Raw genomic sequence first — 56,909 nt, 5'->3', positions numbered from 1 at the left:
TTCGCCTGCGCCCTCCAGGTACACGCCCTTCTTGCTGCCGTCCGTGCCGTGCCCGAGCACGGTCGCGACCGGACCTCCGCCGCTCTCCGCAGCGAAGTGGATGCCGTACTGCGAACCGTAGACGAACGTGTTGAAAATGGTTTCCCTCGCGACATGTCCGATGCGGAACGCGTCCAGATGCTCCTTTTGATAGCTCCAGACTTTGTCGAAATCGGCGTCCGTGGACGGATGATTCGGGTAGTTGTTGCGACCGTAGTAATGCGGGTTGAACTGCACGTTGCGCATGATGCCGCCCTCGGCCCCGCCGCCGAGATAGATGCCTTCCATGAGCGGAGAACCCGCCACGTAATCGATATAATGGCCGCTCGTATCGTAAGTGCCGAAGTCGATGCCCTGATAGGCGTTGATCAAGGTCGTATCGATCGCGTAAACCCCGTGCCCTTCGCCGCGAATCGTCCAGGCGTACGGCTTGACGTTGTTCCAGTCCTGCTCGTCATAGTAGACGGACAATCCGCGCACGCCCGACGAAGCCGCCAGCGTGATCAGCGCGGTCGCGCCCTCCGGCGCGCCTTGTCCGTAGCGGGTGAACAGCACGGTCCCGCCGCCGATCGTATGATGCGGCACGTCCCAGGAGCCGCGCAGCTCGACGCCCCCTGGCACCGAGATCGGCGAATCGACGCGGTAAATGCCCGCAGGCAAGTATACGGTGCCGCCGCCTGCGTCGCCCGCCGCGTCGAGCGCCTGTTGGATCGCGGCCGATGCATCCACGACACCGCCCCGGTCTGCCAAATACGGCGCCACGGTGGCGTCGAACAGCTGCCGGTTGGCCGGTTTTGGTCTTTCCACGGCGTCCGTCGCGATCTCGTCCGGCAGCCGCTCCAGCGCATAATTGGCGTTCTGCGTGACGTTAACCTCTGCCGCCTGACTCTCGTCAGTCACCTGCAGACTGCCGTCCAGGCCCGAGTTCACCGCGTTCAGCGATTGTACGGCGCCAGTCAGCTTCACCTGGTTTGCCGCCTTGGCGAAGCTCGACTGGCCTAGGATCAGCGATCCGCCGCCCAGCTCGACCGCATAGCGGCCGGACGCTTCGTCCCAGCCTGCGAACGCCGCATTTTCGAACGACAGCACGCCGCTGCCCTCGCTGACGACCGCGTTGCCGCCGCTGCCGTCGACTTGCACGTCCTGAAACTGCGCGATCGAGTGGAAGCCCGCGGTCGCATAGATCGCGGCCGGAGACTCGCCGACGCCCGCCGCAAAGCTGCTGCGCGTCACAAGCAATCCGTAATCGTTGACGCCCTCGATCTTTAGTCCGATCCGGCTGTCGCTCACATGAACGTCGTACAGCTGCGCGTTCGCCGTCTCGGCGGAGCCGGTGCGCGTCGTCACCCGCATGCCGTTATCGAAGCCCGACAAGCGGATGTCCGACATGTATTCCCAGTCGGAACGGCCCATCACGATGCCTTCGGCATGCGTCGTCGTGTAGGCGCGCAGCTGCCCGGCGTCCGGCGCGCCCGCAAGCCCCGACGCCGCCCAGTAAGAAGGCGACAACCGAATACCCTCGAGCCTTCCGATATCGGTCGTAAAGTCGAGGAAGATACCGGTATGAAGCACGGTGCCATACAGATTTTTCACGTAGTGAAGCTCGTTCCACTCCGGTCCGATCTTGATGCCGCCGTAGCTGTTGACCAGCGTGATGTTCTCCATCGTCGCGCTGTCGCCCGGCAGCTGCTCGAACGTCCAAGGGTACGCCGCAGGATCCGAGAGCGACTGCTCGGGATACCACACCGACAGATTCGTGACGCCGCTCACCGGCTGCAGCTGGATGAAGCTCTCGCCGTCAGCCTGCCCCCGTCCGCCGTACGTCGCCAGAACGGTTCCCTTCACGAGGCCGCCCGCCTCGCCCGGACTCATCCAGTCGCCGCGCAGCGTTACCCCGGTCGGCACGTTCAGATGGCCATTCAGCCGGTAGGTGCCTGCCGGCGCGAACACGACGCCGCCTCCGTTGCCGCCGGCCGCATCGAGCGCCGCCTGAAACGCGGCGGTATCGTCGCTCGTACCGTCGGCCTGCGCGCCGAAGTCGAGCACGCTGAAGTCCGCGATCGCGACGTCATCCGTGGCGAACTGCGTATCGTACACCTTCGTCTGCGTCGCCGTCGACGTGCGCGCGACTTTTTTCACCGACACGCGCGCCACGGTAAGATCCGGATTGTTTTCCGGATTGCCGCCGCCGCTGATGCCGATGCGGAAGTCCGAGCCGTTCGTCCGGTTGGCGAACTTGGCGTCGATCAGCTTAAACGTCTTCGTTTTCCATTGCCCGCTGTTACCGTACGTGAATAGCGGCGAATCCTTGAACGCAGCCGAGAGCGCATCGTACTGAAGCACGAAGCTGCCGCTGCCCTGGTCCAAGTATTCCACGGTCACATAAACGTCCTTGTCCGCATTGTCATACAAATAGGCATCGTCTACGTTCATGTACAAGTAAAGCGTGCGGTCGCCCGGCGCGCCGCGATTCGTTTTCCAGTAGCCCTTGCCGTCCAGCGCGCCCTTCACGAGACCGGATTCGTTATCCCCGCCCCGGCCCGCGATGCCGCGCTCGACAGCCGTCTCTCCGAGGGCGATGCTCGCCTCGTCGGATGCGGTCGCCTTCAGCGTCTTGGTCACGACGACCCGCGCGAGCTTCAGCTCCGCATTGGTCTGCCAGCTCGCGCCGCCGCCTTCGATGCCGAGACGGAAGTCCGCGCCGCCCGTCCGGTTCGCGAAGTTGGCATCGTTCAGCTTGAACGTGTGCGACTTCCATGCACCCGTATCGCCGTAGCTAAGGAGCGGCGCATCCTTGAAGCCGTTGTCTTGGCCCTGCGCGTCATACTGCAGCACGAGCTTGCCGTTGCCCGCGTCGTAATAATCGACCGTCACCTCGACGTCGTACGCCGCCATGTTTACGGAATAGCCATCTTCAACGTTCATGTAAAAATACAGGATTCGTTTGCTCTCGTCGTCCGCGGACCGGTTGGTTTGCCAGTACGCGCGGCCGCCAGACTCGCCCGTGACGAGTCCTTCCGGCGCCCCGTCTCCGGGTCTGGCAGCTATTCCATGCTCCGCCGGCACGGTCCCAAGCTCAATGCTAACGCTTTCATTCCCAGCCAAAACCTCGGCCGCGCTCGCCCGAGCAGGCGACTGCCCCGGCCAGCTGCCGATCAGCAGCAGGACGGCTATCAAGCCAGATACCCATGTCCGCCATGCTTTTTTCGTATCCAATCGCATTATTTTACCCCTCCAATGCCTGTTTTGGACAAAAGAAAAGGAAGCCCCCTCGCGAATCATCGACAGCTATGATGAGTTCGAGGCGGGCTCCCGCCGTTCATATGCGTATTACTTCTTGGCTGCGAGGAAGGCGTCGACCTGTTTTTGCGTTTCCGCGATAATCTTGTCGAGGCCGTTTTTCTTTTGCTTTTCGATATAGTCGTCGACCGCTTTTTCCGGATCCTTCACCGTACCGAATTCGATCGGCTTGTTGAACTCCTCGATCGCCTGGTCGCGCTTGGCCAGCTCGTTCTTCATCGGCTCCTCGGACACGAACAGGCCGTCGAGCGGAGAGTTGACGTTGATCGGCTCGCTGGCGAACTCCGCCTCGTGCAGCCAGAAATCCTTCGGATAGGTCGACGTCGGACGCATGAACTGCGGCTTCCAGAACGCCCATTGGCCGCCCCACTCCATATAGTTGCTCGTCGTCGTGCTCATGCCGTCGGGATAGACGGCCGTATCGCCGTCGAGCTTGTACGTCTTGCCCTCGATGCCGTATTGCACCAGATCGTACAGCGTGCGGTCCGTCTCGATCATGTCGAGGAAGCGCAGCACGCGGTCCGGATGCTTAGAGTTGCGGTTGATCGCGGCGACGTTGGCGAGCGGCGTGCGGTTCACCTGTTTCTTGTCCGGATAGATGAGCGACGAATCCAGCTTAAACGACGGATCGGAGAAGCCAGGATCGGCGTTGACCCATTCGTGCGAGGTGAGCGTGAACACCGCTTTGCCGTTGCGCCATTCGGCCGCGCCGTCCGTCTTGTCGATCATCGCGTCGCGGTTGATCAGCTTCTCGTCGTACCATTGGCGCGCCTTGACCGCGGCTTCTTTGTAGAACGGCTGCTGCTCGATCGGCTGGATCTTCATCGCCGGATCGCTCAGATAGTAGCCTAGTCCATGTTGGTTCAGATCGATCCACTCTTCGCGGATCTTGATCAGCGTCAGCGGCCCCGTACGATTAAGCTTCATGTTCGGGTACGCTTTGCGCAGCTCGCGCAGCAGGTTTTCCGTATCCTCGAGCGTCTTGACCGAGTCCTTGGCGACGTTGATGCCCGCCTTCTCGGTCAGATCCGAGCGCCAGGTGACGAACTGCCGCTGGTTCATCTTCATCGTCCACGGCAGGCCGACGATATTGCCGTCGATCGTCGCCGCGGAGAGGGTGCCCTGCTCCTCGTATTTCTTGTACAGGTTCGGCGCATACTGCGGCAGCAGGTCGTTCAGCGCCATATAGGAGCCTTTGGCCGCCATCTGGTTGTAGGACAGCCAGTCGCCGTCGAAGTTCAGGTCCCAGTTGTCGCCGGAAGCCGCCATGACGAGCATCTTATCCTTGAAGTCGTTGAACGGGATGAAGTTGATGTCGAACTTGACGTTCAGGCCCTTGTCTTTGACATAGTCGCTGATCTTGGACCATACCTCGTCGGTAGCCGCCTTTTTGTCGCCTCCGAAGTAGAACTTGAGCGTGACCTCGTCCTCCGCCTTTGCCGTAGAGCTTGGACTCGCCGCTCCGCTGGCGCTTGAGCTCGAGCCTGCCGTCGCCGTACCCGACGGACTTGCCGTGCCGTTGTTGTTATTGCCTCCGCAGGCCGACAGCATCGCGCCGAGCAGCATGACGCCGGCGAGTACCGCGGTAGTCGATTTCCCCTTGCGCATGTGAACCTCTCCCCTTAATTGTGAGATATATACTATCACGGCGGAAGCCGGTATAGTCAACCTTTAACTGCGCCTACCATGAGGCCCTTCACGAAGTAGCGTTGGACGAACGGATACAGGAAGATAATCGGCCCGATCGTGATGACGGTGAGCGCCATCTTGATCGATTCGGACGGGATCGTCGCCGAGATCTGCTGCATGGCTGCGGCGTTGCTGGAACTCTTCAGGAACTCGACGTTGGAGACCAGCGTCCGCAGCAGCAGCTGGAGCGGCTGAAGCTCCTGCTTGTCGATGAACATCAGCCCGAGGAACCAGTCGTTCCAGTAGCCAAGGGCGACGAACAAGCCGACGGTGGCGAGCACCGGCACGGACAGCGGCGCGATGAGGCGGAAGAAAATCCGGTATTCGCTGGCGCCGTCCATTTTCGCCGATTCGTACAGGTCCTCCGGGATCGCCATCATGAAGTTGCGGACCAGGAACATATTGAAGGCGTTCGCGAGCGGCGGCAGAATCATCGCCCACAGCGTGTCCTTCAGATCAAGATACCGGACGCAAATGATGTACCAGGGCACGAGCCCCCCGCTGAACAGCATCGTGATGATGACGTAGATGGACAGTACGTTGCGGTATTTGAAAGATCGCCTCGCCATGACGTATCCGCCCATGCCGTTCACGATGATGGACAGCGCGGTACCGATAACCGTGACGAGAATGCTGATGATATAAGCGTCGACGATCCGGCTCGAGCCGAGCAGCAGGATCTTGTAGGAGCTCAGCGTGACATGGCGCGGAATGAGCGCGTAGCCGTAGTTGACGATGTCGTTCTCGGTGCTGAGCGAGCCGGAGACGACCATGATGAAGGGGAACAGGCACGCCAGGCTGAACAGCAGGACGATCGTGCCGATCGCCGCCTGACTGAGCGAAAATCTTCGGGTAAGCATCGGTATCAGCCTCCTTGCCTAAATTGCGGTAGTAGTTGCACGCGTAGCTGACGGTCGGACCGGGATCAGAAAATCGCCGAGTCTCTGTCGATCCTGCGGGCGGCGTAGTTGCTGGACAGCACGAGCACGAAAGCGACGACGGACTGGAGGAAGCCGGCCGCGGAGGCCATGCCGATATCGCCGGATTGGCGAAGACTGCGGTAGACGAGCGTGTCGATGACGTCGGTCGTCGGGAAGAGCAGCGTCGCGTCGCCGACCATGGCGTAGAACATCCCGAAGTCCGCGTTCATGATCCGTCCGATCGCGAGCAGCGTCAGGATGACGACGGTGGGTCTCAGCATCGGCAGGCTGATGTAACGGATCTGCTGCCATCGCGAGGCGCCGTCGATCGAAGCGGCTTCATAATACGAGTTATCGATGGAGGTGAGAGCGGCCAGGTAGATGATCGTGCCGTAGCCCGTCACTTTCCACCGGATCGCGATGGTCAGGATGAGCGGCCACAAGCCCGCTTCGCTGTAGAAGTCGACGGGCCCCGCGCCGATCCATTCGAGGAACCGGTTGACCGCGCCCGTCTCGTAGTTGAGCAGGTTGTACGTGAACACCCCGACGACGATCCAGGAGATAAAAAACGGGAGGAAGGTGAGCGATTGCGTGACGCGCTTGAAATATTTGTTCCGCAGCTCGTTCAGCATGAGCGCGAAGCCGACCTCGAAGACCAGTCCGACTGCGATAAAGAGCACGTTCAGCAAGATCGTGTTGCGGACCGCGCGGAAGGCGGCGTCGGAGGACAGCAGGTAGTCGAAGTTGTTGAACAGCGGGTGCATCCAGTCGCTCCCGAAGATGCCTTTCTGGAAGTCGAAGTCCTTGAACGGGATGATCAGGCCGGACAGCGGCAGGTAGCAAAACAAAAACAGCAGCGTCGCGACGGGCAGGAACATGACGAGGAGTTGATGGTTTTGCGCGAGGTCCCGGACCAGTCCGTTTCGGCGTTTCATGCGCGATGTTCCTTTCTGTTATCGTGATACCTTTATGATAAGGGGGGGCCGTTCGACGTTCCATGAGCGGATCTTATCCTTTGCGGTCCCTGCCTATCCTGTTCGGACGGGGGCGCCGCGGGTCAAAAAAAGAGCCGCCCTAGTCGGGCCGGCTCTTGTCTTCTTTGTCCAATATCGGGTGCCGAAGCGCGATCTTCGTGCCGAAATCCGGCCCTGTCTCGATGCGCAGGCGGTAGCCGTCGCCGAAGTATAGCTTCAGCCGATTGTTGACGTTGCGCAGGCCGACGCCCTTCGCGCTCTCCGAGCTGCGGCCGCCTGGCGGCTCCTCCATATCGAGCTTCGCGAGCGCTTCGGGCGGGATCCCGCCGCCGTTGTCGATAATATCGATCGCGATATCGCCGCCCTCCCGGCTGGCCGAGATCAGGATCTTCCCGCTCTCGAAGTCGTTGCGGATGCTGTGCTGGATCGCGTTCTCGACCAACGGCTGGAGCAGCAGCCGCAAGAACGGCAGCTCTTTCAACCCGTCGTCGACGCCGTACAGGATCCGGATCGGCCGTCCCATCCTCGCCTGCTCGATCTGGACGTAGGCTCGGACCTGCTCCAGCTCCCTGCTGAGCGTCGTGATCTCCTTGCCCTGGTTCAGACTGAGCCGCAGCAGGTTGCCGAGCGCGGCGACCATTTGCGCGACCTCGCCCGCGCCGTGCTTCTCGGCCTTCCAGCGGATCGACTCGAGCGTATTGTACAAAAAGTGCGGATTGATCTGATGGCTCAGCACCTGGAACTCCAGCTCTTTTTTGTCGCGCTCCGCGCGCGAGGCTTCGTTGATCAAGCCTTCGATCTTGCGGATGAGGCTGCCGAAGCCCCGGTACAGCCATCCGACCTCGTCCTGTCTTCGGGACGGCGGGATCTGCTGCTGGTAATCGCCCGACTCAAGCTTGCGCATATAACGGACCAGGCGCACGATAGGCTGGGTAAAGGAAGCTGTAATATACAGCACGACGCCGACGCAGCAAAGCAAATAGCCGATCAGAAAATAGACGGTCGCCCGATTGATCTCGTCGATCGTGCCGGTCAGATCCTTGAGCGGCGTCAGGCTGACGATCGCCCAGGGCTCGTTGTCCGTCCGGACGAAGCTCGCCAAATACTTGCTTCCCCCGACCTCGATCGTTTTCTCCCCTTCGCTGTCCTTGCGGAACTGCTCCACGAAGCCGGACGAGGGGAACGCCGTGCCGGTCCAGTCGTTTTCGAACGAATCGTACAGCACGACGCCGTCGTCGTCCCGCAGCAGCAGAAGCCGCTGCTCGATCATCTGCCCGCTGGGCGAGAAAAACCGCTTGAGCTGGTCCTCGGACACGTCCGTGGCGATAATGCCCCGCGGGGTCTGATCGTACAAGCCCGAGAAACGCTTGACGTAAGAAAGGAGCGGACGCTCCAGCCTGCCCTTCTCCGGCAGCCTCAGGTACCAGGAAGGACTGACTTGCGCCGCGGATTGACGGAACCATGCCTGCGCGCCGACGTTCGGTTCGCCGATCGTGCTGAGGTAATCGGCATAACGACCGGGATCGATGGGATACACGCTGACCCGGAAGGCGTCGACGGCCGAGGTGCGCTGGTACAGCCAAGTCAGCAAATCGACCGTAAACGATTCCTCGTTGGCCGCGCCCCCGCCGGCCGGCTCGAGCAAATCCTGCAGGCGCTTGTCGCCGATCAGGTCGTTGACCTGATCGTTCAGCGCGCTCAGGTAGTTTTGAAAGTTGGTGCGCACCTGCAGCAAGTAGTTGTTGGTCATCGACAGGTTCGCGTTCGAGATGCCTTCTATCGATTTGACGTGCGCGTAATAGGCGAACCATAAAAAAGGGACGACAATGATCATGAAGAAGATCAATATCATCCGGTTGCGGAGCGACGAGGCCAACCGCAGCGAGATCCCTTTATTCATCCGCGATGCCCTGCAGCCTTCGGTATTCCTTCGGCGTCAGCCCCGTCTGCCTTTTGAACACCTTGGTGAAATGGACGGGATCCTTGTATCCGACCTGCGCGGATATCTCGTAAATTTTGTATTGCACGTCCGAAAGCATCCGCTTCGCCTTCTCCATGCGAATGTCGGTCAGATGCTCGAGAAACGTTTTGTGCATTTCCTTTTTGAACAGCTTGCTCAGCCATACCGGCGTCACGTGCACCTCGGCCGCCACGCTCGGCAGCGTAAGGCTCTCCGCGTAGTGCGCGCGGATGAACTTGTCCGCCTCCTGGATGATCTGGCTCGGCGGCGCCGCATGGCTGCGGAAGTCGACGGCCATGGCGAGCAGGAATTGCTCGGACTGCTCCCGCAGCGACTCCAGCGTGTCGAACTTCTCGAGCCGCTCCCAGACGATCACCGGGTTGCGCTCCCAGGACCGGTCGCTCCAGCCGAGCGCGGCCGCCTTTTTGAACAGGCTCAGCAGCCATTCGAAAATCCGCTGCTGCGTATCGCGGATATGGCCCGCGCCCCAATGCTGCACCATCTCGACGAAGCGGTCCATCGCCGTCCGGATATCCTCGTCCGTGCCGTACCGGACCAAGTCGAGCACCTCGTCCGTCTGCGCGATCGAAGGCACGTCACGCTCCGCTTCGTTTTCCCAGCCGAGACTCGTCAGCATGCGGTTGCCGCCGTAGACGGCTTTTTGCATCAGAATGTCCTCCGCTTCCTGGTACAGCGCATGCAAACGCTTCGTATCGCCGCATCCCGAGCTGATCGCGACGCTCACGTTCACCTTCACGTATTGGTTCGCGCGCCGAATCAACAGCCCGGCCAGCTCCTTGCAAGCCTCGAGCCACCCGTTCTCGGGACATGACAGCACGATCGCCCACCGGTTCTTCCGGTCGGGTACGAGGACGGCGTGATGCGGCATGTCCTCCTCGAGCGTCTGCTTGGCGACGTTGCCGATGCCGAACAGGATCAGCTCCTTCTCCAGCGGCGAGCCCTCCCGCGTCCCGATCGACTTCAGGTCGTCCACTTCGACGAGCAGGAGCGCCAGATGGCCGGCCAGCAGCCAATCGAGCTCCAGCGTCCGCAGCCTGTGCAGGATCCGCGTCTCCCGGTACGGATCGTACGGCACCTCGATCAGCTCGCGCACGACCTCGTCCCGCATCTTGGGCAAGGCAGAGGTCAGATGGCTCTGCAGCCGGCTCTGGCGTTCGCGCTCGATGCGCTCCTTGCGCAGCTGTCCGATCGTCCGGGTGACGATCTCGCCCAATTCGTCGGCATTGATCGGCTTCAATATATAGTCCATCGCGCCCAGCTTCATGGCCGTCCGAACGATGTCGAAATCGTCGTATCCGCTGACGACGATCCCCTTCCACCCTTGGGGACGCTCGGCGGACAGGCGCTCGAGGAGTTCGAGTCCCGACATGCGGTTCATCCGGATATCCGTGACGACGAGGTCGGGCAACCGCGCCCTGGCGATCACCAGCGCCGTGTCGCCGTCGTCCGCGACCATCGTCTCCTCTACCCCGTAGTCGGCCCAGGGAATTTGCGTTCGTAGTCCTTCCCTAATCTCCAGTTCGTCGTCCACGATCAGCGCCAGCACGAGGGTCTCCCCTTTCCCATGAACCCGCTTTAGTAAAATGCGGACATTCGTCAGAAAAGCATACCCTCGAGGCTCGCAAATCGCAATGTGCATATCTTAGCTTTTTAGGGGGAATGCGATATTTATCCATGCGTGCTAGCGCGTCCGTCTGCGTCATAGGTTGTACGAGGTAGACAAGTACTTCGCGCTGGAGGCGAAAATGATGAATGTTTTGCTCAGTCATATGCTGCTGGGGCTGTCGCTTGCCGCGCCGATCGGACCGATCAACGCGGCACAAATGGAGCGGGGCATCCGCAGCGGTTTTTTTCACGCGTGGCTGCTGGGTCTTGGCGCATTATGCGCGGACGGCATCTTCATGCTGCTCGTTTACTTCGGCGTCATCCACTTTTTGGGGATTCCGTTCATGCAGACGTTTTTGTGGCTGTTCGGCTTTTTCGTGCTGACTTACATCGGCGTCGAGAGCATTCTGAACGCCAGACGGACGGCCGTTCGTCTGCATGCGCACAAAGAAGCCGCCGTCAAATCGCTCGCGGCCGGCTTCTTCATGTCTCTTTTTAATCCGCTCTCGATCTTGTTCTGGCTCGGCATCTACGGCTCGATGCTCGCCGATATGATCGCCAAGTACGAAGCCCGCGAGGTGCTGTTGTACAGCGCCGCCGTGCTGACGGGCATCATGCTATGGGACGTGTTTATGGCGCTGCTCTCGAGCTCCTTCCGCCGTCTGCTAACGCCCGGGCTCCTTGCCGCGATATCGGTCGCGTCGGGCCTGTCGCTGATCGGCTTCGGCGTATACTTCGGGCTCGAAGCGTATGACGCCCTGTTCGGATAGATTATTTTTGCCCTGAGCCTTCTGCCCGTTGTCCTGCTTGTTCCACTGCCGCTGCATGATCAGCGTGACGCCCCCGATGACGGCGACGAAGCCCAAGCTGATCCAAAAACCCGGGCGGCTCACGCGGTGAAACCAGGTGCCCGATACTGCAAGCGCGATCAATCCGATACCCGCATACTGCTTGACTTTGCCCCAAATGCCTGTCTTCAACAGCCTGCCCGACGTCACCAGGATGAATAGCCAGTTGTACAGCAGCATCAAGCCCGCTGCGGTCGTCACGTATTCGTAGACGCTCTTCGGCATGAGCAGAGCGAACACGACCGACGCCGTCATCCCGGCGGCCGTGAGGCCGATCGCCGGCAGGCGGCCCTTCCTCCCTTTCTCTTCCTTGGCTTCGAACGCAGGCGGCGCATCCCGGTCTTTGGCGAGTGTGACGACCATCGCCGTGACGGCGAACATCGAGGCGGTCATCGTCGAAAAGCCGGCTACGATGAGGATCGCATTGAACAGATGCGGGACGAACGGAAGCCGGTAATCGGCCAGCGCGATGACGAACGGGCTCTTATCGCCGGTGAACGACTTCCAAGGCTCGAGCACGAGCACGAACGCGAGCGACGCCACGTAAAGAAAGGCCAGGAGCAGCAGCATGACCGTGCCCGCTTTGGGCGCATCCTCGGGCTTTTTAAGCCGCACTGCCATCAGCCCCACCACTTCCAGCCCGCCGAAGCTGTAAAAGGCGAAAATGAGCGCGGACCAAACCCCCATCGCGCCGACGGGAAACCAAGCGGCGGGCATCGCGGGTCCGTGCTTGTCCGTCGTAATGACGCCGGACAGCACGAGAATCGCGATGACCAGGAACATGACGACCGCCGCGAGCTTCGTGACGGCGAACGCGTTTTCCATCCGCTCGAAGCCCTTCGTTCCCCAGAAGATAATGAGCAGCCCTAACGCGCCGAATCCCGCGGCGAAGCACCACATCGGCACTTGCGGAAACCAAAACTGCGAAAACAGCGACAGCGCCGTGAGCTGGCTGCCCATGATCAGCAGCTCCGACGACCAATAGATCCATCCGCTGCTGAAGCCCGCCCATCTCCCGAATGCCTTTTTCGCATACGATCGGAACGAGCCCTCGAGCGGCGCCTGCGCCGTCATGCGCGCCAGCTTGTCGAATACGAAATAAGCGCCGAGCGCGGCCAGCAGGTAATCCAGCAAAATCGCCGGACCGCCCACCTCGATCGCGATTCTGGACGCCAAAAAGAAGCCGGTGCCTACCGTGCAGGCCACGCCCAGCAAGCTGAGCTGCCACCACTTCAGCTTGTCTTTTTCTTGCGAAGCCCGATCGTTTTGCGGCATGTTCGCTTACGCTCCCGTTAAGTGGCCGTCTTTTCCAACCGGCTTACGGTGCCCGGGGGCGGATTGAATTATGAGCGGGTTATGTTTTGCATATGGACGAATGCCGCATAGCTGCTATAATTCAACGTATGAGACGAAGCACGTCCCTCTTCATTCCAAGCGAATGCAGAAGGGGCGTTTTCTATTTTAGGAGGGTTGACAAGCGATGTCTTTTGAACAAGCGCATGCCGAGTTTATTGAAGCTCATTTGGCCCGTCGTACCGGTGAACGCAGGGGCCGACTAGAACGCGGTCACCGGGAGGCGGAAAAGTTATTTTGTAAAAACGTATGGTGGCGGCTTCGCGGCAATTTCGAAGGGCTGCATCCCGAGTACGAGGTGATGGATTGGCGGGGCATATCCTATTTCTGCGACTTCGTCTGGATTTTTCTGACCTTCAAATTCGTTATCGAGATCAAAGGCTTCGGTTCGCATGTTCGTGACATGGACCGGCAAAAGTATTGCAATGAGTTGAATCGGGAAACGTTTCTCGGCGCAATGGGCTATCAGGTTGTCTCCTTCTCCTATGACGACGTGGTAGCCCGGCCGGATCTGTGCGTTACGCTGCTGCGTATGTTCATCAGCCGCTACCAAGCCGAGGCCGCTCCCGTCGGTCTCGACGGACTTGCGGAACGGGAAACGATCCGCCTTGCATGCAGTCTATCCAGGCCGCTTCGTCCAATCGACGTAGCCGAGCATTTGAAGGTCAACCATCGCATCGCCGTCCGGACGCTCCGTTCGCTGAGCGAAAAAGGACTGTTCGCGCCGTTGTCGGGCGCTCAAGGCAAACATATCGTGAGGTATGAAATGAATCCGGCTGCTGTGAGGCTGCTGTGAGAGATAGCTTCGATGGGGCGTAACTTAGTTCGTCAATTGCTGGATTGTGGGCGGGTTCGTGTGGACAACATGTTGACGCGGCAGTGTTGGTGCGGGTGGCGTGTTGGTGCGGGTGGCGTGTTGGTGCGGGCGGCGTGTTTGTGCGGGTGGCGTGTTTGTGCGGGCGGCGATTTGGTGCTAGTGCATGTTGGTGCGGCGAATCTTGGCGTATCAGCGAAAAGGCGCACTCAACTAAGAAGTGTTTGTTATGAGAAACCTGCGAATATGCAGGCTTTTCAGTGACAACTTCCTGTTTACCGCTAAATTCCCGCGTTTATGCATCTTTTCTAATTCGGTACGCTTCATCTGGGACTGACATGCCGAAAAGCCTGCATATCCGCAGGCATTCAATGCAGCGTCTCTAATAGGCATTTAAAGCCTGCAAATTAGCAGGTTTTTTATCAATGCGGTTGAGCAGGCTTTCAGATTTGGTTGATCTGGCTTTCAGATTTGGTTAAGCAGACTCCCATAAATCCCGTTTTATATCCGGTTTCATAAAACACCTACCACACTACCATACAAGTATGGTAGGATACTGATGAAAGCCCGGAAGGAGTCATGCTGCCATGTATACGAACGGACGCGCACAGGAGCCCTCGGCGCGGGAGACAGTCTACGCGAAGCTGAAGGAACAGATTCTGAATCTGGAGCTGGCCCCCGGCACCGCCCTGTCCGAGAAGGAATCCTCGCTCGTGCTGGGCGTCAGCCGGACGCCGGTTCGCGAGAGCTTCGTGCGTCTCGCCCAGGAGGGCCTCGTGCAGGTGCTGCCGCAGCGGGGGACGTTCGTCTCGCTCATCGATCCCGCGTTGGTCGAGGAAGCCCGGTTCATGCGCGAGCATCTCGAGCGGGCCGTCGTCAGGCTCGCCTGCGCGCATTTTCCCGACGCGCATCTGCACGCGCTGGAGGACAATCTCGCCCTGCAGCTGAAGAGCATCGAGCGCGAGGACGACCGCAGGCTGTTCGAGCTGGACGAAGCCTATCACCGGATTTTGTTCGACGGCTGCGGGAAGCTCAATACGTGGCGCGCCATCGGGCAGATGAACGTCCATTTGAACCGCAGCCGGATGCTGCGACTCGTGGCGGACCGCCATTGGCAGCATCTGTACGAGCAGCACGACACCATCTTTCGGGCCGTCAAGGCCGGCGATGCCGACCGGGCGGAACGCGTCATGCAGGAGCATCTGCTGCTCGGCGTTCGCGATCTGGCGCATCTGATGGACAAGTACCCGCATTATTTCATATCGGGAGGAGACGGCAAGCCATGAGAATGACGTTCCGCTGGTTCGGCACGGGCAACGACACGATCTCGCTTGAGCAGATTCGGCAGATCCCGGGCGTCGAGGGGATCGTATGGTCGCTGCACGACATGCCCGCAGGCGAAGAGTGGCCGATGGAGAAGATTCTGGCTTTACGGGACGAGGCGCACGCAGCCGGACTCAACATCGACGTGGTTGAAAGCGTGAACATCCACGAGGACATCAAGCTCGGACTTCCGAGCAGGGACGCCTACATCGAGAATTACAAGCGAACGCTGGAGAAGCTGGGCCAAGTCGGCGTCAAGGTCGTCTGCTACAACTTCATGCCCGTGTTCGACTGGCTGCGGACCGAGCTGCACAAGGAGATGGAGGACGGGTCCACCGCCCTGTTCTACGAAAAAAGCCGGATCGACAACATCGACCCGTTCGAGCTGGTCCGGCAGATCAACGAAAACTCGGAGCTCACGATGCCGGGCTGGGAGCCGGAGCGGCTCGCGCATTTGACCGCTTTGTTCGAGGCTTATAAAGGCGTTACCGAAGAGGATCTCTGGGAAAACGTGCGATACTTCCTGGACGAGGTCATCCCCGTCGCCGCCCGGTGCGGCATCAAGATGGCGATCCACCCGGACGATCCGCCGTGGCCGATCTTCGGTCTTCCCCGCATCATGACGAGCCAGGCCAACTTCCGCCGGTTCCTCGCGCTGCACGACAGTCCGTACAACGGCATCACGCTGTGCAGCGGCTCGCTCGGCGCCAATCCGGCCAACGATATCGTGTCCATGATCCACGAGTTCGCGGACCGCATCCCGTTCGCGCATATCCGGAACGTGCGCGTATACGAAAACGGCGACTTCATCGAGACCTCCCACCGGACGCAGGACGGTTCGGTCGACATCGCCGGCATCGTGAAGGCGTACCATGACGTCGGCTTCGCGGGCTATGCGCGTCCGGACCACGGCCGCCATCTGTGGGGCGAAGTATGCCGTCCGGGTTACGGGCTCTACGACCGCGCGCTCGGCATCATGTACCTGTGGGGACTGTGGGACGCGGCCGTTCGCGCGGCCGCGGACGCCAAGACCAAGGAGGCTGCCGTATGAGCGGGAATCTCCTTCCGATCCACGAATCGCTCGCGGGCAAGGTCGCCGTCATCACCGGCGGCTCCGGCGTCCTGTGCCGCGTGATGGCCAAGGAGCTCGGCCGCCAAGGCGCCAAGGTCGCCGTCCTTAACCGGACGGTGGAGAAGGGCGAACAAGTCGCCGGCGAGATTCGCGCGGCAGGCGGCACGGCGATCGCCGTCGCCTGCGACGCCACCGACGCGGACAGCGTCCGCGCGGCCGAGGCCGTCGTATCGCGAGAGCTGGGGCCCTGCGACATCCTGATTAACGGCGCGGGCGGCAATCATCCGAGCGCCAACACGACCAACGAGATTTTCCGCCCCGAAGATCTCGGGCAAGAAGGCGTAACCACCTTCTTCGACCTGAGCGCCGCCGGCTTCCGCGGCGTGCTCGACCTGAACTTCATGGGGACGCTCATCCCATCCCAGATATTCAGCCGTTCGATGGCCGAGCGGGGCAGCGGCGTCATCGTCAACGTCTCCTCGATGAGCGCCCCGTCGCCGATGACGAAGGTGCCCGCATATAGCGCGGCCAAAGCGGCCATCAACAACTGGACGCAGTGGCTCGCCGTGCATCTCGCCGAATCGGGCATCCGCGTAAACGCGCTGGCGCCGGGCTTTTTCCTGACCGAGCAGAACCGCGCCTTGCTCAAAAACGCGGACGGCTCGCTGACGGAGCGGTCCGGCAAGATCATCGCGCACACGCCGATGCGCAGGTTCGGCCAACCGGAGGATCTGCTCGGCACGCTGCTATGGCTCGTCGACGACGCGGCGTCGGGCTTCGTGACCGGCGCATTCATCCCGGTGGACGGCGGCTTCATGGCGTATTCGGGCGTGTGACGGGAGCTTGCGCCTCTTGCATGGAGGGCCGGCTCAGCGCAAGCGCTGTTTCCGGTTGGGACTTCCTTATCGAGCGTAATTGAGACAAGGTTGGGATTGTTCCTGGTCAGAACTTCTTTTTTCAGGAGACTGTCGCGAGAGTTTCATTTATATCCGATTGAGACTTCCTTGTTAAGTAGGGTCGAGGCGTGAATAGAATTGATTCTAGTCAGGACTACTTTTGCGTGGAAGGTTGGCTCGGCGCAAACGTTGTTTCCGATTGAGACTTCTCCCGGCTGCAAATAAGCCCAGCAGGATACGGATCGAAGCGGAGTGTCCGCTCCGACGCCGTATCCTGCTGGGCTTTTTGGATGGGTTACTTCATAGCAAGCAGCTCGCTAGCCGTGACGAACATATAACCTTCCTTTTTCAGCGTCTTCACGAGCACTCGCACTGCCTCCACGGTCTGGGACCGGTCGCCATAGCCGTCGTGGAAGAGTAGGAAGCTGCCCGGCTTCGCGACGGCGAGAGAGACTTCTAAAATATGATCGGCCCCGGGCATTTCCCAGTCCCGCGCAGCGCCGTTCACGCCGCCGATGACCGCGTAGCCGAGTTCGCGCGCGATGCGTTCGACCTTGGCGTCCGTCGCCAGATAGGGCGGGCGAAACGTCGCAGGCTGCACGCCCACCGTCTCGCGGATCAAGTCGCCGGTGCGGACAAGCTCCGCCCTGACGGCTCCCTCGTCCAACTCGGTCAGATTCGGATGCGTGTAGGAATGATTGCCGATCTCATGGCCTTCGGCCTGCACGAGTCGCGCCGTATCAGGATAACGCGCGATTTGGTCGCCGGTCATATAGAATGTCGCCCGGCCTCCTTCCTCGCGAAAAATGTCCAGCATCTGCGGAGTAAATTCGGGGTTCGGCCCGTCGTCGAAGGTGACGGCGATCGCCTTGGCGGCTGTGCCGTGAATCGAGATCATAATTGATGAATACTGGGATTGGGCTTCGGCTTGGCTCATACAGGCAACGTCTCCTTATGTACGAGAAGGATACCGGCGGCTTTCAAGGCTGCCGTTCGCTCCGAGTATATCGCTTAGGGCGCGATCTCGGCAACAATGCGCGGCATCGCCTTCATCCGCCGCGCCGCCGGCTTGCGACGGCGGCGCGGCGGCATGCCGTTTACTCATAGTGATGGCGCCGTAGAGCGAACCTGCCGACGACCGCGACGACCCCGTACAACGCCATGGAAAGCACCGCGAGCATCGCGATGGCGACCATGACCATGTCCATCTGGAACACTTGGCCTCCGTAGATGATCATGTAGCCGAGACCGGCTTTCGACGACAAAAACTCGCCCATGATGACGCCGACGAGCGTCAGACCCACGTTGACCTTCAGCGTCGCGATGAGATTCGGGACGCTTGCGGGCAGCAGCACCATCCGCAGCGTCTGCAACTTGGTCGCGCCGAACGACTCCATCAGCTTCAGCTTCGACTGGCCGATCTCCTTGAAGCCCGACTCGAGCATCATGATCGTGACGATGACCGAGATGGCGATCGCCATGCCGTACACCGAATAGCCGTCCCCGAGCCAAATATAGAAGATCGGCCCGAGCGCTACCTTGGGCAGCGCGTTCAGCACGACCATATACGGCTCGAGCACCTTCGACGCGTATGCGGACCACCAGAGAGCGACCGCGATCGCCGTGCCGAGCGCCATCGACAGCGCCAGGCCGATGACGGTCTCCGACGTCGTGACCCAGGCGTGATGCCACAGCCTGCCTTCGAGGGCCAGGCTTCTGAATGCCGTTACCAGCTGCGACGGACGGCTCGTCAGCATGGCGTCGACCCATTTGCGGTCCGCGGCCAGCTCCCAGACGCCGAGGAACGCCGCGAGCAGCGCGAATCTGGCGAGCCAGACGGCCAAGCGCAAGCGTCGCTGCGCGCGCAAGTACTTCCTGTACTGCGGGGAAGCGGGACCGGCGGAGGAGACGGTTTGACGGTCCTGCGCATCCGGCATTTCGTTATCCCCGTTCGACGACATGACCGTCCAGCTCCTTCCATATCGCGTTAAAATAAGAATGGTAACGGCTCGCTTCACGCTTTTTCCATGGAGACAGCCCTTCGCCCTCGTCGAAACGAATGTCGTGGACGCTGGCGATCGTGCCCGGCCGCTTCGACATGACCATCACGCGGTCGGCCATGCCGATCGCCTCGGAGATGTCGTGCGTCACGAGCACGGCCGTCTTGCCTTGATCCTTGATGATGTGAAAAACCTCGTCGGCCAACGTCAAACGCGTCTGGTAGTCGAGCGCGGAAAAGGGCTCGTCGAGCAGCAAAATGTCCGGCTCCGTCACAAGCGTGCGGATGAGCGCCACCCGCTGCCGCATGCCGCCCGACAGCTGGGCCGGGTTGTGCCCCGCGAACCCGCCGAGACCGTAGCGCTCGAGCAGCTCGAGCGCCTTGCGCTTCGCCTTCTTCATGTCCATGCGCCGGATCTCGGCGCCGACGAGCAGATTGCTAAGCAGGTCCCGCCATTCGAACAGGTGGTCGTGCTGAAGCATGTAGCCCACCTTGGGGGAGGCGCCGCGCACCTCCGCCCCGTCGATCAGCACCTTACCCTTCGTCGGCTTCTGCATGCCCGATACGAGGGAGAGCAAGGTGCTTTTTCCGCAGCCGCTCGGTCCGACGACGCTGATGAATTCCCCGCGTTCGATCGACGCGCGGATGTCGCTCAGCGCCTCGGTTTCCTGCTTCAGCGTAAAATAACTCAGCCCGACGCCCTGCAGCTCGATTTGCGCCATCGGTTCATCCCGCCTCTCCGATCCGCTGGACGAAGCGCATGTCGACGATCGCGTTAATATCGGCGATCTTATCCTCGGCCTTCAGCACGCCGTTGTCGATCAGCACGGTCTGCAGCTTGTCGAACGCTTCGGCGGTCAGCACCGGCGTAGCCGGCCACGTGTCTTGTTGCTGGTAGTGGCGAACCGATTCGACGATCCGTTCCTTCGGCGTCCCCTCGAAATACGGCGATAGCGCCGTCGCGATCTCGTCGTCGGACGCGCTCGCGAGCCAGGCGGTCGCCTTGGCGACGGCGTTCACGAAGCCTTGGACGATCTGCGGATGCTTATCGATATAGTCCGAGGTCGCGACGAACGACGTTTCCGGGAAGTCGCCGAACGTCTCGCCGAGCGAAGCGACGTAATAGGCCTTTCCTTCCGCGATGAGCGTGGAGGCGACCGGCTCGAACAGCTGGATATAATCGCCCTGCCCGCTCGCGAATGCGCCTGCCATCGCCGGCGCGGCGATGTTCGTGACGACGTTCGCCCCTTCTGCGCCCTGGGCTTTGAGCGTCGAAGCCATCACCATCTGGGGCGCGCTGCCGGGACGCCAGCCGATGATTTTCTTGCCTGTGAGCGCGTGCCAGTCGAAGGCGTCTGCCTTGTCGCGGGACAGCAGGAACGAGCCGTCCTTCATCGTCAACTGGTGAAAAATCTTAAGCTTCTTGTCGCCCTGCTGGTTGTAAATATAGATGGCTGTCTCCGGTCCGACGAGCGAGATGTCCGCCGTCCCCGCGATGAGCGCGGCCGCGCCCTTGTCGGAGCCCTGGGCCGTGTTCATGTCCAGCTTCAGGCCCTCTTTTTCGAAGTAGCCTTGGCTGATCGCGGCATAATACGGCGCATAGAAGATCGAGCGGATGACTTCGGAAAATTTGATCGTCACGATCTCCTTCGGCGCATCGGACGCGTTCGGGCTTGGATCGGCGGCGGACGGCGAGGGGGATGCGGACGATGCGGGCTCGGCGCTCGGGCTCGCGGGCTTTTCGTTCGCGCTGCCGCACGACGCCGCGAATGCCAGCAGCAGCGCGGCGAGCAGCAGCAGGACGGGTCTTTTCGGCTTGAACATGTTGATGGCCTCCCTTTGATTTTGGAACGAGACGGGAATAGCGCAATTTTGCGCTATTCCATGGGCAGCATGGCAGCGATGGAGCGAGCGTTGGTCGCTCGTGGGCGAAAATAGCGCAATTTTGCGCTATTCCATGGGCAGCATGGCAGCGATAGAGCGAGCGTTGGTCGCTCGTGGGCGAAAATAGCGCAATTTTGCGCTATTCCATGGGCAGCATGGCGGCGGAGCGAGCGTTGGTCATTCGCGGGCGAGAATAGCGCAATTTTGCGCTATTCGTGTGGTGGGCGAACAGCCTCCTCCTCAGGCGCTGCGAGCTTAGGTCAAGCTCCGTGCGCAGCATCGCATCGCCCGGATACGCGAAGGAAATGCATTATATGCTAGGCGGGCTTTTCCCGCGCCCCGTCCAAGCCCCCGGACCGGCCGATAGGCGATCGCATCGCGAATGGGACGCGAAAAGGCATAAAAAAACGCCGATCAAGCGCATATAGAGACCATCATTCGATGATCGCCATATGCCTTGATCGGCATTTGAGTCGCACTTTAGCGGGAACCGCCCTCCAAGCCCATTCGAATCGCTTCCTGTACGCCTTCCCAGTGCGCCTTCATCTGCTCGCGGGCGGCCGGACCGGACAGCTTCTCCTGATGGATGCTGATCGTGGCGCCTTGCTTGGCCGGGAGCACCCGGATCTGCAGCGTCGACGGCGCTTCCCAATCGCTTTTCATCCATTGCAGCCGCACGTGGGACAAGGGCTTGACGACCGTGAACCTTCCCGAGTCTCCATCCCGCGTCGCGAAGTTCTCCCCCTCGCGAACGACGATGTCTTCGGCTTCCCCGAGCCAGGCCCTCAGACCTTCAGTGCCGGTCAAAAAGCGCCAGGCTGCCTCCACCGTGACCGGTACCGTCCTGCGTACGCCGATCTGATAGCCGGCATCCTTCGTTTTGCCGACCGCGCTCCTCTCTTCGCGACCCGACGTTTTGTCCATTTCCCCGTCACTCCCCCACTCGGCATATTGAGGCGCCAACGCCCGATCGAACAAGTCCGCGCTTGATTCGATGACGTCCGCCATGGACGCTTCGGACAGCGGATCTCCTCCGTACAAGCGCGAAATGAACGCGCCGAAATGCATCCACATAAACGTCATCGCCTGCATTTGCGTATCCGTCTCGACAAGCTTGCCTTTCAACCGCATCTCGTTTAAATAGTCCGTCAGCAGCTCGAGCATCTTCTTCGGATGGCGCTGCGCCTTCTCCCGCACTCCGGCGAGTGCGTCGTCCTTCAGCACGATCAAGTACAGCTTGCGGTTGCGCGCCATGATCTCGTGATAGACGCGGCCGATCGACCTCAGGTCCTCGCCCAAGTCCCAGACGATTTTCTCCTCGAACGCGCTCGTCATCTCGACCGCATAATGGTACCGCTCCACCGCCTGCTCGAGCAGCGTCAGCTTCGTCCCGAAGCGCCGGAACAACGTCATCTCGGAGACGCCTGCCGCCGCCGCGATTTCTTTGGTCGATACGCCCTTGAAGCCTTTGTCGGCCATCAGGTCGATGGCCGCTTGCATGAGCTTTTCTCTGCTGTCGTTCTCGTCCTGCGCGATACGTTCGCCCCCCCTTCCATTGATAGTTAGTGGTCACTAACACTCTTCTCTTAAAGTACCGCTTTTTTACTTCATTTGCAACCCTACTTGATTAATGGCAAGTTAAAAAGCACGCTCCAGGGAACGTGCTTTTCGCGTCGAATTTATAGTAAAGGGATTATTCCGGCGCAAATCGGGTCGTCGTTTTGCCGGAGGCGTTTTTCACGCGGCGGGATCGAAAGGACGAGCCTAAGTATTCGAACGACACGTTCGGATAGCTGCCTTTGCGCGTTCCGTCCTTGCAGTACACGATTTTCGTTTTATCGGGATGAGCGGTCAGCCCGTGCGCCTTCAACCGTCCGCGGATTTGCTTTAACAGCGCCTTGGCTTCCGCTTCGCTTCTGCAATGGCAGACGATGTCGTCGGTGTATCGTTCGAAAGGCACATCGGGATGATTCTTTTGCATCCATGCATCGAAAATGCCGTGCAAATAAAAATTGCCGAGCAAAAAGTTTAATTTGTTGCCCTGCGCGAGTCCCTTCTTCTTTTGGATCAAGGTCCCGGATTTCGTTTTTTCGGGCGCCTTGATCGTGCGCTGCGTGTAGAGCAATACCCACTTGTTCCGGATATGCCGCCTGAGCATATTCATGAGCAGTCGATGATCCACGCTGTCCCCGAAGCTTTGAATGTCCAGTACGACGGTCCAGTCGTATCGCAGACATCGCTTGCCTGCGACCCGGATGGCTTCTTCGCGCGCATGCTGCTTTTGCTTGTGGCCGTACGAATTCGGGTGGAACAGCGCGTCCAGCCGCGGGTACAATTCGTTTTTCAGCATCGTTTGCACGATAAAATCCTTGACCGTGGGAATGCCGATCGCTCGCAATCCCCCCTTGCGCTTCGGGATGAACACCCTTCGGACCGGAGAAGGCCGGTACGTTCCGGCGGTCAATTGCTCGCGTTGTTCGCGCAAATGCTTCGTTAAATTCCGCTTGTAGTCGCCGATCGTCTGCCCGTCTACGCCGACGACTTTGGCTTTTTTGGATTGCTTGAACGCTTCTCGAATCAATCGGGGCGATATTTGATACCGTACGGCGCGTTTCACGCGAACCCCCCTTTGGATGGATGCGGTCGAATCCCTACTGTATATGTGTTCGCGTTTGATTTGATTGTGCGGTATCCCATCCGCCATAGAGGGTTGACGGGGACGCTGAAGTTGGCTACACCAAAATAGTTAAAAGATATTAACTATTCGCCAGTGAATAATTAAATAGATTGAACAATAAATCTTAACGAGGTGATGGGACTGGACAAGCAGGAGACGCTGTCTACGTTGTTCGCGAACCAGATGCTGACGGTCGTCGCGAGCTACGCCAAGCTGCTGGAGAGCCAGATGACGGCGCCCCAGTACTACATGCTTCAGACACTGGCGCGGGAAGACCGGATGACCGTATCGCAATTCGCGAGCTTGCTCGCCGTATCGCTGCCCGCCGTGACGAATCTGAGCGGCAAGCTGGTGAGCAAAGGATATGCGAAACGGGTCGTGTCCGAGGAAGACCGCAGGCAGGTTTTTCTTAAAATCACCGATGCGGGCCGGGCTTTCGAGAAGCGCATGCTGGACAAGTACAAGGAACTGACGAGCGGAATGTGGGACGGTTTTTCGGACGCGGAAATGGATCTGCTCATCGAGGCGTACCGCAAAATGTCGGCGCATTTGCAGACGAAAATATAACGGGAGGTTATCGATCATGGGAAGACTGGAAAACAAGGTCGCGATCGTCACGGGAGCTGCAGGCGGCATGGGAAAAGCGGACGCGCTGCTGTTCGCGCAGGAAGGCGCGAAGGTCGCGATTACGGACCTGCAGGAGGAAAAGCTTCAGGCGGTCGTCAAGGAGATCGAAGCGGCCGGCGGCACCGCGATCGGCTTCAAGCACAACGTCGCGTCCGAGGAGGACTGGATCCATATCGTGGCGGAGGTCGTCAAGGCGTTCGGCAAAATCGACATTCTGGTTAACAATGCGGGCATCTCCAATGCGACGCCGTTCCTCGAGATGACGGCCGAGAGCTGGGACAAGCCGATGTCGATCAACGTATCGAGCGTGTTCTACGGCCAGAAGCAAGTCATCCCGCACATGATCGAAGCCGGCGGCGGCTCGATCGTCAACATTTCGTCGATCGCCGACCTCACGGGCGGCAGCGGCACGGGCCCATACACCGCGAGCAAAGGCGCGGTGCGCATGCTCACCAAGGCGACGGCCGTAGACTACGCGCAGTTCGGCATCCGGGCGAACTCCGTCCACCCCGGCTATATCGAAACGCCGATGACGGCCGGCCTTTTCAACGACGACCGCATGACCCAGTGGGCGCTCTCACAGACGCCGCTCCAGCGGCTCGGCAAGCCCGAGGACATCGCGCGCGGCGTCCTGTTCCTGGCGTCGGACGAATCGTCGTATATTACCGGCGTCGAGCTGCTGATCGACGGCGGCTACTACGCCAAGTAAGCGCGATTCCGAGCGGTTAGCGGGGAGGACAAATAGTTGTCAAAAGGCCACTAATTCATCGCTAGTGTGATCCGGCAATCGGATAGTGGCTAAAAGGTAGTTAATTGCTGATAAAATCCGCAAAAGTCCCGTTGGCGCTCGGAATAAATGCCTTTTGACAACTATTTCACAAGGACAGCTCAATAACGCCACTAATAACTGTTCTTTAGCAGCTATCCCGGAAGCCCGCTAAAAAGCATCGACGCCAGCGCCTCTATGGAACTCGCGTCGATGCTTTTTTTCCTTATTATGCGTATACGCGAATCTCCACCAGCTCCGCACAGGCGGCGCCGTTCGTGCGCTCGACGACGATGCGGACGGCATCCGCCGCCAGCGCTGATGGCAGTTGCACGCGGTTGGCGCGGCGCCGATTGCCGGTAACCGCTGCAACGACCGTCCATTCGCCGCCCATACGGGCTTCGACGCGGTACGCCTCCACAAGCTCGGGGATGACTTCGAACGGCGTGCGGTGATGATGCAGGTTGATCAGGTCCTCGTTCACGTCGTCGTTCCAGGTGAGGCGCACCTCGCGGGCTGAGATCGGCTGCTCCCACTCGAGCGAGAGCCAGGCTTCGCAGTCGTCAAGCGGCTCGGATGCCCATAGGTTCGGTCCGCCGTATGGACGCTTGTAGCCGCCGACGGCCTGCGCCGGCGAATAAGCTGTCGTCTCGCCGAGCACGCGGAAGCAGAACGGCCGCCGGACGAGCTTTTTCATGCTCCACGCGACGACGGGCTGCGTCTCGTCATGGTCCTCGAGCGTCGCCACGGCATGCGGCGCGGCGCCATGTTCGAACGCCAGCACGCCCGTGAGCGGCTCCGCGGCCTGATGAAGCCTGACCGCCGCGTTGCGCCGCACGACGAGAAACGCATTCTGCGGCCGGGACGGCGTCCACGGCAAATCGAACGCCGTCCACTGCAGCTCGCCGTGCGGCACGGCGGCGATCGCAGTGCCGATCAGACCGGCCGGCACATAGTTTTCAGCCCGGCCCGTGTCCCACAGCTCGACGGTCAGCTCCGTATCCGCATCCGCCGATACGAGCAGCTCCAGCCCCCGCATCGACGGATTCACCGGAAACAGAATGCCCGCATCGCGCACGAGCGGATACACGGTCACGGCCTCTTCGACCGCGATCCGCGTCCGCTGCGACGAAGCGCTCACCGCAGCCTGCGGCGCCAGATCGTCCGGGTCTTCGCAGGCAACGCCCACGATCGCCGCGTCCTGGCGCAGCAGCGTCTGCTGCAGCTCCGCCAGATGAGCCAAATATACGTCGCGCGGCGTCGCGCCTTTCTCCGCGCACAGCGCCGCCGCGGTCCCCGCCGCTTCGCCCATGACCGCGCACGTCGCCATCACCCGCGTCGTGCCGAACGCGACGTGCGAGGCGCTGACGTTGCGCCCCGCGAACAGCAGATTGCGCACGTTGACCGAATACAGCGAGCGGTACGGAATATGGTAGACGCCGTCCGCGTGCATATGCTTGGAGCCGCTCTCCTCGGCATACATGCCCTGCGGCGGATGCAGGTCGATCGACCAGCCGCCGAATCCTATCCGGTCATCGAACGGCTCCTGCGCGATGATATCGTTCTGGTTCAGCACATAATCCCCGACGAAGCGCCTGTACTCTCTTTTGCCCGGCATCGAACCGACCCACTCCAGCGTCATCGTCTCCGCGTCGAACTGCCCCGAGTTCTTGATATAATCCCAGATGCCGTAAATAACCGACCACAGCTCATCGCGGATCCGCTCGTTGTCATGCACCGTATCCAGCTCGCCGCCCCATTCGATCCACCAGTAATGGCAGCCCGAATCGCCGCTCTTGATCACTCTCCGAATCGGGATCAGCGTCTGCGCGATGTCCTTGGCGAAGCTCGGCGGCACGAACCGTACCGGCCGGCCCGCGTCCTTCGTATAGAACAGCAGCGTGCTGCCGAGCGTGATGTCGTCCGCGACTTCCGGTGCCCACTCCTCATTAAATTCGCTTCGCGCTTCCCGGCCGAGCCGGTAACGTGCGCCTGCCAGGAAGCCGATCAGCCCGTCCCCCGTACAGTCGAGAAAAATCGGACTCTCGAAGCGGATCCGCCGCTCCGAGCCCATCATCCAGCCGGTGACCGACCTAATCGCCCGGTCCTCCTCGCCGCCTTCCGCCTCCACCTCGTGCACGTCGGTATTCAGAAGCAGCGTGATGTTCGTCTCCGCCCGCACCGCCTCCAGCAGCACCAGATCCCACATGTACGGGTTGCCGTCGGGGTTGCGGTACTGGTTCTCGACGAACAGCTCGCCCATGATGCCCGTCTCGCGTGCGTACCGGTTCGTGCCGTGCGCGGTCGCGCCGCACACCCACACGCGCACCTCGCTGCTCGAATTGCCGCCGAGCACGGGCCGGTTGTGCACGAGCGCGACCTTGCGTCCGAGCCTGGCCGCGGCGATGGCGGCGCAGATGCCCGATAGCCCCCCGCCGACGACCGTAATATCGCTGCTTATCGTTTCCGTGCGCATATGCCGATTCACCCTTTTACCGCAGAATTGGTCAAGCCTTGAATAATGAAGCGCTGGCCGATGACGAAGACCGCGATCATCGGGAGGATGCCGGCCGACGCCGCGGCCATCATGCCGTTATAGTCGACCGTGTTTTCCAAAATGAAGTTTTGCAGGCCCAACGGGACCGTGTACAGCTTCTCGTCGATCAAAAACACGAGCGCGTTCTCGTAGTCGTTCCACTGCCAGGAGAAGTCGATGATCGCGAGCGTCGCGAGCGCGGGCTTGGCCAACGGCAGGACGAGCCGGAAAAAGATGCGGAAGTGGCCGGCCCCGTCGAGAAACGCCGATTCGGAAATCTCGTGCGGGATCGATAAGAAAAACTGGCGCAGCATGAACACCCCGAAAATCGTGAACAGGCCCGGCAGAATAAGCGCCAGATGCGTATTGTAGATGCCCGCCCACTCGAACATGATGAACTTCGGCACGAACAGCACCTGCGGCGGCACCATCATCATCGACAGGTAGATCATGAACAGCGCATTGCGCCCCTTGAACTCGATTCGGGCAAAGCCGTAAGCAGCGAACGCCGACAGAAACGTGGCGCCGACCATGCCGATAATCGAGATTTTGAGCGAGTTGAGATAATACGTGCCGAAGCTCTTCGGCCCGGTCCATACCTTGTGATGATGCGCCCACGTCGGATGCGACGGAATCCATTCGATCGGATACTTGAATACTTCGGCCGGCGTCTTGAGCGACGTGCTGATCATCCACAGGAAAGGAATGATCATGACGATCGCGAGCGCCAGCATGATGACCGTGACGAGCAGCCTTCCGGCCGCGCCGGACGTCAAACTGCGTTTAAGCTCCATCGCTGATGCCCTCCTCGGCGGCTTAATAGTGAACCCATCTTTTTTGACCCAGCCACTGCAGGAGCGTGATGAGCAGAATGATCGCGAACAGCGCCCAGGAGATCGTGGCGGCATAGCCCATGTCGTAGTAGCGGAACGCGTTCTGGTAAACGTAAAGCGACAGGATCGTCGTGCTGTTGCCCGGTCCGCCCTGCGTCGTCGCCTGGATGATGCCGAACGTCTTGATCGTCATGATGAGGCCGGTGATCAGCAGCAGGAACGTCGTGGGACTAACGAGCGGCCAGATGATTTTGCGCAAAATTTGCGTCGGCCTCGCGCCGTCGATCTTGGCGGCTTCGAGCAGCTCGGACGATACCTCCTGCAGCGCGGCCAGGTAGATGATCATGTTGTAGCCAAGCAAAAACCATACCCAGATGATGTCGATCGCGTACATCGAGGACGTCGTGGTCGACAACCAGCCCGGCGGGTGCTCGATGCCGACGCTGCGCAGAAACCCGTTGATCGGCCCCTGCTTCGGCTGGAACAGCAGCATCCAGACGAACGCGACCGCGACCCCGCTCGTGATGTAAGGCATGAAGTACAAGCCCCGCAGCAGTTTTTTCAAATAAATTTTCTGGTTCAAAATGACCGCGACGACAAAGCCGAGCCCGATGGACACCGGCACCGCGAGCAGGAAAACGACCGTGTTGCGCAGAGACAGATAGAACAGGTCGTCGTGCAGCATCCGGACGATGTTGTCAAGACCGACAAATTCGACGTTCGGGCTCATGAACTTGTAATTCGTGAACATGAGGCCGAACGAATAGACGGCCGGGATCAGGAAAAACACCAGCACCCCGAGCATGCTGGGGCCGATGAACACGTAGCCGAGCAGGCGCTGCCTTCTCATCCAGTTGTTGTACATGCGCGTTAACCTCGCTTCTCGAATGAATAGCTCCAGTCTACCAACCGCGCGCCGATCCCATAAGGAACAAATCCATCGTCTTCATCGCACATATCCATGCAAAAAAAGCCGCCCGGGGGGCGGCTTCGAGAGGCGGAAAACATCAAAATGTTCTATTCGGGCGGCGCTGTTTATCCCTTTTTTCGTCCTTTTAACCGTCGCTGCGATGGGCTGCGAACCAGGACAGCGCGTCCTGCAGCATCGTCTCCGTGAACGTATGGCCGACGCCTTCGTACTCGGTCGCGACGAAGCGCTCCGGGCACGGCGCGTATGCATCCGCCAGCGCCGCGCGGAACCGTCGGGCGCCGTCAGGCGGCACGTGACCGTCCTGCGCGCCATTCAGGAAGCGGATCGCCGGCGCGTGAGCGTACAGCGCGGCGTTCGTCAGCGGATTGCATCGCCGATAGCAATTCCAGGCATACGTATCGGGCTCGCTCGGCGCCTCGTCAGATCCAGGACGAAGCCAGTCCGGCGTGGAGATGCAAGCCGCCACCGCCCGGATGCGGCGGTCCAGGCCCGCCGCCGTCACCGCGATGTCGCCGCCCATCGATATCCCGCCCGCCATTACTGCGCCGTCCAGACCGAAGCGCTCGAACGCCCAATCGATAACGCGCGGGTATTCTTCGGCCGTGAGGGCGATCATCGGCCAAAAGTACCGTCGTTTGTTGGCGCCGAGCTTTTGCCGGAACGCCTCCGGTGTCTCCCGCATCCGGTCCCCGTGCTCGTAAGGATCGTAGGAGACGGCCGTGAATCCGGCATCCGCGAACAGACGCAGATGCTCGCGCAGCTTGTCCTTACTCCCCGTTAGTCCCGGCAGCCAAACAACCAGATCCCGACCCGCGCCGGACATCGGGCGCTCCCAGATCAATGGGATATGATCCACGGTCTCGCCGCCGCTCCCGGCCCCCCAACCCTCTTGCTTTTGTCCGTCCCTCACATCTGGTTCCCCCTGATCATTCGTAAATTCATATGAATTGCGGCATTCGAGAGTCGTGAGGCCGTTAAGCGTTCGACAATAACATTTCCCTATTTTCCGCGGATTTTCCTCCTTCTCGGCTCATCGCGATATTCACTGGGAGCTGCGGCCGGCGGTCTGCGGGCTCGCCCTCGTTGCCGGCTCGACGTAGACTTGGGTCACGGCGCCGTCCACGATCTCCAGCGCGTTAAGTTGATAGCCGTACGAGCATCCGCCGTCGATGCCGATCTTGTCGCCGCCGAACCATACGTCGGGCGTATCGTGCAGTTCGATCGCCTTCGTATGGCCGAATACGACCGTCTTGCCGGCCTTTACCGGATGCTTGTAGAACGCCTCGCGGATGAACAAGTAATCCATGACGCTCTGCTGCCGCCAATCCCGGATATCCGGATTCAGACCGGCATGCACGTATATGAAGCGATCGTCCTCGTAGTAATAGGGCAGATGCTCCAGGAATCGAATATGCTCCTCGCAGCATGAGAGAATACGCGCGCGATACTCGTCGACTCGTTCGGGCACGATTTTCGATCTATATTCCTTGCCCAGATAGCTGCCGATCGCCTCGGCGCCTCCCTTTTCGAAAAACTTGCGAAGCTCCTCCGGATGCGCTCGGCCCTGTATCACCCGAACGAAACGCCGATCGTGATTGCCCTGCAGCGCAATCGCGCCGGACTCTCTCACAAGCCGCCGTACGAGAGCGACGGCTTGCCTGCTCCTGGGGCCGCGGTCCACGTAATCGCCCAGCAGGACGAGTTGGTCGCGTTGCGCGTCGAAGCCGCACCTGACGAGCAGCCGCTTTAACTGCTCCGCACAGCCGTGGATGTCGCTGATCGCCAGTGTACGTGTCTTCTTCATGACGGCCGCACCTCCTGTGACGGGATTCGCCCGCATACGAAGCGCTTGCGGACGAATCGCCCGTTTTTTGATCCGTATGCCCTTCTTTACCCGCGGCGGCGCGATTCGTATGCAAGGCGGGCGGACAATCGAGCGCATCTAGTCGCTTGCGGTCGCGTCGACAACGCCTCTTATCGCTCGCGCGCTTGCGGCAGCATCGGACGCATGCGTTCGGCCAGGCGCTCGCCGATGCGAACCATCCCATGCGTGCCAGGATGCAGCAGGTCGTGGGAAAGTCCGCGCCAGTCGTCCAGCAGCTCGCTGCCGTCCGCATAACCGACATTCGGGAAAGCGGGATCCTGCGCGATCGCCCGCAGCGTCCGCCTGTACGCCTCGCTCGTCGCGCGTACGTCGCGGCCTGGCCACGTATAGCCCAGGTCCGGAAACCCGGAGAACAACCCGATGCACAGCACCGGCTTGCCCGGGTGCGCGGACGCGATCTCGCGGACCATTGCCCCGGCGCGTGCCTCGAATTCTTCCGCGGTCACGCCCTGATTCAGCATGTTTACCGACAGGCACAGCGTCGCGATATCCCAATCTTGCCGTCCGGCGATATGCGCGGCGATCGCCGGCTCGCAGTGCGCGGCTCCCGGCACGCCGAGATTGAGCGGATCGAGGCCGAGCCGCCAGGCGGCCTGCGCGACGTAGGTCGCGTCCGGCGAAGATACCGAGCCGCCGAACGTGATCGACGTGCCGTAAGCGAGATAGCGCAGCGCCGGCTTCTCCTCCTCGCGCGGCGGCCGCAGCGACGCGCCGCTGAGCTCGAGAAGATGGACTTCGCCGCCGTGGACGAGGATCCGCCATACCGGGCCGAAAGATCGTCTCGGCACGCCCTCCCGCCAAGGCGAATCGAACTGAAAGCGAGGATCCCGCGCCGCCAGCGTCAGCGTCTCCGGCTGCTCGCCGATCGTCCGGTCTTCCACCCAGTAGTCTCCATAATAGATTTGAACGCGGCTTGGCGCAACGTAGCTCGCCAGCGTCACCTGCGTTTCGCCCGCCTCCGCGACGAACCGGATCTCGGTCAGCGCTGCTCGGCGAATGTGCCGCTGCCCTTCCTCGGTCAAGCCTTCGCGCACCTCCTCCGGCACGCGCTGCAGCAATAAGCCAGGCCTGCCGGGTATCTCGACCAATTCTTCAACGTTATGGAGCTCTGATTGCCATGCGATCATGCGAATTCCTCCTGATGATTCGGTATATGAACAGGCAAAAGGACTGCCGTCTCGGACGGCAATCCCGGTTTAAAACTTATTTTGACTTCTTCAAAAACTCGTTGTGCCGGCTCACCATCGCGGCGATCGTCGCATCGAGGTCCTGCGCGCCGAGGAAGTACTTCTCGTATTCCTGCGAGCGAAGGTCCATGACCTCCTGCGGCACGGAGCGGACGAAGGTCGGCGTCTTGTTGTCGAAGACGACGTACATGAGCGAGTCCTTGTCGTACGTGTCGGCCTTGTCGCCAAGCATGCTCGCGAGCGCCGCGTCCTGATCGGCGTCCTTGGAAGCCGGCAGACGTCCGCCCGCGGCCATCGGCGCCATGCCGCCGTCCGCGTACCACTTCAGGAACTCCCAGGCGGCAGCCTGGTTTTTGGACTTGGCGTTGATCGAGATGTAGTCGCCGATGCCGCCTCTCGTCATGAAGCCTTCGGCCTCGTCCTGCAAGCGCGGCACCGGCGCGAACGCGATCTTGAAGTCGCGCGGGTAATCCGTGAAGTTGTTGGAGCTGCGGAGCAGCCAAGCGCCGATGTTCAGCATCGGCACCTCGCCGCTCAGGAACATCTGCTCGACCGGCATCTTGCTCGTCAACTGCTCGCCGAGCGGCGGCGTCGTCTTGTCGTCCTTCATCATGCCGTTCAGCGATTCGAGCCACTTGCGGACGAGCGGGTGATCCAGGTTCGAGGTGCCGTCGGCCTTCGTGTAGCCGTCCTGCGACAGCACGGCGTCGATCGGATCGACGTACGGCTCGGTGTTCTGGATAAAACCGTAACCGTCGCCCTTTTTGAGCTTCTTGGCGTATTCGCGCATCTCGTCCCAGGTCCAGTCCTTCGGCACCGCGAGGCCTGCCGCGTCCAGCGCGTCCTTGTTCAGCGCCACGAAGTACGAGCTTTTCGTCGTGGGCATGCCGTAGAACTTGCCGTCGATCTTCCAGCCTGCGGCGTCGGCTCCCATCTTTTCGTCGATATTATAATCGGTATATTGGCTGAGGTCCGCCGCAAAGCCGGATTCGACCCGCTTGGCCGTTTGGGACAGCGTATAGTTGACGTATAGGTCGACGTCTTGTCCGGTCATCATCGCCGTGTCGAGCTTGAGGTTGCCCTCGTCGTCATTGACGTAGCGCACGTATTCGATCTGGATGTCCGGATGCGCTTTGTTCCAATTGTCCATGACCTCCTGCGGTCCGGACTCCGGAGGCACCCCGCCCCACATCTTCAGCTTCACCGTGCCGCCGCTCGGCTTCGAGCCGGCCGATGCCGATGAAGACGCTTCCGATTTGCCGCTTGCCTCGGGACTCGCGTTCCCGCCGTTATCGTTGTTGCCGCAGCCTGCCATTGCGCCCGTTACGAGCGCCAGCGAAGCGATGCCTGCCAGCCAGCCTTTTTTTCTCAACAGAGACGCCCTCCCCGAATGAACCGGTATTGTTGTGTGCAAATCAAGGATAGCAGGACGGCAAGGCGGTCCATAAGTAACAGATTCATGATCTCGATGGAACAGATATACACAATCCGGCGGCTGTCCTGCCTGCCTGTGACGATCAAATCGTTCTATGGTTCCGGTATTGGCTCGGCGTCGTCCCGGTCATGCGCTTGAAAATCTTGATAAAGTAGTTGTCGTTCATAAAGCCGACGCGCTGGCCGATCCGGTTGACCGGCAGGTCGGTATTCATCAGCAGCTCGATCGCCTTGTCCACGCGCGTGCGGTGCAGATAGTGGATCAGCGTCTCTCCGGTTTTCTTTTTGAAAAGCGCGCTGACGTAGTTTTCCCCCATCATGACGTAGCGGGACAGCGATCCCAGCGTGATGTCCTGATCGTAATGCTGCTCGATGTATTGAATGATCTTGTTCACCTCGGGATGCGTGATCCGCTCTCTCTCCGCGATCGGCGGTCGCGAAGCCGATGGCTGAAGCGATGCCGACGGCTGAAGCGCCGCGCCGGTCCGCGCCGCTGCGGCCGCCGAGCCGCCCGACAGCTCCCGGCTCACCTTGGCCAGCGTCTCCCGCAAGTCCTTCACGCTCATCGATAGCTTTAGGATATAGTTGGATGCGCCGTACTCCATCGCTTGCCGCATCGCCTCGAAGTCGCCGATACAGGTCAGCATGACGAACTTGGAGCCGATGCCGGCGCTCCGCGTCTCCTTCAGCAGCGCCAAGCCGTCCATCTGCGGCATGACGATGTCGCACAGGACCAGGTCGGGCGGATCGCGCTTGATGATCTCCAGCGCTTCGACGCCGTTGCTCGCTTCGCCGGCCAGCATAAAGCCCATCTCTTCCCAGCGGATGATCTCCTTGACCGATTCCCGGACGAACGTCTCGTCCTCGACCAGCAGCACCTTGTACATCGCTTAAACCTCCTTCTCTTCTTGAGGGTCGATGGCGTGCAGTCCGCTCTCGTACGGCTGGGACAGCAGCAGCGGCAAGCGCATCCGGCACAACGTGCCGCGCGGAAGCGGCACGATGTCAAGCTCGCCCTTGTCCTTGAACAGCAGCCGAAGCCGCTCCCGGACGTTGTCCAGCCCGATGCCCGGCCGCTTGCGCCCTTCCTCTCGGCTGCGCTTCGACTGCTCGAGCCCGACGCCGTTGTCCTCGACCTCGAGCGCCAGCCTGTCCGGGTATTCGGCATCCCTGTCCATGCGGATCAGAATGCGCCCGCCCTCCTGCATGTTGGCGATGCCGTGCCGGATCGCGTTGTCGACGAGCGGCTGAAGACTCAGCTTGGGGACGAGCGCGTAGACGAGTTCCTCGTCGTAGCTGAATTCGATCTCGAAGCGGTTGCCGTACCTTACCTGCTGAATGTACAGAAACGCGCGGGTCAGCTCAATCTCGTCCTTTAAGTAGATCAGATCCACGTCCGAGTTCAGGCTCGTCTCCAGCAGCTTGCCGAGAGACAGGCAGATCTCGACCGTCTCTTCGCTGCCCCCGCGCAGGCCGATCCATTTGAGCGTATTGAGCGTATTGAGCAGGAAGTGCGGGTTCATCTGGGCGAGCAGCATCTGGAAATGCACCGCATCCTTCTGCCGCTCCTCCACCCGCAGGCGCTGAATGAGCCCGTTCATGTCGACCATCATCGTGTTGAAGGTGCGGGTCAGCTCGAGAATTTCGCCCTTGTAGTTTTTTTCGGGCAGCCGAATCCGCAGATCCTTGCGCACGGCCTCCCTCATCTTCGACTGCATGCGGGAAAGAGGGCGCGTAAACGTGTAGGCGAGCATAAAAGCGACGGCGACGAAGACCGCGGTGATGATATAAAAAGTGACGAAATATTGCTGCTTCAGGCTCTCGATCTCGTTGAACAGCACCTGCAGCGGAATGCGGTCCACCAGATACCAGTCCAGCGAAGAGAGGTAGCTGTAATTGACCAGCGCGTCACCGCGCTTGTCGGTCCAAAATCCGTTGTCCGGCGCGCGCGAGACGGCTTCGACCGCTTCCTTCGACAGCTCCGAGCCGGGGATGGATCTGGCGATCGTCTCCCCCTTTCTCGCCATGATAAAGTAGGCCTGGTCGCTCTCCGACTTTTGCAGCATGGATTGGAACCAGAAGGAAAAGTCGATGCTGATCCTTGCCAGCCCGTACGTTCGGTTGCTGCGGTCCCGCAGTTCGGCGTAAAGCGACAGCAGCATCGGGCTCTTGGAGATGTCGCGCGACACGTAATTTTCGTCGTCGGGCACCCAGAGGTAGGACGCCTTCGTCTCGCGCATGGCGGCGAACGATGCGTTTGAAGCGATCGCGTCGTAGTCGAGCGGCCTTCTCGGCTGATAGGACGTATAGACATGACCGTGATCGTCGAGCAGCGTGAAGTACACGGACGGATTGTACAGGAAAAAGCTGTTGTTCAAGCCTTTGAACTTGTCCTCCATCAGATCCTTGTTGTCCAGGACGGAGAGCCGGTCCGGCTGCTGAAGAATCTGCCGCACCTCCGTGTCCTGCTCGAGGAAAATGAGCGTCTTGAACGCGATGCTGAGTTGATCCTCGAGGGAGCGATGCAGATTGTCCAGCTGCTCGTGGCTCTGCTCGCTGACCTTTTTCTGCACGAGCGATTCGATCTTCTGGTAATTGTATATGTTCAAAATGCTGAACGGGAGCAAAATGACAAGCACGAACGCGGCGAACAGCCGGTACTTGAGCTTATGGGGAACGAGATGTGACAGCAAGCCCCGCATGATGAGCGACCCCTTTGCGCCGAGTAGTGACCTCATTATAACACCGGGCGGACCATCGCTTTGGCTCGCGCGCGCATAATCACCAAATCGTAGGATCGGACGGCGAAAATCATCAAATCGTTCTATCGCCGGCACGCGGCCGACATTAAAAAAAGTCCTGCTCCCGAACGGGAGAGGACCTTTGATAGGATGCGAAGCTTTAAATAATCAAGCTGCTGACGGCAAACGCGGTGCCGACGTACACGGCCGCGAGCAGAAGTCCCACCGCGACGTTGCCCTTCTGAAGCTCGGCAGATATCGTCAGCTTCGGCGTCGCCCATTCGAACACCCAATAGGCGAGCAGCAGGCAGGCGTATCCGACCGCGAACCAAAGCGCGAGATGCCAGATCGAGCTGTTCGTATAGGCGGCCACTCCGAGCAGCAGCGCGGTTCCGAGAAACTTGCCGGAGAGCGCCAGGCCGACCGCGACGTTGCCTTTGCGCAGCTCCTCCAGATCGTTAAAAGGCGTCAACCGGCTGAAAACGAGCATGCCGATCCACTGGAGCGCGACGAGAATCACGATGCTGACGATGAGATTAACGGCTACGATGAGGCCCACCCCCGGAACTTGCTGTATACGAGATCGTATGCGGCATAATCGTGCACTTCTTCCAGGAAAATGTCCGCTTCCTTGGCGGTCTTGAACTGCGCGTAGCGCTCGTCGTCGATCGGCTGCTTGACCTGCTGTCCCGACGGCAGCTCCACGACGGCGAACTCCCGCGTCTTGTCGCCAAGCGTCGTCTTGTAGACGCCGATCAGATCGGCCTTCGTCTTGAGCTTCACCTTGAGCCGATTCAGATCCGCCTCGGCGTCGGATTGAATTTTATACGACTTGATCGGCCTCCAGGTGGAGAGCACGGTTTGCGCGCGCCCCTGCGCGTCCTCGGTCAGCGTGGCGCTCATATGCTGCAGCACCCATACCTTATCCCCGGTCGCATAGTTTTTGTCGTTGGCCATGAGCTGGTTGTCCGGCTCGATCGTCATGTCTCCGCCGATCAGATCGCCGACCGTTCCTTCTATGACCCGGTAATCCCAGGGTACGGTCGAGATCGTCGTGCCGCTCGATGTAACGGATGTCCCGCTGCCTGATGGCGAATATTCCGTATAGCCGTACGAATAGCTGGTGCCGGAGTTGACGTTGAACACGCTGCTGCCGGTAGATCCGTTGTCCGCGCACTGCGCGACGATCGTAATAAAAAGGAAGACGCCGATGACCACGGCGATAACCTGACCGGCCGGCGTCGATGGCCGTCTGCTATACATGACCGTTCACCCCGATCGGCACGAAATGACTTGCGTTGCCCGTGATTCTGCCGCCGGCTCTGCCGAGCAGGCCGCAAGGCTGACCGTCCAGCACGAACAGGCCGGTTAGCAGGTGAAGCTGGCGCCCGCCGAACCGCATCGCGGGCAGGTCCGCGCGATGCTGGTAGACGACGGGGAAAAAGACGCTCGTGTCGAAGCCCTCGCGATCCTCTTCCTCGACGCCTCCCGCGTCGTCGTACAGCTTCACGGAGCCGCCTTCCCTGCCGAACATCGACTTGGATACGTACGCCCCGTCGAACAGCGGCTTCGTATACGTCGGCAGCATGTAGCGGTGAATCCACGAACGCTCTTGATCGTCGTAAAGGAAATCCAGCTCGTAAAGCCCCCATATCAACGCCTGCAGTCCCTTCGATTGGAGCATAATCGCGTGCGGCGAGTTGAACAGCGCCAGATGCCCCCGCTCGATCGCATAGGCCAGCGCTTCGCCGCCATCGTCCAGCGCCATCCATTCCTTCGGATACAGCGCGAACAGACGGCTGATCTCGCGACCGCCGCCGTCCTTGACGATACCTTCGTCGACGGACAGCTCGAGCAGGTCTACGCATTCTGGCGAGAGTCCGCTATGCGCGGCCAGCAGGTCGATCGTGCCCGAATCCTCGGCATGCGCGCCGTAAGCCGCGCAGGCGACCGAATCGGGCCGCTCTTTGGCCCAGGCCCGCTTAAGGAGCGCAGCCATCCCTTCGTTCGGCGATTGGAGCCCGGCTTGGCTGCACAGCCATGGCGTCGCGGCGGCCGCTTCGGCGTAGCCCGTCGGCGTGTCCGCGTTCAGCTCGAGCAGGCGAATCCCGCCCTCCGGCGTGACGGCAAAGTCGAACCGGGCGTACCGGCTGATCTCGCCCTCGGGCGGCAGCGGCAGCGCGTCGAGCATGTTCCAGAGCAGCGACGGAATGCCGCACAGCGCGTACAGCTCGCGGCGTCCGTGCGCATAGCGGACCGCGCGGTCGAACACCCGCCACAGCCCGGCGGCGGCGCGCTTCAGTTCAAAGTACAGATACGGATCCATGGCTACGACCTCGTCCAGCCAGTAAGGCTCGCCGTCCAGATCGGCCCAGCCGAAGCCCCGGTCGGCGAGCGCCTTGACGGTGGCTGCGCGGTCGAGCGGACGGCGATCGAGTACGCGAAGCAGGCTCATCCGCCGAATCCTCCGCCGCCGCTAGACTTGCCCGAGGAGGAAAATCCGCTCGAGGTGCCGCCGATGCTGCCCTTCGAAGCGGAGGTCGACCGCCGGGTAATGCTGCCGCTGTCGGAGGAGGTCGCGGGCCGTACCGTAGAACCGGTCGTCGGCCGGTTCTGGAAGCGGTTCGCATCGTAGCTCGGACGCGCATAGGCCGCGCCGGTCGCGGCGTTGTATGCCGGGTGGGACGCGCCCCAAGCGCCGGACGAGTAACTGCCGCCGCGGCCCCAGATCAGATGGTACAGCATAAGATCGTCCCAGCCGAAGCTCGAATGCACGACCGTCGCGCCCTCGCCGCCGGATAAGCCTCCGCTCCCCGATCCTTTTCCGCCGCCCGACACGCCTCCGCCTCCGCCTCCGCCCCCGCTACCGGAAGAATCCGGCGTGGCGGACGCTTCCTCGGACGGCTCTTCGAGGTAGGGGAGATTCCAATCGAGCGCGGGATCGTAAAAAGCTTTGACCGCCTCGGCGGACCATTCGCTTAGCACGGGAGAAGGCGCGGCGGCCGAAGACGGCGTAGGCGAAGGGGACGCAGATGCCGAGGTCGGCGCAGCCGAGGCGCCGGGCGGCAGCGCGCTTCCCGCGAGCAAGGCGATGCCGAGCGCCGTGGACAGCACCTTTGGTCCCTTGCGTTCTCCAAATACGCCGCGGCGTGAACCGCCTGCTTGGGAACCGGAGTCTGCCGGACCGGTCCCCCGTTCATTGGATGATGCGTTCATTAATCGCACCCCCTTTACAGTAAGATAGGTTGCTTTTCTTTGCGAACGGGCACGAGCAGCAGCTCGACGGCGCCCTGCTCGACGTTGAGCCTGCCTTCGATCGTCTCGTATTCCTTCGCGCCGACGGTCAAATAGTTGACGTGGTGGAGGGCGTTCATCATGTCGCGCGTCCACGGCCGTTCGTCGATCTTGCGCAATTGACCGTCAGACAGCTTCTCAAGCAGGACAACCGTCATTCCATTATCCAAAATTCATCACCTTTTCCATTTCATGAGTTACAATAGCGATGACAATACATACGTCTTCCGAAACAAAAGGTTTTATGATTTACGAAAAAAAATGTTGCGCGGTTCGCGACGCGAAAGAGCCCGTCCCCCCTAATTGAAGGAGAAACGGGCTTCAAGCGCGTAATCGCGGCAGGCTATTTAACCTTGACGCGAAGCTGGGGCGGCGATGACGTTCCGGCAGCGATCCGCTCCGGCGCGGTCTGGATGCCCGCGGCTCTTTTGACCGATTCGGTCACCGTCTGGATGACCTCTCCGACGTCGTGCGCGGATTCGAACAGCGGGTCGATCGTTTGCATCTTCCCTTTGACGTCGCGGGTGACCTGATTGGCGTTCCGAATGAGCCCGGAAGCCTCCTGGGTCAAGCCATGGACGGCGCTCCTCACCTCGGCGAGCGTCTTGTTCGTCTCCGCGAGCGTCGTCATGCCCTTGCGCAGCGTTAAAATCAGATATGCAGCTAGTCCGGCAAAAGCGATCGCGGCGACCGCGACGCTGACTTGAATGACCATGCGCAGAACCCCCTCTCCTCCTTCACTGTATGTCCGAAGGGAGCGGGACATTCCTTTGCCGGCCATAAGGCCGTTCGCGATTAGCTTTGACTCCGATACATCCGCGCCTCGTACGGACGCAGCGTCCCTCGCCGCGGTTCGTCCGCATAATTGGCGATCAGCAGCGACATGTCGCCAGAGAGCGCCTCCGGCAGCTCGAACGCGACGTCCGCGCCGTAAAAATTGCACAGCACGAGCAGCGTCTCCCCTTCTAGCTTGCGCGTATACGCGAACACGTCGCGATGCTCGGGCAGCAGCAGCTCGTAATCGCCGTAAACGAACACCTTGTGCGCCTTCCGAAGCGCGATCAGCTGCCGGTAATGGCTGAAAATCGAGTCCGAGTCGTCCCGCTGCGCGTCCGCGTTAATGTCCGTATAGTTCGGATTCACCCTGATCCACGGTTCACCCGAAGTGAAGCCCGCCTGCGGCGACGCGTCCCACTGCATCGGCGTGCGCGCGTTGTCCCGCCCTTTCGCATAGATCGAAGCCATCACCTCGTCGTGCGGATAGCCCCGCTCCGTCCGTTCCTTGTAGAGATTGAGGAGCTCGATGTCCCTGTATTCCTCGATCGGATATCGCACGTTGGTCATGCCGAGCTCCTCGCCTTGGTACACGTACGGCGTCCCTTGCATGCCATGGAGCAGCGTAGCCAGCATCTTGGCGGACTGCACTCTGTACGCGCCGTCGTTGCCCCAGCGGGAGACGATGCGCGGCAAGTCGTGGTTGTTCCAGAACAGGCTGTTCCAGGCTTCGCCCTTCAGCTCCGTCTGCCACTTGGACAGCACCGCCTTGAGCCTCAGAAAATCGAGCGGCGCGAGGTCCCATTTGCTCCAGCCTTCCTTCTCGTCGAGTCCGATATGCTCGAACTGGAACACCATCGACAGCTCGCTGCCGTCCGGATTGCTGTACAGCTTCGCCATGTCCGGCGTCGCTCCCCATGTCTCTCCCACGGTGAGCAGGTCCGCGCGACTGAACGTCCGCTCGCTGAGCTCGCGGATATAATCGTGCAGCTTGGGCCCGTTGCCGGTGATCATGCGATCCGGCTCCTTGGCGATCAGGTCGATGACGTCCAGGCGAAAGCCGCCGACGCCCTTGTCGATCCACCAATTGATCATGTCGTAGATCTCTTGGCGAACGCGGGGATTCTCCCAGTTCAGATCCGGCTGTTTGACGGAAAATAAGTGCAAGTAATATTGGCCGACCTCCGGCACCCATTGCCAGGCGGAGCCCCCGAAGATGCTGCCCAGACCGTTCGGCGGAGATTCAGGACCGCCGTCGCGCCATACGTAGTAATCGTGGTAAGGATTGTCCCTGCTCTTCTTCGCCTCGACGAACCAGGGATGCTCGTCGGAGGAATGATTGAGCACGAGGTCCATGACGATCTTGATCCCTCGCCGGCCGGCCTCTTCGATCAACCGCTCCATGTCCGCGAGCGTACCGAACATCGGATCGATGTCCCGATAGTCCGAGATGTCGTACCCGTTGTCGTCCTGCGGGGACTTGCACACCGGGGACAGCCAGATCGCGCCGATGCCGAGCTCCGCCAGATAATCGAGCCTAGAGATAATTCCCGGCAGGTCGCCGACGCCGTCGCCGTCGCTGTCCTGGAAGCTTCTCGGGTAAATTTGGTACACGACGGTTTCTTTCCACCACTTTTGTCGTTGCATGCCGGATCGCCTCGTTTCCATTAAGCCGCATGGCTTCTCGCTTCGCAACTAGTTTACCCTTTTCCTGGAGCGCCGTCTAAGATAGCGTCTTTATGCGAGTTCCTGCGAGAATCGCGAGGCCGATCGCGCGGCAGCATGCGACACAGCCCATAGCCGATCAGGCCCCCGAGCGTGTTCAGGATCAAGTCGTCCACGTCGAAGCTGCCCATCATAAAGACGATCTGCGCGCATTCCAGCGCCAGGCTCACGCCGAAGGCGCGAACGGCCGCGCCTGTCCAGCCGCATCGGGTCAGCAGCGCGACGAATACGCCGAGCGGCACGAACAGCGCGATATTGCCGAACAAGTTGACGATATCGTAGGGCTCGGATAAGCGGTCGAGATACATGGAGATCGATTTGAACGGCGTCAGGTTGGCGGCATGCCACCGGTACAGCATGTTGCCGGGCCGTTCGAGCGCGCCGAGCAGCTGCCGTCCGAGAAACGGAACGCTCACCTCCCCGAATTTGAATAAAATGACTTTGACCAGCGCGTACAAATAGCAGATCAGCAGCATGGCTGCGCCGAATCGCATCGCGGGGGCCAGGTTCTCAGCGTGTCTTGGTGTCATGTGGCTCGCTCCCATCTTGGCTTTGCCAACATCTTAACGCCCGTTTTTAAATTTAATCGGATGACCGCCTTTAAGTTTTTCTTAAATCGGGTGCTTTACAAATGAATTTCGGCGTGGTACGTTATTTCTATAATTTTAGAAATTACGATGAATAAGGCGGTGAGCAAGCGATGGTCCCGGACAACGAGGAAGTCAAACAAGCGGTGAAAGTATACAAAGCACTCGGCGAACCGACCCGCATCAAGATCGCGATGCTGCTCACGGAAGAACAGACGCTCTGTTGCTCCGACATTAACAGCAAGCTCGAATCGGTCGCAGGCTCTACGCTGTCCCATCATCTGAAGCAGCTGACGGAGAGCGGACTGCTCCAGCTCCGCAAGGACGGCACCTACATCTATTACAGCGTCAACAAAGACATCGCGCGCAAATACGCGCCATACCTGCTGGGTTAGCCGGGATTCGGCACGGCAGGCCGTCTTTCGCCCTTTATTTCGATAAATTTAGAAATATAAAAACAAATTGTTTAAGGGAGCTGGGGAGTATGAGCAACGCTTGGAAAATCTACATGTTGGCAATCGTAAGTTTCCTCGTCGGCACGTCTGAATTCATCATCGCGGGCATCCTGGACCAGGTCGCCGCCGATATCGGCGTCTCGCTGGCGGCAGCGGGGCAATTGATCACCGTCTATTCGCTGGCTTACGCCTTCGGCACGCCCTTCTTAATGGCCGCGACCGCCAAGGTCGACCGAAAGAGGCTGCTGATCTACTCGCTTGCCGTATTCGTCGTCGGCAATTTCGCCGCGCTCGCGTTTTCAGGCTACGGCTTCCTGATCGTGTCCCGCGTCATCCTGGCGCTCAGCAGCGGCGTATTCGTCGTGACGGCGCTCACGGTCGCCGCCAAGCTCGCCCCGCCTGAAAAGCAGGGCAGCGCAATCGCCACGCTCGTCATGGGCTTCAGCACCGCGCTGATCGTCGGCGTCCCGCTGGGCAGGCTCATCTCCTCGCTGTATAACTGGCAGCTCGTATTCGGCGCCATCGGACTCCTCGGCGTGCTGGGCATCGCGCTAGTCGCCTATACGGTACCGCAGACGGAGAGCGAGCGCCCGATCCCGCTTCGCGATCAAGTCCGGCTGCTGGCCAATCCGAAGATCGCCGTCGCGCTGCTCATCACGCTGTTCTGGATCGGCGGTTACTCGATTACGTACACGTACATCTCCCCGTTCCTGTTAGACATTACCGGACTTAGCGAACGGTGGGTCAGCATCGGCCTGTTCGCGCTCGGCGTCGCCAGCCTCATCGGCTCCAAGCTCGGCGGCTTCAGCACCGACAAGTGGGGTTTCCGCCGCACGCTCGTAGGCGGCATGGCGCTTCACGCGATCATCCTCGTTCTCATTTCGCTGCTGGCTCATTCGCCCGCTTTCGTCATTCCGCTGCTCATGCTCTGGGCGTTCGCGGCTTGGTCTTCGGGTCCGACGCAGCAGTATCATCTCATCACGCTCGCGCCGGAAGCTTCCAGCATCATGCTGAGCCTGAACAGCTCCGTGCTGCAGCTGGCAATGGCCGCCGGCGCCGGCATCGGCGGCGTCATCGTCGAGCAGTCGTCGCTCGCCGCGGTCAGTTGGATCGGCGCTGCCGGCGTCGCCGTCGCGGCGCTGGTCGCGGCCTCGGCATTCGGCTACTTCAGGCCGGCTTCGGCGGCCCTCCGCAGGAAGGAAGCGGAGCTGGCGGCGAAGCTCGGAGCGCAGGATCTTAGCTAATATGAGAAGAAGCCGCGGCCTTGGGCCGCGGCTTCTTGCTATTTCCATTCCGTCACCCGAAACCGCGTCAGCAGACCGACAGCCCGCTCGACCGCGAAGCCGATGCGCCGAGCGAGGTCCGGATTCGCGTTCTCCTGCCGGCTTCGGCAGGCGTGCATTGGCAGATAAGAAAGCTCGTGTTATGATGATACATATCGTATCATGATCAAGGAGCGTCTGACGATGTCCGTGAAGATCAGCGTAGCCGTACCTACGCACAAGCGTGCGCAGTATTTAAAAGAGACGCTGCTGTCCATCTGCGCGCAAACCCGCGTGCCCGACGAGATCGTCGTCAGCGAGGACGGCAGGGACGGACCCACCTTCGAGACCGTTAAAGAGGTTCGGGCGATGTATCCGGAGATCGCATTCAAGCATATCGCCAGCATTTCGGACGACATTCGGATCGGCCAACTGAAAAACAGGCAGCAGGCATTCCGCGCGACCACCGGAGATTTCGTGGCGATGCTCGACGACGACGACGTCTGGGAGCCGCAATTTTTGGAGTCCGCCGCGGCGGCGCTGCTCTCCCATCCGGAATGCGCGTTCGTGTCGAGCAATCATTATTTCATGGATGATTCGGGGCGCAGGCTCGTGCAGCGGAGCCGGGATTTTGCCGACTATTGCGGGCGATCCGCGATGAGCAGCCAGCCCTACGAGGATGTGCTGTCCCGCACGCTTCGCAACCATGCATGCGTATTTTCGCTGCAGGTCAGCCTTTTCCGAAGAGGCGAGCTCGAATTGGTCGGATTTTTCCAGCCGAGCGGCGGCCTGGTACCGGATTATATGCTGATGCTGGCGCTTGGCGCACGAGGGCTCAGCGGCTATTTTCTGACCGACTATCTGGGTTCTAGCCGGGTCCATTCGGGACAGCAGACCGCCAAGCGGTTGGAAAACGTGAAGAGCAAGTTCGAGGGGCTCGCCTACATGATTCACGTGTTCGGCGAACGCCTGACTTCGGCGCAGCGGCGGCTGCTCGTTAAAAAATATCAGCAGACCGTCCTGGAATACTCGATCGCGCTCGCTCATGCCAAGCAGCGGTCGGCGGCCCTGCAGATGATGACCCGGCCGTTCAATCGCTTCGGCTCGGCGCTGCCTTCTGCGAAGCGTCTAGCGGTGCTCTTGGCGCTTCTGCTCGGCGTCCGAAAGCTGCGGCACTAAGCCGTTTTGCACGCAAAAAAGCCGGGGTCTGAGGGCCCCGGCTTTTCGACATGCTCGCGCATGCTCCTTATGCAGCTTATCGACGCGTATTCGGCGTGCTGAACAGATCTTCGTTTTCCACGGCAGGATGACCGGAGCGATCGAGATCCGCACGTTCCTTCCGCACGGTCTCGGATACATGCTCGGTATCCTGCACGACCCGCTTGCCGATCGAGATCTCTTCGGTCGCGACCGGCCGCTTGGTCACTTCCACGCGCTCCTCGCTCACCGGAATGCGAATCGTCTCGTCTTTCCCGATCGCCGCGCCGTCCGTCGCCTCGCCCTGAATCGCGTGGCGCTCAATGACAACCTCCTCGCGCTGGACGGGAACGTCGATCGTCTGCCGTTCCTCGATGACGTCCTTATGCACGGAAACTTCGCCGGTGCGAACGCGCTCTTTATCCACGTTGAGCCGCTCCTCGTGCAGTCTGAGCGTATCAGCGTCCTGGACATTGTCCGCGACGGACGAAGTCGACGCGCCGGAAGCGGCGCTGACCAGATCGTCGCGCGATTCGCCTTCAAGGTTCGCGTAGGTATCCGCGTTCAGCGAGCCGTAGCGGCGGAAAATATCGTACACGCGGCCTTGGCGAGACGTATCGGCGTCGACGATGACGAGCAGCTTGTGATCGTTGACATACTCGTTGTACCGCTCCGCCTCTTCCTTCGGAATGCCGAGGCCGATCAGGCCGCCCACAAGACCGCCTGCTCCCGCCCCGATCGCCGCGCCCGAGAGGGTGGCCGCGATCGGTCCGGCCGCCAGCAGCGGACCGATGCCCGGTACAGCCAGCAGGCCAATGCCTGCGAGCAGACCCGTCACGCCGCCCAGCACGCCGCCGGTCGCCGCGCCGGTCGCGATGCCTTGGGGCGCCTTCGTGCCCGTCTCCTCGTGGATGTCCTTTAGTTCTTTTTTATTTTTGCTGACGACCGAGATTTGATCCGAGCCGTAGCCGAGCGCCTTCAAATCCTCAATCGCAGAGATAACCGCTTGCTCCGAATCAAAAACGCCTACGACATGCCGATTCTCACTGTTGTTCAGTTGGTTTGCCATTATCCTCAGCCTCCTGATCGGTATAGTTATGATTTATTCGTTCACAACTTCTATTTAACCGATTGGAGGCGTTTTAAAATTAAGATTGGCGCTTTTAAAATGAGAGGGAGATGAACAATTCCTAACGTGAATTTCTGTTTCGGATGGGCTTCAATGGTTTTTCCTCTTGCTGACACGGTATAGACCATATACGATCAGAACCAATACCCCCAAGACGACGACCTGGGCGATCGCCGAAGACGCGCTGAACGTCATTCAATCTTCCCTCCCTTTTCGGATTCGTTCAAGAAATCTTCAATCGTCCGATCCAACTTCTCTTTTTCCGACCCGCGTATGTTATGTCCGCTCTCGCTGAACGCTTCGATACGCAGATTGCGGAAATGCTGCTTGTAGGACCGCAATTGTTCGTCGGAGATTAACGAATCCGCCAATAGTCCCCGCATGACGAGCACGGGCTTCCCGAAGGAGAATCCGATGTCACAAGCGGTAGAATCCCTATGAATCCCATGAACGGCCTCCGCGCGGATATTGGTCGTCAGCCGGTTCGTGGGAATTAAGTAATCGTCGATATACGATCCGGTCCACTCGGCAGTCATCGCTTTATGCTCGGCAGGGTAGTCCTGCACGATTAGCGATGCGACCCGCTCAGGATGCAGACTAGCATACGCAAGCGCATACGATACGCCCCGAGAATAGCCGTAGAGGTGGAATCGCCTCAATTGAAGCTGCTGTACGACGGATTCGATATCCTTCACATGATCCTGCAGATCGTAGCCCGAGAGCGGCGTATCGCTTCGACCTCTGCCCCTGAAGGAAAGAACGATCGTTCTTCTAGGCAGCATTTCGCCTATAAAGTCCTCGTATTCCTCCGCCGTCTCCGATAGTCCGGGGCAGACGAGGATGGGTACCAATGAAACATCCGATTCAAGCCGAGAATCCAGGTAGTGAATGCGTACGCCGCCTAAATCCGTTGTCGCGGAAATGAGCTTCATGGACGTCCTCCTAGCCTTCATTTGACGTTGAGTGATCTTCCTGGCTTTGTAAAAAGCTAACGGACTCGCGAATGCATGACTTTAAGACACCAAGGTCAATGTCGGCAATCTTATTAATGTACACACAGCCCTTCCCGGCCGTATGCTTGCCTAATTGGTTTAACAAAAGCTCTCGTTTGTTTTCGTTCATCGATAGATAAAGACTGATTTTCGCTTTCCTAGGCGAATAGCCCGCGAGCGGCGCGTCGCCTTCATGACCGGATGCGTATTTATAATGATAGGATCCAAAGCCGATAATACTCGTCCCCCACATTTTCGCCTCTTGCCCGGTCGTTTCCGTATAAATATCCAGCAACCGATAGGCGTCTTCCCTCTTCTTGGGATGATCCACGCTTTCGATAAACTCAATCACGCTAACATCCGTTACTTTCGTTTTAAGTTCGTACATATGGATGTGCGCTCCTTAGTTAGATGGCATGGATAAATGCCTTCGCTATATCAACTACATCAAAAAATAATATCAATCTTAATATCGTTCCACACTTCTTTTATTGAGTTACCATGAAGCTCTACTTTCCTTAGCAAATCATCAACATTGTCACCCATAACTTCACTTGAATCATCGTAAGCCTTATAGAACATATACCGACCAGTGCCACAACCGATATAATAATCTGTTTCTTTATAAATAAAATGAATTTCACGGCCAATACTTAAATCCTGAAGAAATTCCTCATAACTGTAGTTCATTTGCTGTCAAGTGCTTTTATGCACTCCACCCGGTTTCCGAAAGGATCTCTGAACTCGAATCGTTCAAAGCCTTCTATCGGCACCGATTCCAGCGCCTCGATCCCGTTTTCCCTTAAGACCGCTTCAATTGCGTTCAAATCCTCTACTTCATAGGCCAGATGCGCCTTGGTCAGAAGACGATCAACCCCGTTTTCCGTTCCGATATGCAATTGTTGATCGCCCACTTGGACCCAAAATCCTCCTCTGCCGAGCAGCGATTCAGGTTTTTGAATCTCCTTCAGTTGTAATACGCCGCAATAGAACGCCCTAGCTTGCTCTTCTTGGCCCTTTGGAACCGTAATCTGCGCATGGTGAAATCGAATAATCATGAGGTTACCTCCGTTTCTTGATCAACTGCGATCATAAACCGATTGCCGTACTCTTTATTCGCTCCATAACATCCTTCAAGTTTATATTGCATGGCCGCTCCCGCTTGAGATCTTACAAGTGCTTTGCAAGTCGTTTTTCTGATATTCGGTTTTCCGAACTTATCTTCTGAATTATCGTACTTATACTTAATTTCCTTGCCGTTAAATTCTAAATCGTTAAATATAGGGTCTCCTTCGGTCGTTAATTGCGTGACTCTAACTTTATCTTTCTTCTTGGCAAGCGTGTTGCGGTAAAACGTATCGAGCCTTTCTGCGTTCTTTACCTCGCCATGCTCGTCTACTACGTCACCGCGTTCACTGGCTTTTTCGATAGAATACGGTTTTGAGCTGCAAGCGGATAATAAAACAAAGGAAGCAAAAGCAAGGATTGTCATACGCCTTCTCATCGAAATCCTCCTTTTTCAATGCAGAGGTTTCCTCATGTTCGTATAATAAGGTACAAATCCAACCTTTTCCCAAAAACGCCGTCCCTCAGGATTCGTCTCCAACACGTCGATTATCATTGTACTTACATTCCCGAATCGCCTTTCCTTTAAAATGTTTATTCCTCCACGGCCATATCCTTTGTTTCTCTCATTCCGGTCAATATAAAACTGTCTAATGTATACTTCTAATTCGGTTTCTTCAAAAGGAGCGGGCTGAAGCTTGTATACCGCGTAGCCGATTATTTTTTCTTCCGCGAGCAACAAGTCAATGCTCCATCCACTTCCGAGCCAATCCAATATCCTATCTTGCAACTGAACCAGATTCATTGGGTTGTTACTGCCTTCGTCTTGAATCAGTTGAAAATTCAATTCAGCGATAATTTCAGCATCCAATTTCGTAGCTGATTTTATGTTCATAATCGCAGCCCCTGCCATAAAAATTCTCCAGGCTATTCCCATTTTCTTGCTACTTGCACGATTTGCGTCCCATCAAACATCAACTCGTAAATATCCGGCATCGTCGTAGATTCCCAAAATTCAAAATCGTATTCTTTATTAAAATGGTTCAAGATCAAAGTCATAATATCTCCGTGCGTCCCTAGGACAATCCTTTTTCCGGCGTACTGATTTAATACTTGTTTGATCGGATTGATCGCTCTTTTTTGGGCATCATAGCTCGATTCGCCTTCTGTAAATGCATAACTAAAATCACTGTATACCTTGCGTTTCGCATCTTTAAAAGTGAATTCCCTGAATTGTCCAATTTGTCTTTCTCTCAAGTCTTCCATGAGAATGATGCCCTTCTTGCAACGATCGGCCAGCGGTTTTATCGTCTGTATCGCTCTCTCGTACGGGCTAGAAATAAAAAAATCGATTCCAATCTTATATAAAAGGGATCTGATTTTTGCGGCGTCTGCTTTTCCTTTGCCTGACAATCCACGCGTTCTTTCCATGCCTTCAATAAAAGGCGATTCTGCATGTCTTACTAAATATATAAATGTATGGATGGTCACTTCTGAACTCATTCAAATATAGCCTCGCGTTTACTTCTCTGAAATATTTCGACTGGAAAAGAGTTTGCTATTTCCGGAATTTCGCTTTCTTTAAAATACTTTAAATCTTTCATTTCATCGTTATCGGGACTTAAACTTCCACCCGTTATTTTGCATTCAAATACAATCGTCAAGTATTCAACCTTGTGGCCGTTACTATACGTAAATCTGTGGTTGTCTCCGCCAAAGACGCCAATGATTCGTTCCGGAGAAACAGTTAGACCAGTCTCCTCCAACGCTTCGCGACAGACTGCTTCGGCTGGCGTCTCGCCAAGTTCAATGGCTCCTGCGATGAGCCCCCATCCTTGTTCCCCGTGCTTTCTTCCAAATAATAGCTTATTCTCATCGTTTCGAATGATGGCAACAACAGCCGGCATAAAAATGAAGTCCTTACCAACTTTGTCCCTCAAGTTTTTATAATAGTCAGACATCGTCATGCGAGGCGGCTCCTTTTCTTACACTCATAACGTAGTCAAATACATTCTCCATAGCTTTAATTTGGAGATGCTCTTCGAGCCTTTCAGTTAGGAACTTAATCGCACCTGCACGTTCATTTATACTCTCTTCGTAATGGTCTTCAATATCAACTAACATGTCTTCTATACTTGTATACCAATCGAATCTCTCTAGAATGTATAACTCTTTTAACGATAGAAATAGGGACAAAAAATCGCGAATATTTCTCGCCACAGCTTTGACTGAATCTTCAAAACACATCGGTTGGATAAACAAAATAGGCGCATTGTCCAAGTCTGTGATCGTTCCATTTTCAGTACTAAAAGCAAAGTGATCGCCATCAACGCCTGTAAATGCAAATACTTTAGCATCGTCGGGCGTACAATCGTATTTCTGACCTTCTTCGTGCCGGATCATAATTCCCATATTCTCTTCCAGGCTAAAATTAAAATGCGCTTCTAACTCACTTTCAAGTTGAAGCAACGCTGATAAAGTCTTTGAATTTAATTTATTCACCATCGGCGATCCTTTCAAATTTTGAATTACATCGTCCTATCCATCCTGGTATGCCTCCAATTCAGGATCTACTTTAAAAAGCATTCCTTAAGAGCCCTGGATATAAATCATAATTTCCTCTGCTTTAACAATTGTCCGGCCACTCACAGTCGCCTCTCCTTTACCCACTACAAATCCTCTTCTGTTCCTGACAACTTCGTAGTACAAATCGAGTTTATCACCAGGACGAGCACCATCTAAAAACTCAATCCCTTTTAAAGAAGACAGGAAACCTAGACTGTTTTCTCCGGCCATAGTCGCCAACGCGCCTAACTGGGCTAGCGCTTCTACGATCATCATGCCTGGCATGCAATAGAGAGGTTCAGCAACAAACCATTCGTTATGGGAGACATTCTTATACCCCTTTGCCCATTTCCCTTGCTCTACTTCAATGATTCGATCAATCATTAAAAACGGATATCGGTGCGGGAGGACACTTTGAATATCTATCACTATTATTCTCCTAACTTGCAATTATCGGCGGTAGATTCCCACTAATTTGGAGATTTTCACTTCATTTGTCTTTCAGAGTATTGATTTTCACCGATGCTGTATCTGTGACTTTCGCCAAGTCCCATGAACCGATAGTTTTTAAATGAAATGACTTTATCTTCAATGCACTGACAACCTTCAGGCGGATTCACTTTTATAATCAGAATCGTGATTGCCCCTAACGTAAAATAAAGGAGCATGAATTACGCTCACGAGGAACGACAAATATTCAGCCTTTAAGTCTCCGCGAGAAATAATCATTCGTAAAATAAATATACCACTACACCTAAATATTGGTAGTGGTATTTATGTATTGCCTATTATTTTATGTTGGCGCACCTGTGTAGTTACATTCTTTCATGTGTTATTTACATCGGTAAATTCTATACAGAAGGGCTGGGCTTCAGGTATTAAACAAAGCTCGATTCTTGCTCTAAAATTTTTCCACTTCACCTTTTCCAACGCTTCTTCGAGTGGAAACCATCCCGAATCTAGACTTTCATTCGTTTGTATCAAGTCTCCGCCAATGGGTCTGGCTAAAAATAAAGTATTACAGATCGAATTGCCGACATTCTGAAAAATCCCGCAAAATTTGATGACTTCTATGTCTATTCCTGACTCTTCCTTTGTTTCTCGAATGGCAGCCTGACTCAAAGATTCCCCAACTTCAACTTGCCCTCCAGGCATTTCCCATCCTCTTCTGGGGCCTTTAATGAGCAACAATTCGTTTTTATCGTTTATTACGATTGCTGCTGCAGATACGATATGTTTTGGCGGATTCATCTTTTACCCCCTTATATTAAGTTCTCTATTCTTTGATTTCATTATCTTTGAAATGCGGTCTACCAGGTAAATACTCGAGCACAATACTGTCATCTTCATTATAAAACACAGTAACTTCGTCTTTGGCGTCGGTACTGGATGAAAGCACATATACATTTCTATGCTTATTTCTTCTGTCATAGAAGGTGTAGACTAAATAAACTAAACTGATGCCATTGGAAGTGATAAATGAATTCTTCCATTCTTTATAACTACCTTTTGCCACTAGGCCTGTCTGTATTAAAATAATCTTCTTATTCGCTCGCCACAATTAACATACTCATTTTTGTAAATCTAGTTCCTAGGCGAATTCTGAATTTGAGTGTATTGGGTAAGGGTCTCAACTGAGTGTTTTGCTTTAAAATTGCGCGCTTCATCTAAACCCAAAATATCCCATTTTCATCCATTGCTCTTAATTGCTCTTCAAAGTTCGTATCTGGCTCAATATCATCGATAAAATGCCATTTTTCTTGCTGTCTTTCCAATATACTTTCCAATAGCTATCCTCAAACCTGAATTGAGCGATCGGATATTCTACGCGGTGCCCTGGCATATAAGCAGGCTTCTCCTGTGACAACATTACTGTATCGCCCCTGAACTTATACTTCATTTGAACTTCATGTTTTAAGTGATTGGGAATCTTCCTATCGATATAGTTATCAAGGATTTTTTCGACCCGCTTCTTCGTAAATGAATCCAATATACGCACTCCTTATTATTTGCGACTTATGTCGCTTCTCCACTTATTTGACGACTGTTCCAAATGATATCTTCATGTTTGGCGCATAGGTTAACATGGATTGCATGTTGAACTCTTCTGAGAGTAATCGTTCGGCCTCATACTGGCTTTTTGCTTCATCGGCCGTCAATCCTCTTTGCATGAGTTGGCTCAAAGTTTCCGTCATCTCTCCCGGCAATTGACCGATTCCTTCAGCCCTTAACGCGTTGTAAAGTTCATTCTTAGCAGCAGTGTCGACATTTGAGTCTAAAAAATTAACTTTATCGCTCACTCTGCACTCAATATTTTTTAAGCCTAATTGACTTAACAGAGCCGGGACAAGAATTCCGATATTGCCGTCTTTGCCGCGTTGATCGCAGTCCTTTTCAAACAATTTTTGCAATATGCCTAATGGAATAATTTGAGATTGAGCAAGCCCTTCGAATCGATAGTTGGCCATGTTGGCAATCCAATGGGGTTCAAAACAAATAATTCGTCCTTGATGCTTGACGCTTTGTATCATCTTCTGAATAATATTTTCCGGTTTATTCAGATGCAACAAAAACGCATGGCACATCGCGATGTCATATTCATTTACGATAGGGAGCTCCTCGACGTCCCCCCATATAAACTCCGTTGGATACGGGAGAGAAGAAAAAACCGCTTTTGCTTTATGAATCAAAGCTTCTCCTTTATCCACGCCTGTATAACTTGAGCCACTTGGAAGCATAGGGAGCAATTTAAGTCCGAGATAGCCGTACCCACATCCGTAATCAATAATTTTAACAGGCTCATTAATTCTCCAAACCTTTTGAATCAAAAATTCAAGATAGTCATCGTTATAATACAAACCTCGTGTTCGTTCCAGATATTCGATCTGGTTGTCCCAAAAAAATTCAGACATTGTACTGCTCCTTTGGTTCAACAGGAATTCTCCCGTTGCGGCTCACTTGATTCCTTCATTCGTGTAGGCCACCTCAACCTCGTTAATCATTTTCTTGAATTCACCATTATAAAATGGCATGTATTCATCTGCCTTCTCTATATCAACCCATTTAATTTCAGAGATTTCTTCCGGCCGTTGAATCGCAATTTCTCCCCCGACGATCTCAGCTCTGAAAATAAAAAACATCGCGTGATTTCCCGATTTTCTAAACTTGCACTCACTAATTGCAACGATTCCGAAAACCTTTACATCCAAACCGGTTTCTTCTTTTACTTCTCTAATTGCAGCTTGCTCTAATGTTTTATCCACTTCGACGGCTCCGCCGGGAAGCGACCAGCTTGAATTTCCCGTGTTATTAACGATAAGAATCTTTGATTTTGAGGGGTCCTTTATTATGCAATACGTGACATCCACTCTTTTCATTGTACATATCCTTTCAAAATTGTGATTATCGCGTTTGTCATTTCATTCTCTTCTTAATCATTCGGATCTGGCCTCTATGATTAATTTCATCTTCAAAAACGTGGAACCACATAAAATAATGATTCGCTTGTTTCCCATACCAGAACTTCTCCTCTTGGTGCAACCAATCATCATCGACAGTTTTGAAAAGTTCATACGTCCTTGCTCTGACTTCATTCAGCTTATCTACATAATACTTCAGATCATTTCCCCGTATCACTTGCCGTCCTTCTTCGCCGAGGTCCAAGGCTGCACGCCAGACCGACATTTCATCCTCGTTCAGATCCCGCTTCTCAAACGTTTCCAATTGATATGCGAATTCTACCGCTGCAAAATGCAGCAACAACGCGCCGATCGAATTACTTTCAGAATCGATTAGATAATCCAGCTGTTCAGTCGTTAAATTTTTAGTGGCCTCCAAGGTTGTATATCTTGCATAATTCATCATTGAAAGCAGACGACCAACCTGGGGTGAATAACCGGGTATGTCGGTAATAAGCAAAATGTTGTCCATGTTTAACATCTTATTCGGAGTACCTCTCTTTTAATGTTTTCATAAAAACTTGGATTGGTTTTTCGTACTCGATCGGTTTATATATCAGCTTGTTAAGCCATACACTAAGATCCATCAGATGATCAAACTCAACGCCTTCACAGTAAAGAGTCATTTCTTTCATCGTTCCTAATACACTTCGATCAGTCGTTTTGCCAATGATTATTTCTCCTGATTCAAGGAGATATTGATCGATATGGCTGTTTTTTACTCCCTGTAGCTTTAAATATCCCTTGAATTCAGTTACAAACTTTTGTTGGAGTTTACCAAGCTGACTGCTTCGAATCCCGTCCATAATGATGCATAACCGACTCAAGTCATTTACAAATATGATATGCTTCCTTCGCAATTGGAGTATATTAACATGCCAGCTGAATAAAGAATTAACATCATCTAATTCCTGCGGGACCACTTTCATATCTGTTAAAAGTTTTTGCGTAAATCTATGCACCAGAATGATAATCGCTCCTTTTGAGGACTTATAGCCTTTGTATTCACGACGTTGAGAGGCTTAAGGTCGCAAAGCGGCCGGCTGAGCGTCAGCGCAGTCAGCCTCGCAGGTGTGTCTGCCTGAGTACGCTCCCTCGAAAACCATCTGGCGGACCGAGGGGCCGAAGGCCCTGAAGCATGAATACATTGTTAGATGTAGTACGGGCCTTCTTCGAGTGAACAATCATAAAAAACAAAAGACACCAAGGTTCTATGCCTGATGTCTGATTATCCAGTCTTCTATATCCTGTTCTTTGTATCTTCCTTCTGCCGTCCCTAGACCTAATTGAACTAATTCATCTTGGCTATATGAGACCTTTAAACCATTAATTCGTAGTAACAACAGCATCACTGCAACTCCGATTCGCTTATTCCCATCTACAAAACCATGGTTTTTAATAAGTGAATAGGTAATAACCGATATCTTTCTAGTTAACCCTGGATAAAGTTCCTGTCCATCAAATGTTATTTCTGCTTTGCCAAGAGTACTTTCCAATACACTTCGTTCCCTTACTCCGGCAGACCCACCGGTACTTTCCATGATTTTCTGATGAAAATGAAGGAGTTGGTCAAAAGTGATGGTTATCATTTGGCCAACTCCCTCAGCGCTTCTATGTTTTCATTAATAATATCATCCATGACGTTCTCGATTTTAGATTTGTTTTTTGATTTTAGAAATTCCACGAAATCCATGACCTCGATTTGTTTTTCTTGGGGTAATGACAAAAAGTCTTGGAGCAATTTTTCTTCCAAACTCATTTAATCGCCTCCATTTCTTTACTTCTTAGTATACACCAAATGTGAAAAGCACTTAACATCGTCATTGAATTAACCTTCAAATAAGCATTGCCGGTATTAGAATTAACGTTTCCGTATTCACGACGCCGATAGGCTTAAGGCATCGAAGCTGCCGGGTCCGACAGGACTTAGCCTCGCAGGTGTGTCCGCCTGATTCCACTTCCCCGAAATCCAACTGGCGGACCGAGAGACCGTAGGTCCCGAAGCGTGAATACATTGTTATATGCTGCCCCTGACTTCTTCGAAAAGCAAGTCAAAATGCTCTTGTCTAACAACTTGCTGCTCCGCAAAGGC

The 56,909-nt window shown here is 57.1% G+C and carries 58 protein-coding genes and 1 pseudogene (1 of these 59 running past the window's edge); 10 read left to right on the top strand and 49 right to left on the bottom strand.

What is annotated here, in order from left to right; all coding sequences use genetic code 11:
• The 6 genes from BM235_RS30410 to BM235_RS30385 all read right to left on the bottom strand — a co-directional run.
• Positions 1-3,261: the 5' portion of an S-layer homology domain-containing protein gene (locus BM235_RS30410; RefSeq protein ID WP_090118019.1), read on the bottom strand. Its footprint begins 2,766 nt before the window's first position; 3,261 of the gene's 6,027 nt are visible here — the first part of the coding sequence; it begins with the start codon at positions 3,259-3,261; its stop codon lies beyond the left edge, outside the window.
• Positions 3,262-3,369: 108 nt separating this feature from the next.
• Complete coding sequence (locus BM235_RS30405; RefSeq protein WP_255374672.1) at positions 3,370-4,947, bottom strand: extracellular solute-binding protein; 1,578 nt, start codon at positions 4,945-4,947, stop codon at positions 3,370-3,372.
• 56 nt (positions 4,948-5,003) lie between these two features.
• Complete coding sequence (locus BM235_RS30400) at positions 5,004-5,888, bottom strand: carbohydrate ABC transporter permease (RefSeq protein WP_090118018.1); 885 nt, start codon at positions 5,886-5,888, stop codon at positions 5,004-5,006.
• A gap of 65 nt (positions 5,889-5,953) precedes the next feature.
• Entirely contained in the window at positions 5,954-6,883 is a 930-nt protein-coding gene (locus tag BM235_RS30395; protein WP_090118017.1) for an ABC transporter permease, read from the bottom strand.
• Between the two features lie 139 nt (positions 6,884-7,022).
• Entirely contained in the window at positions 7,023-8,822 is a 1,800-nt protein-coding gene (locus BM235_RS30390; protein ID WP_090118016.1) for a cache domain-containing sensor histidine kinase, read from the bottom strand.
• Positions 8,815-10,449 carry a response regulator gene (locus tag BM235_RS30385; RefSeq protein WP_090118015.1) on the bottom strand — a complete coding sequence of 545 codons (1,635 nt, stop codon included), beginning with the start codon at positions 10,447-10,449 and terminating at the stop codon, positions 8,815-8,817. Before BM235_RS30385 ends, BM235_RS30390 begins: the two co-directional genes overlap by 8 nt.
• Positions 10,450-10,651: 202 nt before the next feature.
• Here BM235_RS30385 and BM235_RS30380 point away from each other — a divergent pair, with 202 nt between their 5' ends.
• A complete protein-coding gene (locus BM235_RS30380; RefSeq protein ID WP_090118014.1) occupies positions 10,652-11,278 on the top strand; it encodes a LysE family transporter in 627 nt (208 codons plus the stop codon).
• On the opposite strand, the gene BM235_RS30375 is transcribed toward BM235_RS30380, so the two are convergent.
• On the bottom strand, positions 11,174-12,631 hold the full coding sequence (locus tag BM235_RS30375) for an amino acid permease (protein ID WP_090118013.1): 1,458 nt from the start codon (positions 12,629-12,631) through the stop codon (positions 11,174-11,176). The two genes, BM235_RS30380 and BM235_RS30375, sit on opposite strands and share 105 nt — an antisense overlap.
• A gap of 205 nt (positions 12,632-12,836) precedes the next feature.
• Here BM235_RS30375 and BM235_RS30370 point away from each other — a divergent pair, with 205 nt between their 5' ends.
• From BM235_RS30370 to BM235_RS30355, 4 genes are all read left to right on the top strand, one after another.
• A complete protein-coding gene (locus BM235_RS30370) occupies positions 12,837-13,505 on the top strand; it encodes a DUF559 domain-containing protein (protein ID WP_090118012.1) in 669 nt (222 codons plus the stop codon).
• 605 nt (positions 13,506-14,110) lie between these two features.
• Complete coding sequence (locus BM235_RS30365; protein WP_090118011.1) at positions 14,111-14,809, top strand: GntR family transcriptional regulator; 699 nt, start codon at positions 14,111-14,113, stop codon at positions 14,807-14,809.
• Positions 14,806-15,897 carry a mannonate dehydratase gene (uxuA, locus tag BM235_RS30360; protein ID WP_090118010.1) on the top strand — a complete coding sequence of 364 codons (1,092 nt, stop codon included), beginning with the start codon at positions 14,806-14,808 and terminating at the stop codon, positions 15,895-15,897. The genes BM235_RS30365 and uxuA overlap by 4 nt, the downstream gene beginning before the upstream one ends.
• Positions 15,894-16,754 (top strand): SDR family oxidoreductase, encoded by an 861-nt coding sequence (locus BM235_RS30355; protein WP_090118009.1) that lies wholly within the window; start codon positions 15,894-15,896, stop codon positions 16,752-16,754. Before uxuA ends, BM235_RS30355 begins: the two co-directional genes overlap by 4 nt.
• A gap of 355 nt (positions 16,755-17,109) precedes the next feature.
• Here the strand turns inward: BM235_RS30355 and BM235_RS30350 are convergent, their stop codons facing one another.
• From BM235_RS30350 to BM235_RS30320, 6 genes are all read right to left on the bottom strand, one after another.
• Positions 17,110-17,751, bottom strand: a complete 642-nt coding sequence (locus tag BM235_RS30350; protein WP_255374671.1) for a polysaccharide deacetylase family protein — start codon at positions 17,749-17,751, stop codon at positions 17,110-17,112.
• Positions 17,752-17,911: 160 nt separating this feature from the next.
• On the bottom strand, positions 17,912-18,775 hold the full coding sequence (locus BM235_RS30345) for an ABC transporter permease (RefSeq protein ID WP_199408946.1): 864 nt from the start codon (positions 18,773-18,775) through the stop codon (positions 17,912-17,914).
• Positions 18,756-19,535, bottom strand: coding sequence for an ABC transporter ATP-binding protein (locus BM235_RS30340; protein WP_090118008.1), 780 nt, complete (start codon positions 19,533-19,535; stop codon positions 18,756-18,758). Before BM235_RS30340 ends, BM235_RS30345 begins: the two co-directional genes overlap by 20 nt.
• A gap of 4 nt (positions 19,536-19,539) precedes the next feature.
• Complete coding sequence (locus tag BM235_RS30335; protein WP_090118007.1) at positions 19,540-20,637, bottom strand: ABC transporter substrate-binding protein; 1,098 nt, start codon at positions 20,635-20,637, stop codon at positions 19,540-19,542.
• A 540-nt stretch (positions 20,638-21,177) separates the two neighbouring features.
• On the bottom strand, positions 21,178-22,197 hold the full coding sequence (locus BM235_RS33040) for a TetR family transcriptional regulator (protein WP_369803577.1): 1,020 nt from the start codon (positions 22,195-22,197) through the stop codon (positions 21,178-21,180).
• A gap of 193 nt (positions 22,198-22,390) precedes the next feature.
• The gene (locus BM235_RS30320) at positions 22,391-23,314 is read right to left on the bottom strand and encodes a reverse transcriptase domain-containing protein (protein ID WP_158543874.1); all 924 of its coding nucleotides are present in this window, start codon (positions 23,312-23,314) and stop codon (positions 22,391-22,393) included.
• A gap of 195 nt (positions 23,315-23,509) precedes the next feature.
• Here BM235_RS30320 and BM235_RS30315 point away from each other — a divergent pair, with 195 nt between their 5' ends.
• Both BM235_RS30315 and BM235_RS30310 read left to right on the top strand, forming a co-directional pair.
• Positions 23,510-23,941, top strand: a complete 432-nt coding sequence (locus BM235_RS30315) for a MarR family transcriptional regulator (protein WP_255374670.1) — start codon at positions 23,510-23,512, stop codon at positions 23,939-23,941.
• A gap of 16 nt (positions 23,942-23,957) precedes the next feature.
• A complete protein-coding gene (locus tag BM235_RS30310; RefSeq protein ID WP_090118005.1) occupies positions 23,958-24,710 on the top strand; it encodes an SDR family NAD(P)-dependent oxidoreductase in 753 nt (250 codons plus the stop codon).
• A gap of 286 nt (positions 24,711-24,996) precedes the next feature.
• Here the strand turns inward: BM235_RS30310 and BM235_RS30305 are convergent, their stop codons facing one another.
• The 17 genes from BM235_RS30305 to BM235_RS30225 all read right to left on the bottom strand — a co-directional run bounded on the left by BM235_RS30305 (position 24,997) and on the right by BM235_RS30225 (position 42,637).
• Positions 24,997-27,243 carry an FAD-dependent oxidoreductase gene (locus BM235_RS30305; RefSeq protein ID WP_090118004.1) on the bottom strand — a complete coding sequence of 749 codons (2,247 nt, stop codon included), beginning with the start codon at positions 27,241-27,243 and terminating at the stop codon, positions 24,997-24,999.
• Positions 27,244-27,251: 8 nt separating this feature from the next.
• Positions 27,252-28,097 carry a carbohydrate ABC transporter permease gene (locus BM235_RS30300; protein WP_090118003.1) on the bottom strand — a complete coding sequence of 282 codons (846 nt, stop codon included), beginning with the start codon at positions 28,095-28,097 and terminating at the stop codon, positions 27,252-27,254.
• A 22-nt stretch (positions 28,098-28,119) separates the two neighbouring features.
• Entirely contained in the window at positions 28,120-29,001 is an 882-nt protein-coding gene (locus tag BM235_RS30295) for a carbohydrate ABC transporter permease (protein ID WP_090118002.1), read from the bottom strand.
• Between the two features lie 190 nt (positions 29,002-29,191).
• Positions 29,192-29,977, bottom strand: a complete 786-nt coding sequence (locus BM235_RS30290; protein WP_090118001.1) for a dienelactone hydrolase family protein — start codon at positions 29,975-29,977, stop codon at positions 29,192-29,194.
• Positions 29,978-30,109: 132 nt separating this feature from the next.
• Positions 30,110-30,871: a metallophosphoesterase gene (locus BM235_RS30285; protein ID WP_090118000.1), complete on the bottom strand. Its 762-nt coding sequence runs from the start codon at positions 30,869-30,871 to the stop codon at positions 30,110-30,112.
• A gap of 170 nt (positions 30,872-31,041) precedes the next feature.
• Positions 31,042-32,079, bottom strand: coding sequence for an SGNH/GDSL hydrolase family protein (locus BM235_RS30280; protein ID WP_090117999.1), 1,038 nt, complete (start codon positions 32,077-32,079; stop codon positions 31,042-31,044).
• Positions 32,080-32,155: 76 nt separating this feature from the next.
• Complete coding sequence (locus tag BM235_RS30275; RefSeq protein WP_255374669.1) at positions 32,156-33,511, bottom strand: ABC transporter substrate-binding protein; 1,356 nt, start codon at positions 33,509-33,511, stop codon at positions 32,156-32,158.
• A 145-nt stretch (positions 33,512-33,656) separates the two neighbouring features.
• Entirely contained in the window at positions 33,657-34,460 is an 804-nt protein-coding gene (locus BM235_RS30270) for a response regulator (protein ID WP_090117998.1), read from the bottom strand.
• Positions 34,461-34,463: 3 nt separating this feature from the next.
• Positions 34,464-36,275, bottom strand: coding sequence for a sensor histidine kinase (locus tag BM235_RS30265; protein WP_090117997.1), 1,812 nt, complete (start codon positions 36,273-36,275; stop codon positions 34,464-34,466).
• A gap of 199 nt (positions 36,276-36,474) precedes the next feature.
• On the bottom strand, positions 36,475-36,864 hold the full coding sequence (locus BM235_RS30260; RefSeq protein ID WP_090118039.1) for a DUF350 domain-containing protein: 390 nt from the start codon (positions 36,862-36,864) through the stop codon (positions 36,475-36,477).
• Positions 36,858-37,577, bottom strand: coding sequence for a hypothetical protein (locus BM235_RS30255; RefSeq protein ID WP_090117996.1), 720 nt, complete (start codon positions 37,575-37,577; stop codon positions 36,858-36,860). Before BM235_RS30255 ends, BM235_RS30260 begins: the two co-directional genes overlap by 7 nt.
• Positions 37,570-38,769: a glutathionylspermidine synthase family protein gene (locus BM235_RS30250; protein WP_090117995.1), complete on the bottom strand. Its 1,200-nt coding sequence runs from the start codon at positions 38,767-38,769 to the stop codon at positions 37,570-37,572. The genes BM235_RS30255 and BM235_RS30250 overlap by 8 nt, the downstream gene beginning before the upstream one ends.
• Complete coding sequence (locus BM235_RS30245) at positions 38,766-39,530, bottom strand: hypothetical protein (protein ID WP_143106756.1); 765 nt, start codon at positions 39,528-39,530, stop codon at positions 38,766-38,768. Before BM235_RS30245 ends, BM235_RS30250 begins: the two co-directional genes overlap by 4 nt.
• Positions 39,531-39,544: 14 nt before the next feature.
• Entirely contained in the window at positions 39,545-39,778 is a 234-nt protein-coding gene (locus BM235_RS30240; RefSeq protein WP_090117993.1) for a hypothetical protein, read from the bottom strand.
• Positions 39,779-39,951: 173 nt separating this feature from the next.
• Complete coding sequence (locus BM235_RS30235) at positions 39,952-40,323, bottom strand: DUF948 domain-containing protein (protein WP_158543873.1); 372 nt, start codon at positions 40,321-40,323, stop codon at positions 39,952-39,954.
• Positions 40,324-40,403: 80 nt separating this feature from the next.
• A complete protein-coding gene (locus BM235_RS30230; RefSeq protein WP_090117991.1) occupies positions 40,404-42,029 on the bottom strand; it encodes a glycoside hydrolase family 13 protein in 1,626 nt (541 codons plus the stop codon).
• A 53-nt stretch (positions 42,030-42,082) separates the two neighbouring features.
• A complete protein-coding gene (locus BM235_RS30225) occupies positions 42,083-42,637 on the bottom strand; it encodes a VanZ family protein (protein WP_255374668.1) in 555 nt (184 codons plus the stop codon).
• A gap of 170 nt (positions 42,638-42,807) precedes the next feature.
• On the opposite strand from BM235_RS30225, the gene BM235_RS30220 reads away from it, so the two are divergent.
• From BM235_RS30220 to BM235_RS30210, 3 genes are all read left to right on the top strand, one after another.
• Entirely contained in the window at positions 42,808-43,089 is a 282-nt protein-coding gene (locus tag BM235_RS30220; RefSeq protein WP_090117989.1) for an ArsR/SmtB family transcription factor, read from the top strand.
• A gap of 89 nt (positions 43,090-43,178) precedes the next feature.
• On the top strand, positions 43,179-44,393 hold the full coding sequence (locus tag BM235_RS30215) for an MFS transporter (protein WP_090117988.1): 1,215 nt from the start codon (positions 43,179-43,181) through the stop codon (positions 44,391-44,393).
• A 222-nt stretch (positions 44,394-44,615) separates the two neighbouring features.
• Complete coding sequence (locus BM235_RS30210) at positions 44,616-45,590, top strand: glycosyltransferase family 2 protein (protein WP_158543872.1); 975 nt, start codon at positions 44,616-44,618, stop codon at positions 45,588-45,590.
• Positions 45,591-45,666: 76 nt separating this feature from the next.
• Here BM235_RS30210 and BM235_RS30205 read toward each other — a convergent pair whose 3' ends face one another.
• The 19 genes and pseudogenes from BM235_RS30205 to BM235_RS30115 form a co-directional block, all read right to left on the bottom strand.
• Positions 45,667-46,677 carry a YsnF/AvaK domain-containing protein gene (locus BM235_RS30205; protein WP_090117986.1) on the bottom strand — a complete coding sequence of 337 codons (1,011 nt, stop codon included), beginning with the start codon at positions 46,675-46,677 and terminating at the stop codon, positions 45,667-45,669.
• A 251-nt stretch (positions 46,678-46,928) separates the two neighbouring features.
• Entirely contained in the window at positions 46,929-47,669 is a 741-nt protein-coding gene (locus BM235_RS30200; protein ID WP_158543871.1) for an alpha/beta fold hydrolase, read from the bottom strand.
• Positions 47,670-47,679: 10 nt separating this feature from the next.
• Positions 47,680-48,117 carry a DUF1801 domain-containing protein gene (locus BM235_RS30195; RefSeq protein WP_090117984.1) on the bottom strand — a complete coding sequence of 146 codons (438 nt, stop codon included), beginning with the start codon at positions 48,115-48,117 and terminating at the stop codon, positions 47,680-47,682.
• 59 nt (positions 48,118-48,176) lie between these two features.
• Positions 48,177-48,419: a hypothetical protein gene (locus tag BM235_RS30190; protein WP_090117983.1), complete on the bottom strand. Its 243-nt coding sequence runs from the start codon at positions 48,417-48,419 to the stop codon at positions 48,177-48,179.
• On the bottom strand, positions 48,416-48,787 hold the full coding sequence (locus BM235_RS30185) for a VOC family protein (RefSeq protein WP_090117982.1): 372 nt from the start codon (positions 48,785-48,787) through the stop codon (positions 48,416-48,418). Before BM235_RS30185 ends, BM235_RS30190 begins: the two co-directional genes overlap by 4 nt.
• Complete coding sequence (locus BM235_RS30180) at positions 48,784-49,233, bottom strand: DUF4362 domain-containing protein (RefSeq protein ID WP_090117981.1); 450 nt, start codon at positions 49,231-49,233, stop codon at positions 48,784-48,786. Before BM235_RS30180 ends, BM235_RS30185 begins: the two co-directional genes overlap by 4 nt.
• Positions 49,234-49,248: 15 nt before the next feature.
• Complete coding sequence (locus BM235_RS30175) at positions 49,249-49,707, bottom strand: GNAT family N-acetyltransferase (RefSeq protein WP_158543870.1); 459 nt, start codon at positions 49,705-49,707, stop codon at positions 49,249-49,251.
• Positions 49,708-49,721: 14 nt separating this feature from the next.
• Entirely contained in the window at positions 49,722-50,297 is a 576-nt protein-coding gene (locus tag BM235_RS30170; protein WP_090117979.1) for a histidine phosphatase family protein, read from the bottom strand.
• On the bottom strand, positions 50,294-50,761 hold the full coding sequence (locus BM235_RS30165) for an NUDIX domain-containing protein (protein ID WP_090117978.1): 468 nt from the start codon (positions 50,759-50,761) through the stop codon (positions 50,294-50,296). The genes BM235_RS30170 and BM235_RS30165 overlap by 4 nt, the downstream gene beginning before the upstream one ends.
• Complete coding sequence (locus tag BM235_RS30160; protein ID WP_143106755.1) at positions 50,748-51,296, bottom strand: hypothetical protein; 549 nt, start codon at positions 51,294-51,296, stop codon at positions 50,748-50,750. Before BM235_RS30160 ends, BM235_RS30165 begins: the two co-directional genes overlap by 14 nt.
• Before the next feature lie 87 nt (positions 51,297-51,383).
• Positions 51,384-51,788, bottom strand: coding sequence for a 3-hydroxyacyl-ACP dehydratase FabZ family protein (locus tag BM235_RS30155; RefSeq protein WP_090117976.1), 405 nt, complete (start codon positions 51,786-51,788; stop codon positions 51,384-51,386).
• 396 nt (positions 51,789-52,184) lie between these two features.
• Positions 52,185-52,610: an NUDIX hydrolase gene (locus BM235_RS30150; protein ID WP_090117975.1), complete on the bottom strand. Its 426-nt coding sequence runs from the start codon at positions 52,608-52,610 to the stop codon at positions 52,185-52,187.
• Positions 52,611-53,145: 535 nt separating this feature from the next.
• A pseudogene (locus BM235_RS32795) lies at positions 53,146-53,202 on the bottom strand (hypothetical protein); the annotation flags it as partial.
• A 190-nt stretch (positions 53,203-53,392) separates the two neighbouring features.
• Positions 53,393-54,271: a class I SAM-dependent methyltransferase gene (locus tag BM235_RS30140; RefSeq protein ID WP_090117974.1), complete on the bottom strand. Its 879-nt coding sequence runs from the start codon at positions 54,269-54,271 to the stop codon at positions 53,393-53,395.
• 42 nt (positions 54,272-54,313) lie between these two features.
• Positions 54,314-54,736: an NUDIX hydrolase gene (locus BM235_RS30135; RefSeq protein ID WP_090117973.1), complete on the bottom strand. Its 423-nt coding sequence runs from the start codon at positions 54,734-54,736 to the stop codon at positions 54,314-54,316.
• Positions 54,737-54,773: 37 nt separating this feature from the next.
• Positions 54,774-55,298, bottom strand: coding sequence for a DinB family protein (locus tag BM235_RS30130; RefSeq protein WP_090117972.1), 525 nt, complete (start codon positions 55,296-55,298; stop codon positions 54,774-54,776).
• Between the two features lies 1 nt (position 55,299).
• Complete coding sequence (locus tag BM235_RS30125; protein ID WP_255374666.1) at positions 55,300-55,779, bottom strand: DUF6933 domain-containing protein; 480 nt, start codon at positions 55,777-55,779, stop codon at positions 55,300-55,302.
• Positions 55,780-56,028: 249 nt separating this feature from the next.
• Entirely contained in the window at positions 56,029-56,406 is a 378-nt protein-coding gene (locus tag BM235_RS30120) for a type II toxin-antitoxin system death-on-curing family toxin (RefSeq protein ID WP_090117970.1), read from the bottom strand.
• Positions 56,403-56,576 carry a DUF2281 domain-containing protein gene (locus BM235_RS30115; protein ID WP_090117969.1) on the bottom strand — a complete coding sequence of 58 codons (174 nt, stop codon included), beginning with the start codon at positions 56,574-56,576 and terminating at the stop codon, positions 56,403-56,405. Before BM235_RS30115 ends, BM235_RS30120 begins: the two co-directional genes overlap by 4 nt.
• Positions 56,577-56,909: the final 333 nt, after the last annotated feature.

Source organism: Cohnella sp. OV330, assembly GCF_900112065.1.
Lineage (GTDB): Bacteria > Bacillota > Bacilli > Paenibacillales > Paenibacillaceae > Cohnella.
Note: the sequence above shows the minus strand (reverse complement) of the source record. Positions and strands in the feature narration are given on the sequence as shown.

What these genes read in the sequence shown, in the direction of transcription:
- BM235_RS30405 (WP_255374672.1), bottom strand. Translation starts at nt 4,947, where the DNA reads ATGCGCAAGGGGAAATCGACTACCGCGGTACTCGCCGGCGTCATGCTG.
- BM235_RS30400 (WP_090118018.1), bottom strand. Translation starts at nt 5,888, where the DNA reads ATGCTTACCCGAAGATTTTCGCTCAGTCAGGCGGCGATCGGCACGATC.
- BM235_RS30395 (WP_090118017.1), bottom strand. Translation starts at nt 6,883, where the DNA reads ATGAAACGCCGAAACGGACTGGTCCGGGACCTCGCGCAAAACCATCAA.
- BM235_RS30390 (WP_090118016.1), bottom strand. Translation starts at nt 8,822, where the DNA reads ATGAATAAAGGGATCTCGCTGCGGTTGGCCTCGTCGCTCCGCAACCGG.
- BM235_RS30380 (WP_090118014.1), top strand. Translation starts at nt 10,652, where the DNA reads ATGAATGTTTTGCTCAGTCATATGCTGCTGGGGCTGTCGCTTGCCGCG.
- BM235_RS30375 (WP_090118013.1), bottom strand. Translation starts at nt 12,631, where the DNA reads ATGCCGCAAAACGATCGGGCTTCGCAAGAAAAAGACAAGCTGAAGTGG.
- BM235_RS30370 (WP_090118012.1), top strand. Translation starts at nt 12,837, where the DNA reads ATGTCTTTTGAACAAGCGCATGCCGAGTTTATTGAAGCTCATTTGGCC.
- BM235_RS30365 (WP_090118011.1), top strand. Translation starts at nt 14,111, where the DNA reads ATGTATACGAACGGACGCGCACAGGAGCCCTCGGCGCGGGAGACAGTC.
- uxuA (WP_090118010.1), top strand. Translation starts at nt 14,806, where the DNA reads ATGAGAATGACGTTCCGCTGGTTCGGCACGGGCAACGACACGATCTCG.
- BM235_RS30355 (WP_090118009.1), top strand. Translation starts at nt 15,894, where the DNA reads ATGAGCGGGAATCTCCTTCCGATCCACGAATCGCTCGCGGGCAAGGTC.
- BM235_RS30350 (WP_255374671.1), bottom strand. Translation starts at nt 17,751, where the DNA reads ATGAGCCAAGCCGAAGCCCAATCCCAGTATTCATCAATTATGATCTCG.
- BM235_RS30345 (WP_199408946.1), bottom strand. Translation starts at nt 18,775, where the DNA reads ATGTCGTCGAACGGGGATAACGAAATGCCGGATGCGCAGGACCGTCAA.
- BM235_RS30340 (WP_090118008.1), bottom strand. Translation starts at nt 19,535, where the DNA reads ATGGCGCAAATCGAGCTGCAGGGCGTCGGGCTGAGTTATTTTACGCTG.
- BM235_RS30335 (WP_090118007.1), bottom strand. Translation starts at nt 20,637, where the DNA reads ATGTTCAAGCCGAAAAGACCCGTCCTGCTGCTGCTCGCCGCGCTGCTG.
- BM235_RS33040 (WP_369803577.1), bottom strand. Translation starts at nt 22,197, where the DNA reads ATGCAAGCGGCCATCGACCTGATGGCCGACAAAGGCTTCAAGGGCGTA.
- BM235_RS30315 (WP_255374670.1), top strand. Translation starts at nt 23,510, where the DNA reads ATGGGACTGGACAAGCAGGAGACGCTGTCTACGTTGTTCGCGAACCAG.
- BM235_RS30310 (WP_090118005.1), top strand. Translation starts at nt 23,958, where the DNA reads ATGGGAAGACTGGAAAACAAGGTCGCGATCGTCACGGGAGCTGCAGGC.
- BM235_RS30305 (WP_090118004.1), bottom strand. Translation starts at nt 27,243, where the DNA reads ATGCGCACGGAAACGATAAGCAGCGATATTACGGTCGTCGGCGGGGGG.
- BM235_RS30300 (WP_090118003.1), bottom strand. Translation starts at nt 28,097, where the DNA reads ATGGAGCTTAAACGCAGTTTGACGTCCGGCGCGGCCGGAAGGCTGCTC.
- BM235_RS30295 (WP_090118002.1), bottom strand. Translation starts at nt 29,001, where the DNA reads ATGTACAACAACTGGATGAGAAGGCAGCGCCTGCTCGGCTACGTGTTC.
- BM235_RS30285 (WP_090118000.1), bottom strand. Translation starts at nt 30,871, where the DNA reads ATGAAGAAGACACGTACACTGGCGATCAGCGACATCCACGGCTGTGCG.
- BM235_RS30280 (WP_090117999.1), bottom strand. Translation starts at nt 32,079, where the DNA reads ATGATCGCATGGCAATCAGAGCTCCATAACGTTGAAGAATTGGTCGAG.
- BM235_RS30270 (WP_090117998.1), bottom strand. Translation starts at nt 34,460, where the DNA reads ATGTACAAGGTGCTGCTGGTCGAGGACGAGACGTTCGTCCGGGAATCG.
- BM235_RS30265 (WP_090117997.1), bottom strand. Translation starts at nt 36,275, where the DNA reads ATGCGGGGCTTGCTGTCACATCTCGTTCCCCATAAGCTCAAGTACCGG.
- BM235_RS30255 (WP_090117996.1), bottom strand. Translation starts at nt 37,577, where the DNA reads ATGTATAGCAGACGGCCATCGACGCCGGCCGGTCAGGTTATCGCCGTG.
- BM235_RS30250 (WP_090117995.1), bottom strand. Translation starts at nt 38,769, where the DNA reads ATGAGCCTGCTTCGCGTACTCGATCGCCGTCCGCTCGACCGCGCAGCC.
- BM235_RS30245 (WP_143106756.1), bottom strand. Translation starts at nt 39,530, where the DNA reads ATGAACGCATCATCCAATGAACGGGGGACCGGTCCGGCAGACTCCGGT.
- BM235_RS30235 (WP_158543873.1), bottom strand. Translation starts at nt 40,323, where the DNA reads ATGGTCATTCAAGTCAGCGTCGCGGTCGCCGCGATCGCTTTTGCCGGA.
- BM235_RS30230 (WP_090117991.1), bottom strand. Translation starts at nt 42,029, where the DNA reads ATGCAACGACAAAAGTGGTGGAAAGAAACCGTCGTGTACCAAATTTAC.
- BM235_RS30225 (WP_255374668.1), bottom strand. Translation starts at nt 42,637, where the DNA reads ATGACACCAAGACACGCTGAGAACCTGGCCCCCGCGATGCGATTCGGC.
- BM235_RS30220 (WP_090117989.1), top strand. Translation starts at nt 42,808, where the DNA reads ATGGTCCCGGACAACGAGGAAGTCAAACAAGCGGTGAAAGTATACAAA.
- BM235_RS30215 (WP_090117988.1), top strand. Translation starts at nt 43,179, where the DNA reads ATGAGCAACGCTTGGAAAATCTACATGTTGGCAATCGTAAGTTTCCTC.
- BM235_RS30210 (WP_158543872.1), top strand. Translation starts at nt 44,616, where the DNA reads ATGTCCGTGAAGATCAGCGTAGCCGTACCTACGCACAAGCGTGCGCAG.
- BM235_RS30205 (WP_090117986.1), bottom strand. Translation starts at nt 46,677, where the DNA reads ATGGCAAACCAACTGAACAACAGTGAGAATCGGCATGTCGTAGGCGTT.
- BM235_RS30200 (WP_158543871.1), bottom strand. Translation starts at nt 47,669, where the DNA reads ATGAAGCTCATTTCCGCGACAACGGATTTAGGCGGCGTACGCATTCAC.
- BM235_RS30195 (WP_090117984.1), bottom strand. Translation starts at nt 48,117, where the DNA reads ATGTACGAACTTAAAACGAAAGTAACGGATGTTAGCGTGATTGAGTTT.
- BM235_RS30190 (WP_090117983.1), bottom strand. Translation starts at nt 48,419, where the DNA reads ATGAACTACAGTTATGAGGAATTTCTTCAGGATTTAAGTATTGGCCGT.
- BM235_RS30185 (WP_090117982.1), bottom strand. Translation starts at nt 48,787, where the DNA reads ATGATTATTCGATTTCACCATGCGCAGATTACGGTTCCAAAGGGCCAA.
- BM235_RS30180 (WP_090117981.1), bottom strand. Translation starts at nt 49,233, where the DNA reads ATGAGAAGGCGTATGACAATCCTTGCTTTTGCTTCCTTTGTTTTATTA.
- BM235_RS30175 (WP_158543870.1), bottom strand. Translation starts at nt 49,707, where the DNA reads ATGGCAGGGGCTGCGATTATGAACATAAAATCAGCTACGAAATTGGAT.
- BM235_RS30170 (WP_090117979.1), bottom strand. Translation starts at nt 50,297, where the DNA reads ATGAGTTCAGAAGTGACCATCCATACATTTATATATTTAGTAAGACAT.
- BM235_RS30165 (WP_090117978.1), bottom strand. Translation starts at nt 50,761, where the DNA reads ATGACGATGTCTGACTATTATAAAAACTTGAGGGACAAAGTTGGTAAG.
- BM235_RS30150 (WP_090117975.1), bottom strand. Translation starts at nt 52,610, where the DNA reads ATGAATCCGCCAAAACATATCGTATCTGCAGCAGCAATCGTAATAAAC.
- BM235_RS30140 (WP_090117974.1), bottom strand. Translation starts at nt 54,271, where the DNA reads ATGTCTGAATTTTTTTGGGACAACCAGATCGAATATCTGGAACGAACA.
- BM235_RS30135 (WP_090117973.1), bottom strand. Translation starts at nt 54,736, where the DNA reads ATGAAAAGAGTGGATGTCACGTATTGCATAATAAAGGACCCCTCAAAA.
- BM235_RS30130 (WP_090117972.1), bottom strand. Translation starts at nt 55,298, where the DNA reads ATGTTAAACATGGACAACATTTTGCTTATTACCGACATACCCGGTTAT.
- BM235_RS30120 (WP_090117970.1), bottom strand. Translation starts at nt 56,406, where the DNA reads ATGATAACCATCACTTTTGACCAACTCCTTCATTTTCATCAGAAAATC.
- BM235_RS30115 (WP_090117969.1), bottom strand. Translation starts at nt 56,576, where the DNA reads ATGAGTTTGGAAGAAAAATTGCTCCAAGACTTTTTGTCATTACCCCAA.